The sequence below is a fragment of the Microcoleus sp. PH2017_35_SFW_U_B genome (assembly GCF_020737865.1).
In the GTDB taxonomy this organism is placed as follows: domain Bacteria; phylum Cyanobacteriota; class Cyanobacteriia; order Cyanobacteriales; family Microcoleaceae; genus Microcoleus.
In genome coordinates this window covers 1-57,671 of the sequence record NZ_JAEQDE010000028.1, presented here as the reverse complement: position 1 = coordinate 57,671, position 57,671 = coordinate 1, and the positions used below count along the sequence as shown (strand labels likewise).

At 45.6% G+C, this 57,671-nt stretch carries 42 protein-coding genes (1 of these 42 running past the window's edge); 17 read left to right on the top strand and 25 right to left on the bottom strand.

Translation table 11 applies throughout. The features are described from left to right. Together JGK36_RS06210 and JGK36_RS06205 are read right to left on the bottom strand one after the other, a co-directional pair. Positions 1-32: the beginning of a hypothetical protein gene (locus tag JGK36_RS06210; RefSeq protein WP_293181708.1), read on the bottom strand. Its footprint begins 511 nt before the window's first position; only the first 32 of its 543 coding nucleotides appear in the window; its start codon is at positions 30-32; its stop codon lies off the left edge, out of view. A 73-nt stretch (positions 33-105) separates the two neighbouring features. Next, the gene (locus JGK36_RS06205; protein ID WP_293181707.1) at positions 106-600 is read right to left on the bottom strand and encodes a GAF domain-containing protein; all 495 of its coding nucleotides are present in this window, start codon (positions 598-600) and stop codon (positions 106-108) included. A 105-nt stretch (positions 601-705) separates the two neighbouring features. On the opposite strand from JGK36_RS06205, the gene JGK36_RS06200 reads away from it, so the two are divergent. The 4 genes from JGK36_RS06200 (at position 706) to JGK36_RS06185 (ending at position 10,863) form a co-directional block, all read left to right on the top strand. Next, positions 706-1,578 (top strand): alpha/beta hydrolase, encoded by an 873-nt coding sequence (locus JGK36_RS06200; protein ID WP_293181706.1) that lies wholly within the window; start codon positions 706-708, stop codon positions 1,576-1,578. Between the two features lie 466 nt (positions 1,579-2,044). Further along, entirely contained in the window at positions 2,045-3,337 is a 1,293-nt protein-coding gene (locus JGK36_RS06195; protein ID WP_293196936.1) for a glycosyltransferase family 39 protein, read from the top strand. Positions 3,338-3,370: 33 nt separating this feature from the next. Beyond that, positions 3,371-4,834: a hypothetical protein gene (locus JGK36_RS06190; RefSeq protein ID WP_293196935.1), complete on the top strand. Its 1,464-nt coding sequence runs from the start codon at positions 3,371-3,373 to the stop codon at positions 4,832-4,834. 524 nt (positions 4,835-5,358) lie between these two features. After that, positions 5,359-10,863, top strand: coding sequence for a response regulator (locus JGK36_RS06185; protein WP_293196934.1), 5,505 nt, complete (start codon positions 5,359-5,361; stop codon positions 10,861-10,863). A 620-nt stretch (positions 10,864-11,483) separates the two neighbouring features. Here the strand turns inward: JGK36_RS06185 and JGK36_RS06180 are convergent. After that, entirely contained in the window at positions 11,484-12,191 is a 708-nt protein-coding gene (locus JGK36_RS06180) for an ABC transporter ATP-binding protein (protein WP_293181702.1), read from the bottom strand. Between the two features lie 60 nt (positions 12,192-12,251). Next, a complete protein-coding gene (locus JGK36_RS06175; protein WP_293181701.1) occupies positions 12,252-13,031 on the bottom strand; it encodes an ABC transporter ATP-binding protein in 780 nt (259 codons plus the stop codon). Between the two features lie 426 nt (positions 13,032-13,457). Between JGK36_RS06175 and dpdE the strand changes: the two genes are divergently transcribed. Genes dpdE through JGK36_RS06150 form a run of 5 tightly spaced genes read left to right on the top strand, consistent with a single transcriptional unit; the run spans position 13,458 to position 24,058 of the window. Further along, positions 13,458-16,838: a protein DpdE gene (gene dpdE, locus JGK36_RS06170; protein ID WP_293196933.1), complete on the top strand. Its 3,381-nt coding sequence runs from the start codon at positions 13,458-13,460 to the stop codon at positions 16,836-16,838. Beyond that, positions 16,838-19,384: a protein DpdF gene (gene dpdF / locus JGK36_RS06165; RefSeq protein WP_293196932.1), complete on the top strand. Its 2,547-nt coding sequence runs from the start codon at positions 16,838-16,840 to the stop codon at positions 19,382-19,384. Before dpdE ends, dpdF begins: the two co-directional genes overlap by 1 nt. Further along, positions 19,381-20,265, top strand: coding sequence for a protein DpdG (gene dpdG, locus JGK36_RS06160; protein ID WP_293196931.1), 885 nt, complete (start codon positions 19,381-19,383; stop codon positions 20,263-20,265). Before dpdF ends, dpdG begins: the two co-directional genes overlap by 4 nt. Continuing rightward, positions 20,262-23,345, top strand: coding sequence for a protein DpdH (gene dpdH / locus JGK36_RS06155; RefSeq protein WP_293196930.1), 3,084 nt, complete (start codon positions 20,262-20,264; stop codon positions 23,343-23,345). The genes dpdG and dpdH overlap by 4 nt, the downstream gene beginning before the upstream one ends. Positions 23,346-23,350: 5 nt before the next feature. After that, positions 23,351-24,058, top strand: a complete 708-nt coding sequence (locus JGK36_RS06150) for a hypothetical protein (RefSeq protein ID WP_293181697.1) — start codon at positions 23,351-23,353, stop codon at positions 24,056-24,058. Between the two features lie 19 nt (positions 24,059-24,077). On the opposite strand, the gene JGK36_RS06145 is transcribed toward JGK36_RS06150, so the two are convergent. Together JGK36_RS06145 and JGK36_RS06140 are read right to left on the bottom strand one after the other, a co-directional pair. Next, positions 24,078-24,896, bottom strand: a complete 819-nt coding sequence (locus JGK36_RS06145; RefSeq protein WP_293190843.1) for a class I SAM-dependent methyltransferase — start codon at positions 24,894-24,896, stop codon at positions 24,078-24,080. A 91-nt stretch (positions 24,897-24,987) separates the two neighbouring features. Then, entirely contained in the window at positions 24,988-26,493 is a 1,506-nt protein-coding gene (locus tag JGK36_RS06140; RefSeq protein ID WP_293196929.1) for a branched-chain amino acid ABC transporter permease, read from the bottom strand. A gap of 384 nt (positions 26,494-26,877) precedes the next feature. On the opposite strand from JGK36_RS06140, the gene JGK36_RS06135 reads away from it, so the two are divergent. Beyond that, a complete protein-coding gene (locus JGK36_RS06135; protein WP_293196928.1) occupies positions 26,878-31,500 on the top strand; it encodes a nitric oxide synthase oxygenase in 4,623 nt (1,540 codons plus the stop codon). Positions 31,501-31,682: 182 nt separating this feature from the next. On the opposite strand, the gene JGK36_RS06130 is transcribed toward JGK36_RS06135, so the two are convergent. From JGK36_RS06130 to JGK36_RS06120, 3 genes are read right to left on the bottom strand one after another with little or no spacing between them, the layout of a single operon-like run. Beyond that, complete coding sequence (locus JGK36_RS06130) at positions 31,683-32,018, bottom strand: XisI protein (protein WP_293181693.1); 336 nt, start codon at positions 32,016-32,018, stop codon at positions 31,683-31,685. Further along, the gene (locus JGK36_RS06125) at positions 32,006-32,419 is read right to left on the bottom strand and encodes an element excision factor XisH family protein (protein WP_293181692.1); all 414 of its coding nucleotides are present in this window, start codon (positions 32,417-32,419) and stop codon (positions 32,006-32,008) included. The genes JGK36_RS06130 and JGK36_RS06125 overlap by 13 nt, the downstream gene beginning before the upstream one ends. 18 nt (positions 32,420-32,437) lie before the next feature. Further along, positions 32,438-33,514, bottom strand: a complete 1,077-nt coding sequence (locus JGK36_RS06120) for a branched-chain amino acid ABC transporter permease (RefSeq protein WP_293181691.1) — start codon at positions 33,512-33,514, stop codon at positions 32,438-32,440. 18 nt (positions 33,515-33,532) lie between these two features. On the opposite strand from JGK36_RS06120, the gene JGK36_RS06115 reads away from it, so the two are divergent. Continuing rightward, positions 33,533-33,784: a hypothetical protein gene (locus JGK36_RS06115; RefSeq protein WP_293181689.1), complete on the top strand. Its 252-nt coding sequence runs from the start codon at positions 33,533-33,535 to the stop codon at positions 33,782-33,784. Positions 33,785-33,788: 4 nt separating this feature from the next. Here JGK36_RS06115 and JGK36_RS06110 read toward each other — a convergent pair whose 3' ends face one another. The 7 genes from JGK36_RS06110 to JGK36_RS06080 all read right to left on the bottom strand — a co-directional run bounded on the left by JGK36_RS06110 (position 33,789) and on the right by JGK36_RS06080 (position 40,122). Next, positions 33,789-35,150: a branched-chain amino acid ABC transporter substrate-binding protein gene (locus tag JGK36_RS06110; RefSeq protein WP_293181687.1), complete on the bottom strand. Its 1,362-nt coding sequence runs from the start codon at positions 35,148-35,150 to the stop codon at positions 33,789-33,791. Between the two features lie 119 nt (positions 35,151-35,269). Further along, positions 35,270-35,524, bottom strand: a complete 255-nt coding sequence (locus tag JGK36_RS06105; protein ID WP_293181685.1) for a hypothetical protein — start codon at positions 35,522-35,524, stop codon at positions 35,270-35,272. A 102-nt stretch (positions 35,525-35,626) separates the two neighbouring features. Beyond that, the gene (locus JGK36_RS06100) at positions 35,627-35,917 is read right to left on the bottom strand and encodes a hypothetical protein (RefSeq protein ID WP_293181683.1); all 291 of its coding nucleotides are present in this window, start codon (positions 35,915-35,917) and stop codon (positions 35,627-35,629) included. Continuing rightward, positions 35,898-36,131 carry a hypothetical protein gene (locus JGK36_RS06095; RefSeq protein ID WP_293181681.1) on the bottom strand — a complete coding sequence of 78 codons (234 nt, stop codon included), beginning with the start codon at positions 36,129-36,131 and terminating at the stop codon, positions 35,898-35,900. The genes JGK36_RS06100 and JGK36_RS06095 overlap by 20 nt, the downstream gene beginning before the upstream one ends. Beyond that, positions 36,128-37,261: an AAA family ATPase gene (locus JGK36_RS06090; RefSeq protein ID WP_293181679.1), complete on the bottom strand. Its 1,134-nt coding sequence runs from the start codon at positions 37,259-37,261 to the stop codon at positions 36,128-36,130. Before JGK36_RS06090 ends, JGK36_RS06095 begins: the two co-directional genes overlap by 4 nt. A gap of 250 nt (positions 37,262-37,511) precedes the next feature. Continuing rightward, positions 37,512-38,963 (bottom strand): NAD(P)/FAD-dependent oxidoreductase, encoded by a 1,452-nt coding sequence (locus JGK36_RS06085; RefSeq protein WP_293181677.1) that lies wholly within the window; start codon positions 38,961-38,963, stop codon positions 37,512-37,514. A gap of 127 nt (positions 38,964-39,090) precedes the next feature. Further along, positions 39,091-40,122: a glycosyltransferase family 2 protein gene (locus JGK36_RS06080; RefSeq protein ID WP_293181752.1), complete on the bottom strand. Its 1,032-nt coding sequence runs from the start codon at positions 40,120-40,122 to the stop codon at positions 39,091-39,093. Between the two features lie 606 nt (positions 40,123-40,728). On the opposite strand from JGK36_RS06080, the gene JGK36_RS06075 reads away from it, so the two are divergent. Further along, positions 40,729-41,826 (top strand): glycosyltransferase family A protein, encoded by a 1,098-nt coding sequence (locus JGK36_RS06075; protein ID WP_293196927.1) that lies wholly within the window; start codon positions 40,729-40,731, stop codon positions 41,824-41,826. A 302-nt stretch (positions 41,827-42,128) separates the two neighbouring features. Here the strand turns inward: JGK36_RS06075 and JGK36_RS06070 are convergent, their stop codons facing one another. Next, entirely contained in the window at positions 42,129-42,668 is a 540-nt protein-coding gene (locus JGK36_RS06070) for a Dps family protein (RefSeq protein ID WP_293181673.1), read from the bottom strand. Between the two features lie 148 nt (positions 42,669-42,816). On the opposite strand from JGK36_RS06070, the gene JGK36_RS33810 reads away from it, so the two are divergent. From JGK36_RS33810 to JGK36_RS06045, 4 genes are all read left to right on the top strand, one after another. After that, positions 42,817-44,931 (top strand): sugar phosphate nucleotidyltransferase, encoded by a 2,115-nt coding sequence (locus tag JGK36_RS33810; protein ID WP_366516563.1) that lies wholly within the window; start codon positions 42,817-42,819, stop codon positions 44,929-44,931. Between the two features lie 277 nt (positions 44,932-45,208). Further along, positions 45,209-45,559, top strand: coding sequence for a hypothetical protein (locus JGK36_RS06055; protein WP_293186657.1), 351 nt, complete (start codon positions 45,209-45,211; stop codon positions 45,557-45,559). Positions 45,560-45,669: 110 nt separating this feature from the next. Further along, complete coding sequence (locus JGK36_RS06050; RefSeq protein ID WP_293186656.1) at positions 45,670-47,190, top strand: AAA family ATPase; 1,521 nt, start codon at positions 45,670-45,672, stop codon at positions 47,188-47,190. Positions 47,191-47,320: 130 nt separating this feature from the next. Next, positions 47,321-47,674 carry a DUF1257 domain-containing protein gene (locus JGK36_RS06045; protein ID WP_096832348.1) on the top strand — a complete coding sequence of 118 codons (354 nt, stop codon included), beginning with the start codon at positions 47,321-47,323 and terminating at the stop codon, positions 47,672-47,674. Between the two features lie 463 nt (positions 47,675-48,137). On the opposite strand, the gene JGK36_RS06040 is transcribed toward JGK36_RS06045, so the two are convergent. The 3 genes from JGK36_RS06040 to JGK36_RS06030 all read right to left on the bottom strand — a co-directional run bounded on the left by JGK36_RS06040 (position 48,138) and on the right by JGK36_RS06030 (position 52,055). Continuing rightward, positions 48,138-49,388, bottom strand: a complete 1,251-nt coding sequence (locus tag JGK36_RS06040; RefSeq protein WP_293190834.1) for a glycosyltransferase family 4 protein — start codon at positions 49,386-49,388, stop codon at positions 48,138-48,140. A gap of 142 nt (positions 49,389-49,530) precedes the next feature. Further along, on the bottom strand, positions 49,531-50,823 hold the full coding sequence (locus tag JGK36_RS06035; protein ID WP_293196926.1) for a glycosyltransferase family 4 protein: 1,293 nt from the start codon (positions 50,821-50,823) through the stop codon (positions 49,531-49,533). Positions 50,824-51,023: 200 nt separating this feature from the next. Beyond that, the gene (locus tag JGK36_RS06030) at positions 51,024-52,055 is read right to left on the bottom strand and encodes a glycosyltransferase family 2 protein (RefSeq protein WP_293186653.1); all 1,032 of its coding nucleotides are present in this window, start codon (positions 52,053-52,055) and stop codon (positions 51,024-51,026) included. 184 nt (positions 52,056-52,239) lie between these two features. Between JGK36_RS06030 and JGK36_RS06025 the strand changes: the two genes are divergently transcribed. Then, entirely contained in the window at positions 52,240-53,361 is a 1,122-nt protein-coding gene (locus JGK36_RS06025) for a glycosyltransferase family 4 protein (RefSeq protein WP_293186652.1), read from the top strand. An 82-nt stretch (positions 53,362-53,443) separates the two neighbouring features. Here JGK36_RS06025 and JGK36_RS06020 read toward each other — a convergent pair whose 3' ends face one another. From JGK36_RS06020 to JGK36_RS06000, 5 genes are all read right to left on the bottom strand, one after another. Continuing rightward, complete coding sequence (locus JGK36_RS06020; protein WP_293200845.1) at positions 53,444-53,701, bottom strand: hypothetical protein; 258 nt, start codon at positions 53,699-53,701, stop codon at positions 53,444-53,446. Positions 53,702-54,357: 656 nt separating this feature from the next. After that, positions 54,358-54,939 carry a serine acetyltransferase gene (locus JGK36_RS06015; RefSeq protein ID WP_293186650.1) on the bottom strand — a complete coding sequence of 194 codons (582 nt, stop codon included), beginning with the start codon at positions 54,937-54,939 and terminating at the stop codon, positions 54,358-54,360. 354 nt (positions 54,940-55,293) lie between these two features. After that, positions 55,294-56,304, bottom strand: coding sequence for a glycosyltransferase family 2 protein (locus JGK36_RS06010; protein WP_293196925.1), 1,011 nt, complete (start codon positions 56,302-56,304; stop codon positions 55,294-55,296). A gap of 242 nt (positions 56,305-56,546) precedes the next feature. Further along, complete coding sequence (locus tag JGK36_RS06005; protein ID WP_293190828.1) at positions 56,547-57,158, bottom strand: DapH/DapD/GlmU-related protein; 612 nt, start codon at positions 57,156-57,158, stop codon at positions 56,547-56,549. 178 nt (positions 57,159-57,336) lie between these two features. Further along, entirely contained in the window at positions 57,337-57,606 is a 270-nt protein-coding gene (locus JGK36_RS06000) for a zinc ribbon domain-containing protein (RefSeq protein ID WP_293186658.1), read from the bottom strand. Between the last annotated feature and the right edge of the window lie 65 nt (positions 57,607-57,671).

Genomic DNA, 57,671 nt, shown 5'->3' with positions numbered 1-57,671 from the left:
TTGTTTAAAGCTTGAACGTTCAAAAGTGACATGATAAATAAATATAACCTATGAATTGATGATTCTACGCTAGCATCTACAGCATCTCATGTCAATTTTAATTAGTTAACTATCTTGAATCGTGGGAGACATTGTCATATTTTCTGCTTGTTTTTGCATGAATTCAATGTCCGATCGCAACCAAGTGCGCGGCCCGCTGCACTGATGAGCAATTAACAGCCCCCACAGTCCTTTTTTGGTTAAAATTGGCACGACTAAATTGGCGCGAACCTTCAGGCTACGCAGAAACAGTCGGTGACATTGGTGGATTGGCTCTGTTTCAATATCTGTAATTGCTCTGACTCGGCCCGCTTCGTACAAAGCAGCGTATTCGTCGTTAAAACACTCGTCTGGGCCAGTAGAACCCAAGATTGACAGTTCGATCGCACTTAGCATCTCACAAGTCACTCGACCTTGCCACTGCCTGTAAAAATAATACAGTACCGCGCGATCGCTCTGCACCACTTCTCGAATGTCGTATAGGGATTTTTCAATTAATACGTCGCGCTTGAGACGTTCTGTCAAGCGGTTGACAATTGTTTGCAGGCGATCGCCAGACATGGTAATGACTCCTTAACTTCCTAGTTTTGGCTGAGCTCTGTCTTCAGTTTACCTCTATTGAAGATAGCAACTGCTAGTATAAGTTTACATCTAGAGTGAAAATTTATGTCTGTGCTAGAAGCTGCTTGGAAACACGAATTTATCGCTACAAACGGCATCAAACTGCACTGTGTCACTCAAGGTTCTGGGCCGCTGATGCTGATGCTGCACGGATTTCCTGAGTTTTGGTATTCTTGGCGCCATCAAATCCCGGAATTTGCATCAGATCGTAAAGTTGTTGCTGTGGATCTCAGGGGTTACAATGACAGCGACAAACCTAAGGATAAATCTGCTTATATGATGGCAGAATTTGTACAAGATATCAAGGGAATTATTCAAGGCTTTGGATACAAAAGCTGCGTCTTAGTTGCCCACGACTGGGGAGGCGCGATCGCCTGGAGTTTTGCTTATGCTTATCCTGAGATGGTGGATAAATTAATTGTGATGAATATACCGCATCCGGCAAAGTTTGCTGAAGGGTTGCGAACTCGCCAACAATTGCTGAAAAGTTGGTACATCTTTTTGTTTCAGTTGCCATTTTTGCCGGAATTTTTAATTAAGTTGGGCGACTATCGGGCGATCGATCGCGCTTTGCAAGGCATGGCAGTTGACAAAAGCAGCTTTACCCCCTCCGATATCCAAGCTTACAAAGATGCGGCAGCTAAACCGGGGGCTCTGACTGCTACTATCAATTATTACCGCAATATTGCTCGCGGATTTGTCGATCGCCCGCATAGAGAGATCCTCGAAGTTCCGACGTTGATGATTTGGGGCGAAAATGATCGAGCCCTCGGCAAAGAGTTAACCTACGGAACCGCAGATTACGTGCGGGATTTTCAGATTCATTACGTTCCCAATTGCAGCCACTGGGTGCATCAGGAACAGCCGCAGTTAGTCAATCGGTACATCAGAGATTTTTTGGCGAGTAAGTTCATTTAATTGGTGTTGCGGGCGATCGCATTTGAATATCAATTATAGGGAAATATTATCAATAACTTTGTGTCAACTCTTGACCAAGTCAATCCCAAATCGAAAATCGAAAATCCTCTCTTCCCCCGAATTTATCCGTGGGGTCGCCTCTAAAATCTAAAATCTAAAATCTAAAATCGATTGACTCTCAAGAGCCGCTGTCAACTCTCTACTCAACTCTGTGGCGCCTGATAGGAGTGGGGAACAATCGCCCGGAGCGCGTTAGCTTTTGCGACACGGAAAGCTTGCAGCATGGATTGGCCCAAAGATCTACTTGCACCCAAGATTCTCAAAATGCGATCGTCCGCTGGAATAATCGGACATGGCGTGAAAAATATCAATTCTCGAAAAAAATGTATCTAAAACGATATAATTTTTGACATTCCCAACCTAAAAAATTGAGAGGAAACCAATCAAATTTTCGCAGTCAGCTTTGATGACACGAGATATCTTGGCAACGCAGCAGCAAAGAAATGACCGCATAATTGTCTTGGCGCTGATTTTTCTGACGCTGCTGGGACTAGCATTCCGGCTCTATTTGGCGTGGCGCACCAACCAAACTCTCCCCGATACCCCCGCCCGTCTCACAGGCGATGAACCAGGTTACGAGTATTTGGGACACTCTTTGCTAGAGGGTAAATTTTTTGATTGGCCGGGCAGGACACCAGTGTATCCCTTTTTTGTAGCTGGATGTTATGTAATTTTCGGTCGTTCTCCCGCATCTGTAGTCTACATACAAGCTTTTTTGGGGGCGACAATCATACCCCTAACTTTTATCCTGGCACGGCGTTTTACTGGCCCTCAAAGTTCCTTAGTCGCCGCTGGATTAATTGCGCTACATCCCTCCCTGATTCTTCATGTCAGGCTGCTGCAAACAGAGATTTTATACGCGCCTTTAATGATTTTAACAATACTGGGCTTGCTGCGAGCATTGGAACAGCCGCAGTGGCAAAATTTTTCATTAGCAGGTGGGTTGTTGGCAATTACGAATCTTTGTCGGCCGACAGCGATGTTGTTTCCGGTAATTGTCCCACTATTGATGCCGCGCCAATGGTCTTTTAAGCGCAAGATTGCTTTGTTTGTTGCTTATTTGGGCGCAATTATCATCATTACCACACCTTGGACTTACCACAATTATCGAACTCACAAGACTTTTTTGATTTACAGTGTTTCTACGGGGCTGCTGTGGCAAGGAAGTCCAGAGTTTTATCATTTTGCCTACGAACAACTGCCAAAACGCCATATCACTAAAATTTGGCAGGAAGAACTCAATCCGGCTCGGAATGGCGGACACGATGTTTTTACCATTGAGGGCGATCGCTATTTTACCAAACGGGCGATCGCTTCAATACTCTGCGAGCCGGCTGTCTATCTCTGGTATTGTTTGCAAAAGGCAGTTTATTTGTGGTTGGGAAACCCTATAAGTGACTGGCCTCATCACGCTATGTTTAATGTGCAGGCAATGCGGAAATTCTTTTCGCCGCAACGGATTGTCGGCATTTTAGCGTCGCGAATTTTGCCTGTATTTGCGGCTTTGGGCATGATAGTTTTGCGGCATCGCTGGCGGGAGTTTTTGCCACTGCTGGCAGTCTGCGGCTATTTTACTTTGATCCATGCGCTCACTTATGCAGAAGTTCGCCACAGCGAGCCACTGCACCCGATTTTGGCGATCGTAATCGCCGCGGCGGCAGGACAGATTCAGCGTCGGTTGAAGTTAATTAATCAGTAGGTCTTAAGCAGTTAGTCCTTAGTTATTAACCCAGTGTTATCAAAAACTCTAATTCGGAATTTCACCCTCGCCTTTTTAATTGCCATCGGCCTAGAGTTGTTTGGCCCAACGACAACTTTTGCTCAAAACATCGCAACAATTAAATTCTCCGGTACTGCTGCGGGTGTCAGCACTCGCTACATCGGTGCAGTCGAGGGCAACATTAACTTTGATCTCAAAGATTTGCAAGATTTGGGAATTAATACATACCGCATTTACGGCGGGATGTCTCGATGGGAACCGGAAGACGATGACGGTAAATACGGCTGGCCGGAAATCTCCCAAATTAAGGCAAATCCAAATATTATTAATTGGGCGCATTGGGATAAAATTATGACCGATCCGCCCCGGGGTAGCGATTATTCGTGGTCGGGAGAACGTGGTAAAGTTTGGGAAGGCAATGCTAGGACTATTTTTAATGCTCTCAAACAGGCTAAGATTCGCCCGGTTGTGAGCATTCGCAATGTGGACGGTAGTTGGAATCCGTCCTGGGCGCTGCAATTAAATCCGCCCCGAACTAAAGAAGATTGGAACGAGTGGTGGGAACACGTGTTTGCTACGGTTTATTGGTTGAATGTACGCAACGATTACCGCGTTGATGATTGGGAAATTCACAACGAACCGGACTACCGCATACAGGGTTGGGGTGGAACTATGGCTGACTATTTTGAGTTGGTGAAAGTGACCAAAGATGCGATCGACTTTGTGTACAAAAGTTATTTGCCTGGGCGCGCTTACCGCATCCACAGCCCGACAAGCGTAGGTGGCAGCATTTGGCCTGCTGAGGCTTTGCGAGAAATTCCTAATTATTTCGATACTGTCAACTTCCACAATTACGATGCAGATATTTCTAACTACACCCGCAAAGTGCGCGGCTGGATGAAGGGGACAGTCCGTGCTAACTCGGAGGTTTGGGTGGGAGAATGGGGAAGTTATCAAATTAGCTATAACGATTTCCCTTTAGCTTTAAGTTTGATTAAAAATTTGATCCGAGGTTCCCAACCGGGGGATAATTATATTTACGGGAGTCACATATTCTGTTTGTACGACTGGGGAAAGCCGGCACTGGCGGAAGGTTTGCTGGGGGACGGGGGAAAACGGCGCGCGAGCTACTATGCTTTGCGGATGGGAATTCGGGCTTTGCAAGGGGGTAGGGCTAGCTTTTTTCCGATCGCTAATAGTTCCGATTTAATGGCAGTTGCAACTCTCGATTCTAGTAAGAATGTTTACTTGCTGGCTGTCAACGATCGAGCAAAATCTTATACTGTTCGTGCCGATATTTCAGCTTTAATCGAAGCTGGTAATGGGACGGTGCGGGAGTTTAGTTTGAAGTCAATGGATGAGGTTGTTAGCAGCTTGACCCTGAAGGGTGGTAAGGCGACTTTTTTGGTGCCGGGGAAGAGTGCTATTCTCATCAAGTTCGTTAGCGCAGCCCTCGAAGAGGATCGCCCGAATTGAATGTCAAATCCTCGGAGTTCAGAATTGGGATAAGATAGAATTAGTTACGATCGCAATTATTTATTTTGTGCCCTCGAACCCTCGAACCCTTAATTAGACAGTTGAAATATCTAAATCGTGTTGTGATTCCCCTCCTGTCGCTGGTAAATTGGTAGCGTGTAAGTATCTTGCCTCCAACAGAATCCGATCGAGAATTCCCTTGAGCGCGAGAAGGTAGCCGAAGTCTAGACATCGCAGAAATTCTTGCTCGTAAACCCGCAGTAGTTAGGTTAGGCGAGGAATTGCCGGCCAGTCTTCATGTCCGCCCTCTGCTAGATAGCATTGGTTCTGACTTTCAGCGCCCGTCAATTGTCAGGATTTGGCACGGAATTAATTTTTAATGCCAAGATGCTGATAGTAGGGGTGATTTTAATCTTACAGAAACTTTGATCGCGCACAGGTAACCTCGCGCGCAAAGCCTCTCAATCAACCTGCTGCTTGCGACGATCGGGTTTTTCCAACAAATATCACTCTTATGCCCGCTGATGTTTATTCCCTCTCTCAGTCAGGTCATTAACCGCCATCCCCTCACCGTCACCCCTGGGACGCCCGTAGAAGAGGCGATCGAGCTGATGAGCAGCACAGGAGCCAGTTACGTCCTTGTGGTAGAACCGCGCGGAAATTTTCAACTGGGAAATCCCACCAACGGGACTTCCCCGCAGTCGCGGGAACAGTTAGGTTTCTACAAAGGCCTACCGCGTGCGCTACACGCAGGTGCTAACAGGCTCAGTCTCAACGGCCTCAACGGCTCAAAAGCCGACGATACCGGTGGCCAGATGGTGCTGGGGATTTTTACAGCGCGAGATGTCGTACAGCTAAATTCGATCGGCGCTGCTTTGAGGGGATTTGCGATCGAGCAAATCATGATCAGAACCGTAACTGTAGCCCGAGAATCGGAAATTCCCGACTTTTTTGCCTTAGCCAATCTGCTGGACAAACATCTGATCGGGCATTTACCAGTCGTCAACGACGCTGAAGAACTTGTCGGTTTAATTAGCTCTCAAAGCTTGGTACAACTGTTGCAGGAAATTGGGGAATCGCCACAACCCATTAGCAGCCCTTCGCCACCTGCTTCGCCCTTGCCATTTCCTCCGCCACTGCCAATTTTACATCCGAAATTAGAGATCCCCGCAAATTTAATTAAACTCGATCAAATCCCTCAAATCGCAGCGTCGCGAATTATTCACGCTCCGGCTACTGCTTCAGTTCGCTATTTGGCGCAACTGATGTTCCGACACAATGTTAGCTATGTATTAATCACTGAAACCCCGGAACCAAACTCGAATGGTGCAGCTCAAAATGCCAAATTTACAAATCCCAACCTCCACAAACTGGTTGGGGTGGTAAGTTCGCGGGACATCGTGCAGTTGCAAGCCACGGGGAGAGACTCTAGCAGAATTAAAGCAGGAGCGATTTGCAGCAGTTCGCCAGCCCTGGTACGATCGCACTCTACCCTCGAAGCAGCCATCGCCCTGCTGCGAAAACACTACTGCCAGTTACCTCTATTAGTCATCAACGACAGCAATCACCCGATCGGGATTGTCAATCCTCAAACTATCCTGTTACAAGCACTGGACTCAAAATCTCTGCATTCAGGCTTGCTCGCTTTGCAGCGCCAGCTAGAATCTAGCAACGCGCAGTACAAAAAACTCTTGGCCCAAATACAAATTCCGGCAGCCAATCCCTACCCAGATGCAGAAATTGCTCAAAACAGTAGCGTCGTGCAGCCCCCAAATCTCCCCGCTACCGTCAACAATCAGGGGATTTGGGATTGGAATCTCGAAACAGATGAGTTTTTTTATTCGGCGCGATGGCAAGAAATGCTCGGCTACAAAGAAGGGGAAATCTCGAATCGGCGATCGGAATGGTGGAGTCGCATCCACCGAGACGACATTGACGGAGTAAAGGCAGCTTTAGAAGATCACTTCGCACAAAAAACAGCGGATTTTGCAGCCGAATATCGAATGTACTGCAAAGACGGCAGCACTGTCTGGGTGCTGAACCGAGGTCAAGTTTTGCGTAGCGCTACGGGCAAACCGCTGCGGGTAGTCGGAACTCATACAGATATTACTCCAAACCAGCAGTTAGAACTCAAAAACTCCGATGGCGTCGAGGAATTCCAAGTATTTGATGCTTTGAAAGCAACAGTAATTTTCCAGATGGATGCGGCGGGGATTTGGACATTTCTCAACCGTGCTTGGACTGAAATAACGGGTTTTTCGGTGGCTGAAAGTTTGACAACTAATTTTTTAGATTGGGTGCATCCAGATGAGCGCTCGCATTGTGAAAATTTATTGGAGTCTTTGCTGTCTGGTAATTCACCATTTTATCGGCGAGAACTGCGATTTAAATACAAGTTGGAATCTGGCAAAAACGAATTGGGAATTCAGATTGATTCAGGCTTTGTTTCAGTTGAAATATTTGCCCAAGTCCGGCTGAATTCCCAAGGTGAAATACTGGGAATTTTAGGGACTTTGCACGATGTCTGCAACCGCGTTGAAGGAGTTGAGGAACTGCGGGAAAGCGAGCGGGCAATTCGATCGCTCTACGAGGTAATGGTAGGCTCGTCCGGCTCTTTTGACGAGCGAACGGCCCGGTTGCTGGCAATGGGTTGCAGTCAGTTTGGGATGGATATCGGGCTGTTGGGCAGGGTTTTGGGCGATCGCTACGAAGTGCTCGCGGCTTATGTACCGCAAGATTTTCCCTTCGGATTTGCTAAAGGAGACGGTTTTTCTTTAAGCAGAACCTTCGAGCGAGAGGTTTTGCGATCGATCGAACCTATTTCGATCGAATCAGCCGGCACTACTCAGTGGAAGCAGCATCCCGCTTACGCCGTGCGGAGGTTGGAGGCTTTTGTCGGCACCAGGGTAATCGTCCAAGGGCGAGTTTTTGGCACCTTAAGCTTTACTTCCCGCACCGCTAAACCTCCTTTAAAACCGCTGAATCTTGAAATTTTAAAGCTGATGGGCAATTACATCGGGGCGGAAATTGCCAGGGAAGAGCGAGAGCGAACTTTGCAGCGACAGTACCAGCGCGTCTTGCTGCTCAAACAAATTACTCAAAAAGTGCGATCGACCTTAGACACTCAAGAAATTTTTCAGACTACCGCCACCCAAATCGGCCGCGTATTCGGCGTCAATCGCTGCACAATTCACACCTATCTTTCCCAACCTTATCCGCACCTTCCTTGCGTCGCAGAATACCTAGAACCAGGTCACGAATCGGCTTTAGATTTAGAACTTTCTGTCACTTACAACCCCTACACCGAAAAACTACTCGCAGAAGATATCGCCCTGGCATCTCCCGACGTGTTTGCCGATCCTTTGCTCGAATCTTCCGTACCAATGTGCCGCCGCATCGGATTAAAATCTATGTTGGCGGTTCGCACTTCCTATCAAGGAGAACCGAATGGCATTATTACTTTGCACCAGTGCGATGCAACTCGCCAGTGGACTCCCGACGAAATTGAACTCTTAGAAGATGTTGCCGCTCAAGTCGGAATTACCTTAGCTCAAGCACTACTCTTAGAAACGGAAGTTCAGCGCCAGCGACAGTTGGCAGAGCAAAATGAAGCTTTGGAGCAAGCGCGAGAAGCGGCCGAAGTAGCTAACAGAGCTAAGAGCGAATTTTTAGCAACTATGAGTCACGAAATCCGCACTCCGATGAATGCGGTAATCGGGATGACGGGTTTGCTGCTGGATATGCAACTAACTCCAGAACAGCGGGATTTTGTTGAGACAATTCGCACCAGTGGCGATGCTTTGCTAACTATTATTAACGATATCCTCGACTTTTCCAAGATTGAATCGGGTAAAATGGATTTGGAACGCAGCCCCTTCGATCTGCAAAACTGTATAGAAGAATCTCTGGAATTGCTAGCTCCTAGAGCGTCGGAAAAAGGTTTAGAGTTGGCTTATTTTATTGATGATTCTGTTCCGAAAAACATTTTAGGAGATGTCACAAGGCTGCGCCAAATCTTAGTAAATCTGCTGGGCAATGCAGTTAAATTTACAGAGTCTGGAGAAATTGTTGTCTGCTGTACGGCTCGGAAAGTTGAACAATTACCTGCTAAGAGTTCGCCGGAAATTAGCAATATTCTAGAGCCGCAACCGCTAGCAATTAACCAGGGAAAGTTGGCAGGTAGGAGACTGTACGAGATTCAATTTGGTGTCCAAGATACGGGCATTGGCATTCCGCCAGACCGGATCGATCGCCTGTTTAAAGCTTTTTCGCAGGTAGACGCCTCGACAACGCGACATTACGGCGGGACTGGGCTGGGATTGGCTATCAGCCAACGTTTGAGCGATATGATGGGCGGTAAAATGTGGGTTGTCAGTCAGGTAGCTCCGGGCAGTTCCAAGTCTCAACCTGCTGTTTCTGCGATCGGACAAAGTACGGCAGGAATCCCACCTGCGGGATTTTCTGCACCGTCGATATCGGGTTCCGGTTCGATTTTTTATTTCACGGTGATTGCTGAAGCTAATCAAAACGCGGCTGAAGAAAAAAAACCGGAATTTACTGTTGGGAAGCGTTTGTTAATTGCCGAGAATCATGCCATTAACCGCCAAGTTTTGATCCGGCAAGCTGAGGCTTGGGGCATGATACCCGTGGCTGTAACTTCAGGCGCTGAGGCTTTGGAAATCATCAAAGGAAACTCGGCGATCGATTTGGCTATTTTGGCGATGAATCTACCAGATATGGACGGTGTGGCTTTGGCTGTGGAGATTCGGAAATTTGAGCTGAGCAATTTATCTAATGGCGACGCGCTAAATCCGAATGTCATCAAAGTTAAAAGCCCTCGCAAAGTTACGCTACCTTTGGTGCTGTTTACTTATTTGAGCAAGGCGGAAGTTTGGAAAAAACTTGAAACTACAGAAGTACATTTTTCGGCGTTTTTAACTAAGCCTCTAAAACAGTCCCAGTTTTATAATGTATTGCTGCAAGTTTTTGGGTATGTTGCTGGTAGAAGCAGCAAGGGAGAACTTTCAAATGTGGCGACTTTGACTTCGGGATTGAAGTATTTTGAAAATTCTCAAGAACAGCACCGCGCGCAGCGGACGCCTGCGGTTTTGAGGCAGGTTCCGAGCAATTCAGCCCCACACGATCCAAGTAATGCTAATCAGATTCGGATTTTGCTGGCAGAGGACAATGTGGTGAATCAAAAAGTCGCTACGCATTTGCTCGACAGGATAGGATATCGGGCGGATATTGCGGCTAATGGCTTGGAGGTTTTGGAGGCGTGCAAGCGGCAATCTTACGATGTTGTGCTGATGGACGTGCAGATGCCGGAGATGGACGGTTTGGAAACGACGCGCCGCATATGTGCGGAATGGCCAGCTAACAAGAAGCCGAGAATTATTGCGATGACGGCTAATGCCATGCAGGGCGATCGCGAAAAGTGTCTGGAAGCGGGTATGGACGATTATATTACTAAGCCCGTGCGCCGGGAAGAGTTGGCCCTCGCCCTCAGCAAGTGCCAACCTCTGCGTCGGGATGAATTGAATGCCGTTACTGAACCAAAAAATCCAGATATTTCCGATCAAAATGGCAGTCATGTTACTAGACATTCGAGCGTTCAACCGCCAGCAAATTCGCCGATTAATTTTGAGGTTTTGCACAATCTCCGCGAGCTAGACGATGAGGACGATCCGGATTTTTTGGGGGAGTTGATTAAGATATATTTGTTAGACGCACAGCAGCATTTAGAAACAATTAAGGAAGCTATTTTTCTAGGTGACGCTGACAGTTTGAAGCTAGCTTCTCACACGCTGAAGTCGAGCAGCGCCAATTTAGGAGCGGTGTCTTTTTCGGAAGTATGCAAGGAGTTGGAGTTGATGGGCCGCGTGGCGGTTGAGTCTGGAGGGGAACAGGTTTTTGATGCGAGGGCGGCGCGCGATCGCCTATTGGAAGCCGAAGCTGAGTGGGAAAAGGTGCGATCGGCTTTTGAGACGGAATTGAAAACGGGGAATTTGCGATCGCAAATGGGGTAATTTGTTATTTGTTGGTTGTTATTTGTTAGTTGTTATTTGTTGGTTGTTATTTGTTGGTTGTTATTTGTTAGTTGTTATTTGTTAGTTGTTAGTTGTTATTTGTTAGTTGTTAGTTTCAATGGGAGCATCTCCGTTTTGCATTTACAGTGCGAGCTTAAGAGCTCGCACTACCATAAACAATGCTTCTTGCAAAACTGAGATGCTCCCAGTTTCAATAACCAATAGGGTGCATCTCTTTTTTTGCAAATATATTCCAATACGGTTCACTTAACGTTTTTTGTCATTGCGATCCCAGAGAGAGCAATCGCAGGGTCTGTTTGTCACATCGTTTTTCCCGGTGTACTGTCTTAAGTGAACTGTATTGAAATATATTCGTAGGGGCGAAGCATTCCGGCAGTAATACCATTTTTCTTTCATATGTGCTATGGATGAAGTCTTAGCCCCCCCGAAATCGCGGGGGGGGTAATATCTAGCGCTACTTTATGAAATTGGTATAAATCTCTGGCGATCGCTAATAAATTGTCTGCCGGAATGCTTCGCCCTTACAAAATTGAGATGCACCTAACCAATAACCAATCACCAATGCCCAATTCCCAATTCCCAATGCCCAATTCCCATATTTAACTTTCACCTAAATAGGCTTTGCGAACAGTTTCATTTGACTGCAAATCGCTAGCACTACCAGCCACTACAACCTCACCAGTTTGGATCACATAGCCGCGGTGGGCTACACTTAAAGCCATGCGAGCGTTTTGTTCTACGAGTAAAATAGTTGTACCTTCAGCATTAATATCGCGGACGATCGCAAAAATTTGACTGACTAACATCGGCGCCAAACCCATACTCGGTTCGTCCAACAATAGCAAACGGGGGCGGGACATCAAAGCGCGGGCGATCGCCAGCATTTGCTGTTCCCCGCCGCTGAGAGTGCCCCCTTTTTGACTAATTCTTTCTCGCAAACGGGGAAATAAATTTAAAGCTTTTTCCATATCCGACTTGATACCCAGAGTATCGTTGCGTAGATAAGCACCCATTTCCAGGTTTTCTTGCACCGTCATCCGCGGAAAAATCAACCTTCCTTCCGGGCTTTGAGAAATGCCCAAACGGACGATCGCCTCTGTAGACAGCGATTCCAAAGGCTTACCCTCAAATAATACAGTGCCGCTGCGCGGGCGCAGCAATCCTTGAATCGTGCGGAGAGTGGTAGTTTTCCCCGCCCCGTTGCTACCAATTAAAGTCACAACTTCTCCCTCCTTAACCGTTAATGAGACTCCTTTGAGGGCGTGAATATTTCCGTAATAGGTATGAATATCTTGAATTTCTAGCATAATTACTCTTTGTCGGCTATCTTTATATAGATTTTAATCAAAACACGGACATATTTACCATTACCCGTTGGCATCTTCTTCTTTTCCCAAATAAGCCTCAATCACGCGAGGATCTGCGCGAACTTCATCGGGAGTTCCCTCAGCAATTTTAGTACCGTACTCCATTACACTCACGCGATCGCTAATTCCCATCACCACTTTCATATCGTGTTCGATCAGCAAAATACTCAAATCCAACTCATCCCGAATCCGGTAAATAAACCGAGTTAGATCGGCCGTTTCATTCGGGTTCATCCCCGCAGTCGGTTCGTCCAACAGCAAAACTTTTGGGTCAGATGCCAAAGCCCTCGCAATTTCCAATCTGCGCTGGTCGCCGTAGGAAAGGTTTTTTGCCAACTCCGGCGCTTTCTTCACGCCTAAACCGACAAAATCTAGCATAGTCAGCGCTTTTATTTTAGCTTCCCGTTCCTCCGAATTCACAGTCGGAGGGCGGAGGATTGCACCCAACAAACCAGCTTTTAAACGGCAATGTCTGCCTACTAAAATATTATCCAACACAGTCATGTTGTTGAACAATCGGATATTTTGAAAAGTTCTAGCAATCCCGAAAGTTGTCAGGCGATCGGGCGGTAAACCTGTGATATTTTTATTTTCCAGTACCAACTGGCCCGCACTCGGTTTGTAGATGCCGGTCAGCATATTAAAGAATGTGGTTTTACCCGCACCGTTGGGGCCAATCAAACTGGCGATCGATCCTTTTTCTAAGGTTAAGCTGACTTGATTTACCGCAGTCAAGCCGCCGAATCGCATTGTCAGTTGCTGTGCTTCTAATAGTGACATTTTGGTTGTGTTTCCTAATATTAGTTAAGCTGTGATACCAATTTTTTATGAGGGTGCATAGAATCTGATCCCCCCTAACCCCCCGAATAGTCGGGGGGGCCAAGAGTTACTCAAAGTCCCCCGACTATTCGGGGGATGCGAGGGGGATCGGGATATGTGCAACTTCACATTAAATTGGTAAGAGAGTTCGGATTCTATATAATACCAAATCTGATCTGTTAAAGTGCGTCAGCTTGGCTGTGGTGGGATGCTCGTTACGACAAGGAAAAATTAGGGCCTCGGAATGCGTTACATAAAGTCTTAGGCTAAGCTTTATAACTGGGTTTCAGCTTAACGACGACAAAAAGGGTGGAAAATTAAATTACACTGATATTTGGTCGCGGGCGATCGGCTACTATAGTAGGGGGTATTGTTGAGGTCGGAATTATGATGAAGCTTGGTTTGCTGGTGCGATCGCAAAACCTCTCCGCAGAAAAATCTCCAAACAACGACTTAGGAATCGGAAAAGTTACCGAGCTATCCTACTCTACAGCAACGGTTGAATACTTCTGCTCGATCGGGCAACGCCTAGAAAAAATCTTACCCTTAACTTCGCTTTCTAGAGTTCGACTCCCGCCTCAGACACGATGTTACATCCAGCCAGAAAACCAGGATACATGGATAATTGGTCGAATTTTTGACTGGGACGAAGATAAAAGTCTGTATCGCATCGATCTACCCGATAAAAAGATAGCATTAGTTGCCGAACAGGAAATTTACGTTCGCTGCAACCTACCCATCGATGATCCCATCGAAATTCTAGCGATGAAAGGTCAGGAAACGCCTTACTTTCACGATCGGCGTTTAGCTTTTGTCCGGTGTCTGATCCAACAGGGCGCCGTCAGTCGCGGGATGACAGGGCTGATTTCTGCCAATATTGACCTTTATCCCCATCAAGTTGAAGTTGTCCGCCGCGTGCTCGAAGACCCGATTCAACGCTATCTTTTAGCTGATGAAGTTGGACTGGGAAAGACGATCGAAGCAGGTGCTATTCTGCGCCAGTATCTCCTCGATGAACCCCAGGGACGTGCAGTGGTAATTGTGCCGCAATACCTGCGGGAACAGTGGCTTCAAGAATTAGAAAATAAATTCTATCTCTCTGACTTTCTCTCTGAATTTGCCGATCGCGTCCAGGTACTTGCTGTAGAGGATGTCGATCGAGTCAGCCCGAATGCCGCTTTGGGCTTCCTGATTTTAGATGAAGCACATCATATTGCAGCAATGGCGACTTCTTCAGATTCGAGAGAGCGCAGGCGTTTCCAAACTTGCAAACACCTCGCTCACAAAAGCGATCGCCTACTCTTATTATCCGCAACTCCAGCGATCGATCGCGAGCAAGATTTCCTGGTAATGCTGCACCTCCTAGATCCGATCACCTACCAAATTGATGATGTGGAAGGTTTTCGGGCGAGGGTGAAAAACCGCCAACAAATTGGTCGAGTTTTACTTTCATTTAAAGAGGGTGCAAATCCGTTTGTGCTTAAAACTAACCTCAACCAACTGCGAAATTTGTTTGCTGAAGATAAATATTTGCTAGATATGGTAGAGGAGTTGCAAAATTGCTTGCTTTCTCCAGAAATACGAACGGGCGATCGCGATCCAATAGTGCGATCGATCCGCACCCACATCAGCGAAACCTATCGGCTGCACCGCCGAATGCTCCGCAACCGCCGCGCTGCGGTAGAAGATGTAATTTTTGACCGCAATGTGACACCAAAATTAGAATATGACTTAGATGAGCGATCGGCCCAAATTCACGAACTAATTGATGAATGGCGCACAGTCGCTCCTAACCAACCACAATATCAGCAAATATTTCTACTTTTATTGAGTGCCAGCGGCACTTGGTTGGGGATTTTAGTGCAAGTGCTGGAAACCCGTTTAAGCAGCATTTATCATTCTGATTTGATGCCCGAATTCGGTGGCGATAATCTCCGCATTCTCAGAGAAACCCCTCACTTTTCTGGGGAAGAACAGATTTTGCAATCTTTACTAAGGATTATTCAGCAACCTTCAGAAGAGGGCGATCGCATCGAATTACTAAAAATAGTAATACTGTCTCATCTTTCAGACACTCTTAAGCTTCAATCTTATCGCAGCAACCAGCATAAATTGCTCGAACAGGTGCAACAGCGAATTCGCCGACCGATATCGGGAGACACCCTACCTAAAATTGTTATTTTTACCAGTTTTGCCCAAACAGGCGCTGAAATTTTCCGGTGCTTATCAGATACTTTTGGTCGGGAATCTGTAGCTAGCCATCAATTATGCCTGTCTCGTTCTGATGTTGAAAAAAACCTCGATCGCTTCAAAAACGACCGAAATTGTTTCATGCTTGTTTGCGATTCCTCCGGCGAAGAAGGCCGCAACTTTCAATTTGTCAATTGGATGATTAATTTCGATATTCCCCGATCGCCAAATCGTTTAGAACAAAGGATTGGCAGGATCGATCGCATCGGCCGCCCTTTAAATGTTCAATTTACAGTATTCGCAGGCTCAGACTTAGAAGATAGCCCTCACGATGCTTGGTATCAATTATTAAAAGACGGTTTCGGCATCTTCCGTCAATCCATCGCCAGTCTTCAGTTTTATGTAGATGAAAAACTGCCTGAACTAGAAGCTGCTTTGTTTCAATCTGGTGCTAGCGGACTATTGGACAAAATCACTGCCATTCAACAAGAAATAGAGCGCGAACAACTGAAAATCAGCGAACAAAACGCTTTAGATGAAATAGATGCCCAGGATGAAAACGCTACCGAATATTTTCAAAATTTAGATGATTTTGACGCTCGCCATCAGCAAATTCAACGAGTAACAGAAGGCTGGATCTGTGAAGCACTTCACTTTAAACAAATTGACGACCCAAACTTAGAAAAAGTAGCGCGCTATCAACCTAGTAAACGTACTTTAATTCCCATCCACGACCTGCAAACTCGCTTTGCTACTCGTATAGAACGACCTGGTACTTATAACCGGAGAATATCAACTCAGCATCGCGGTGTCAACCTGTACCGAATTGGCGAAGGATTTGTGGAAGCACTAGCATCTTATATCAATTGGGATGACCGGGGTCAAGCCTTTGCGATGTGGCGGTGCGATGAATCTTCGGATGCTGGAGAAGGGATGGAATGGTTTGGTTTTCGCTTTAATTATCTAGTCGAGATTGATTTGGAAATATCCCAAAAAGTTTTAACAGATTTGGGGATAGACGATCGCAAATACAAGGCTCTCAAACGACGCGCTGATGCACTGTTTCCCCCAACGATCGAGACAATTTTTATTGATGCTAGGTGCGAACCGATGAGCATTGTTGAAGATGAAGCACTTTTGAAGATCCTGCAACGTCCGTATAAGAGTAAAACCAGTCATTCATGTCGAGATTACAACTTGGCAAAAAGCCGATCGCCAATTCTGAATGAGTTTGTCGATCCTAGTAATTGGTCAGAATTTTGCCACCGGGCGCGTCGGACTTCTGAAACACTGTTGGGCGATCGCACTTCTTTCATCGAACTCTGCGAACAACAGGCCAAAATTGCCGATCGCAAACTAGGAAAAAGACTTGCTCAACTGCGCCTGCGCCTCAATCGCTTAGCCCAAAGCCAACCAACTTCGCACTCGTTATTAGCGCAGGAACTCAGCATAGAAACTGCTTTAAGTCAAGTTATTTTACAAGGAATTCGCCATCCCAAAATCAAGCTCGATTCTGTAGGATTCACTATCGTTTCTGGGCGAGTTCCAGTTCAAATTCAGAAAGAGGAGGATGAGTGATGGCTGATTCATTTCAAGAGTTAAGAGACATTCTCCAAACAGGTAAGATTCCTGCTAATACAAGTCAGTTTTCCGAAGCTTGTTACAGGCGCTTGCTGGATGCTTTGGCTGCTGCGGGAACTCCTGACGCACCGGAAAAAGGGGATATTGCTGCTTTAGTGCGTCACGTATTGCGGCGGGAAGATGAGCGACAGGGTGGAATGCCGCAAACTCTCAAAGTACCTCCGACTTATCCTTTCCCCCATCGAGAAATTTGGCAGCAAAGCGGCATCGATGTTTTGGTTGAAGGCTCGGATTACTATTTAATTAGCGCTCGTCCTTGGCAACCAAATTGGCTGGATTTTTCCAAACAATATGCTCCAGATAAACCCGTATTTAAAGAGAAAAATCGCCGTAATTACGAGGAAGTAGTGGGAGATCCGTTCCTGGAATTGGTGGATAGGAAGAAGTATCGGAGTGTCGGGCAACGCGAAGCAATTCGTGCTGTTTTGACTGCTCCTGAGAGAGCTACACTTGCGATTAATCTGCCTACGGGCTCGGGCAAAAGTCTCTGCGCTCAGTTGCCAGCGCTTTTGCGATCGCACATTGATGGTGTCAGTGCGATCGTTGTGCCGACTACAGCACTCGCGATCGACCAAGAACGAGCTTTAAAACCCTTTGTCAACCATCCAACTGCCTATTATGGCGATGAGTCTGAGGAAGGACAACAGAAACGGCAGGAAATTCGCGATCGCCTTCGCAACGGCACTCAGCGCATCGTTTTCACCTCACCCGAAAGCTTGATGAATTCCCTCGCACCGGCTCTTTACGAAGCAGCAAGCTTAAATAAATTGAGGTATTTCGTAATAGATGAAGCTCATATCGTCGAGCAGTGGGGCGATGATTTTCGCCCGGCATTCCAAGAACTTCCAGGCTTGCGAAGAGACTTATTGCGTTTAACATCTTTTACAACTTTATTGCTGACTGCAACCCTAACCGAATCCTGTTTAGATACCCTGGAAACTTTATTCGGAAAACCCGGCCCGTTTCAAGTGATATCTGCCGTGCAATTGCGCCCAGAACCTTCTTACTGGTTTGCTTGGTGTCAGAGTGAAGAAATCAGAAAACAGCGACTAATTGAAGCTGTTTGCAATCTCCCTCGCCCTCTGATTGTTTACGCCACCAAACGCGAAGATGTCAGGCGGTGGCAACAGGATTTGTTGCGTGCTGGATTCAAGCGGTGTGCGATGATGACCGGAGAATCTAGCACAACAGAACGCTCTCAACTGATTCAAGACTTGCGCGAGAGACGAGTTGATATAGTAGTTGCTACTTCGGCTTTCGGATTGGGCGTCGATCAGTCAGATGTTCGAGCCGTAATTCATGCCTGCATCCCCGAAACTATCGATCGATTCTATCAAGAAGTCGGTCGCGGAGGTCGAGACGGCAAGGCTGCAATTTCCCTCGCACTGCATACCGATGAAGACCTAAAAATTGCCAAGTATCTTAACGAAAAATCTGCAATTACGATCGAACGGGGTTTGCAGCGGTGGGAAAGTATGTTTCTCAAAAAAGAACCCTCGATCGATGGTCGGTTTCGCGTTCTTGTCAATATTCCTCCATCTTTACAACTAGCAGATATTGACATGAACAGCGAACAGAATCAGGCTTGGAACATCCGCACTTTAACGCTGATGAGTCGGGCAAGTTTAATCGAAATGGATGCCGATCGACCGCCGCTTATCAAAAATTTTGAATCGAAAAACGCTTATCAAAAAGCTTGGGAACTGCACCGAGAATCCCGCTTTATTCGGATTCTAGATGAATCGCATCTGAAAAAACAAACCTGGGAACAGAAAGTAGAACCAATTCGCCAGCAAAGCCAAAACAGGAGCTATAAAAACTTGGAATTGATGCGCGAGGCTTTGCGACCCGAACGCTGTATTTCGGAAATCTTAGCTGAAGCTTACACAATAGGCGATCGTACAATACCAGAACCGAGAAAGCAGGTGATAGTTTCTCGTGCTTGCGGCGGATGTCCTGTTTGCCGAAAAAACCGGGAATCAATATTTTCGGGAATTATGCCCGCGCCGATATCTGTATGGCAAAACCCTAAACTTTTTGTAGGTAAAGAACTAGAACGATTGCTAGCAGGAGATAACTTAATGCTGATTTTCTATGAATCTATGGAGGAGAAAAGTTGGAAACGCAAAAGCCCTCAAGTTTTTCAATGGTTGACGGAGCAAGGAATTAAGAATTTAGTTGTTACTCGCGAATTTTATAGTACATTAATTAAAGAACCAAATCTAATTTCAGATGCTTTTATATTTTTGTTTGAAAAATACCAACCCATTCTGATGCCGCGCATTCCTACCCTGATCTTTCATCCACCAGGAAAGGCTATTCCTGAGAAATATCTGTCACCAAACAGAACTTCTGACGCGCCGCTGATTATCGTGCTTCCGGTAGATACAGCAGATCCCAGTCGCAATGACCGCAAGCTAATTGATATTTTTCCAGGTAAATATTTTATGTTTAACCACTTTTGTACGGAGGTGAATTTATGAGCGTATTAAAAACTGCTTTGGCTGCTCCTAGCCGAATGCGAGGCATATTTAGATATTTACTTCAAGCACCCAAACAGCGAGAAAACAGGGAAAAACTCACTGGGTTGCTTTCTCCCGATAAATTATCAGAAGGGAGAAACAAAGGTGCGGAACATCCGATGTTTGATGCTGCACTGCGAGAAAGTATCAAGTGCGGTTTATTAATCGAAGAAAACGAGGATATTGCTATAAATTTTAATCTTACTGAAGAAGCTCGACATCCTCAAACTGGCGATAAGTTGTTGCCGGATACGCTGGTACAGCTATTTTTCGCTTCTGATAATGAAGATGAAGCAGATTTAGGCAGGTTAATAGCATGGTATTTAGCCCAAGATATTTATGATGCTCCCGATACATGGGAAAAAGTAGAACAGCTTGTCGCAGAGCAGGGAGTTGCTGAGTCTTTAGATTTGAAAATATCCAGCAATACTTTGTTCGGTCAACTCGCGGACTGGATGTGTTATTTTGGGTTTGCTTGGAGTCATGCTTTAGGAGGAAATAAAAGAATAGTTGCCGAACCAACTGCTTATCTCAAACGAAATTTAAAAGAGTTATTTCAAGGAGAAGTAAAAGCTAAACTTTCGCTTGGAGAGTTTGTAGATCGTTTAGCCGAAAAATGTCCTCTGTTTGAAACTGGCAAATTTCGAGAACAAGTTGAGGATAAAATCGGTTCTTGCTTGCCAAATCATTTATCAACTAGCACGGCTTTTGCTTTATTCCGCCTTCAGGATGATGGCTGCATCCAGCTTATAAAAGAGTCGGATGCCGATTTATTCATCCTTCCAATTGGTGACAAAGAAGCAGGATTTTCTCATATTATTTGGACGGGAGTAGAACTATGACTTTTACAAAATTTGTTTGCTGGGATGTCGATCGCGTTCGCCGCGTGATGGGTGTGGAAGCTACCCAAACGGCAGATAGTATATTTCTGGCAACTCACCATCCGATCGCCATGTACCGCCAGGAACTTATCGAAATACCGTCGCAAGTTCGCTACAGTGAGGAACAATTTCTGAAGGATTTTCTGGCAGAACAAGATTTCGCTTTCGTACCAGTTTTAGGAAGTTCTGGCACAGGAAAATCTCACCTGATTCGCTGGCTGGCCGCCAATATTGAATCGACACAAAAGCGTCGAGTTTTGCTGATTCCCAAAATAGGAACGAATCTCAAAGATATTATCAGTTTAATATTAGAAGGGATGGCAGGAGCCACCTTCGATGAATACCGGCAGCGTTTAAATCGAGCCACTAGCACCTTGACTGAAGCACAAGCGCGGGAACAAACTCTGAATCAGCTTGCTGCTGCGGTTGGCCCAAATGGTCGGGGCGATCGCACTAATCTTTCTGATGCACAAGATTACCTAGTTGATGTAATTGACTCTTTTTTATACGATCCATTTTTCCGAGAACACTGGCTAAAGGATGAAGGTATTATTCATCAATTAGTTATCCACATTCTCGGACATCGAGATACGGTAGAAATTGTGGAAGAACGGCGGCAATTTTCGCTTGAGGACTTGCCTCTAAATGTTTTAGACTTGCAAAAAGCTGGGGAGCGATCGCGGGAATTTTATAGCTTGTTAATCGGCGATGATGATATCCAAAAGGAAACTGTAGATTGGTTGAACCGACATTTAGATGAAGCGATCGCTCAGGTTTTGAGCCTCGGGCGGGAAGACTTGCAAAGATTAATGCGAGAAGTTCGCGAAACTTTAGCCGAAGAAGGAGTAGAATTAGTTTTGCTAATTGAAGATTTTGCGAAATTTCAAGGAATCGATCGCGAAGTTTTAGAAGCAGTTTTAGCGAGGCCGCAACAAGCCGGAGGCAAATCTTTGTGCGCGATCCGAACGGCGCTAGCTTGTACTACGGGATATTTTGACGGTCTGAGGTTAGATACTGTAAAACAACGGATTACTTTTAGCGTTAATCTCGATGTCGGTACAGTTGGAAAACAACAATCTTTAGTGAATTATTCAGATATCAAACAATTTGTGGCGCGATATCTCAACGCGGTGCGTTTGGAGGATAAAATAATTCAAGATTGGGCTAAGTCTCGCAATGATGAAGATTCAGATAAAGCAGCTTTAAGTAGTGCTTGCAGTGAATGCGAACACAAACTAGCTTGTCATGCAGGTTTTGGAGAAGCGGACGGTTTTGGTTTGTATCCCTTCACGCCTGAAGCATTAGAGCAGATGCTTGCCAGGGTAAACCCCGAAACTTTTAAACCTCGATTTTTGATTAGAGATGTTCTCAAGTGGACTCTAGAAAATTCTATTTCCGATCTTCAGCATGGAGATTTTCCTACTATTTCTCTGCGAGAACACTTTGGCAAAATGCGCCTGAGTGCAATGGTTCAGGCAGATATTAAAGCCAAAGACCAACAAAATTACGATCGCCGCCAAATTCTCCTCGATTTGTGGACTGATAGTAACGAGCTTTGCGATTTGCACCCGGAAATTCACTCTGCATTCGATCTTCCTGCACTGGGCCTGAAGGTACATTCGACTAAAGTTTCACCATCTGTTTCGCGGGCTAAAGAGTCTAGAACTTCGGTTAATAATTATCAAGTTGAGCCGCAATCTCAAACTGAAAAAGTTTCGGAAAAGCTGACGAATCAACTGCAAATTCTCGATCGCTGGAACAACCAAGATATTCTCCCGCAAGATATCGGTGGAGAACTGCGACCGTTGATTTACTCAGCGATCGGCGATCGGATAGAATGGGACACAGAAATGCTGCTTAAGGGGAGTTTTGCTAGTAGTGGGACAACATACTTTAAAAGCAGAAATATTACTTTTTTCAGTCCAAAAGTGACAAGGGAGACGATTTCTGGAGTTAAATTATCTCTTCCCCTTAATCCTGATGATGCAGATGAGTTTCGAGAAAGCGCGATCGCCTTTCAAGCCATTTTGCAGTACAATCATTACAAGCATTGGAAGTTCCCCGAGGGCGATCGCTACTTCCGCACCTACGCCAAACAACTGGAAAGATGGAGTCAGTATGTTGTTGGCCAGATTCGCCTGTATCCCCGCGAGTCTGGGGAACCCTGGAGTCCTGTACCTGCGGCAGTTGAGCTACTGGCGATCGCAGCAACAATGGCCGGAAATCCTGCAAATTCGATGGAAGATTTGATTAATAGTTTGTTTCTCGACTTAGAAGCAAAAGATTTAGAAAATCGTTCAGCTAACTGGAAAAAGCTATTTAATAGCTTGAAAAACCAGCGCGAGGCTTTACTAGAAATTGTTACCAGCCGCACGGCTTGCACAAAAGGAAGTTCTAAACAATTTCAGATTATTGATGTTGTACAAATCCTCGATCCATTGCAACAGGTTAGCAAATCTTGGCAACTTCAATGTGAAATTCCGGTCGATGTTCGAGAAAAGTTTCCCGAAATCAATAAAGCGCGTCAAGCTGCGGATGAAATGCTAGAAACAGCGATTCAAGAAGAGTGCGATCGGCAACTTGCTGTTTACAATTCTCTCATATCTGAATTAGGAGAAGACATCAAGAAAAAAAATGTTATCGATTTAGTCAAAAAGGCGATCGATAGTTCAAAAGAAGCTGGTGTATTTCGAGGGAGAAAGAGTGGCGATGACCTAAAATTAGTATTGGAACAGTTTAAACGAGTTGGGCTTTCTAGCTATTTAGAAACAATGAAGCGCGTGCAAGCTGAGAAAGATAATTCAGATAGCAAACCGAGCAAGCTGCTTAAATATCTCAGCGAAAATCATCAAAAAGCAATGACAGAAGCTTCGGAATTTCTCGGAAACACTAACAATTTTCTTGATGCTTCTATAAGCGATGTCAATAACCAGATTGAACTACTAGAAAGGTCAGGTGGCGCGACAGTAGAATCTTGCCATAGAGCTATTCAAGATGGATTGGCTAGACTGCGAAATCTAATTACTGAAATTAAAGGATAGATAATATGCTTGTCGAAAAATCCACTCAACTGATTGAGTTATCTCAAAAAAGAATTAATCTTCAGAGGTATGCAACTAATCTTCAAGGCTTTCAATCTCGACAACAACAAATCGAGCAAGCTGTCGCTGGAACTCTACCTCTCGTTCAATGTTTGAGAGCTTTTCATCAAAGAGGACTTGCTAATTTTGCTTTAGCTCAAAAAGCAGATACCCTACTGATATTTATTACGGATGTTGAGGCAGAATTTAAAGCAGATCCTGAGTGGATCATAGACAATAAAAATTTTAACAAAAAGAATTTCACTACTAGGATAGAGCAATTGCAAAAAGCTCTAGAAGACCAATTGAGTCAAGCTTGGCAGTGCTATCGAAATCAAAATAAGCCCAGCACTAATCATGAAATCCTGAATTTATTGGATAAAGTTTCGGCATTTAAGCCAACTGTTCAACGGATTAGAAGTTTAGATTTGCAAATTCGGGAGTCTAACTCAATTCCCCAAAGCATTGAGGATTTTGAGAAAGTCGATCGGCTAATTGAGCAATTAAAGCAGTGCTGGGATGGCTTAAATGCTGATGAGGTTCCTGAAGCAGTGCTTCGTTTTCTGAGAGTTGCTGCTAATGAGGGTGCTACCCTGAGTCTTTTAACGCCAGAGGTAAAAGATTGGTTGGCTAAAAACCGTCTGATTGATTCTTTACGAATTCGCTTGACTTAATTATGTTATGTTCGATATTTTAGACTGCATTTTCTAACGTACAAACAAAGTAGAATTTTAATAGATTAGATTCTAGGGAACGGTGAGGGCGGTATTGTTGGTGCAACTCCGCAGTTGAGAAGTTGTCAATAATTTTGAGTTGGAGTTCTTCAGTCAAAGTTTCAATATTTTCAAATCCAGTAATCCACGGCGCATACATACTTTCGTATTTATCGATGTAATCATTGATATCTTGGTAGCCCGTGGTTCTTGCAATCACCTTTTCCGACATATAATCAAAGGACAACTTGAAAGATTTAACATTGTCGCGAATTTTTTCTAATACAAATATGACATCTTTCTTGGCAAGTAAGGTAGTGTTACCTTCCCATAAAAAGTATGTAGCTTGCTCAAAATCAAAATCGTTCTGTTTCAGCAAAGCGATTAAATCATCTTGCACGTAATCGCCGGGAATGTAGCGGACATTGGCTGTAACTTTGTTAGCTTTGAGAGTTGAGGCTTTTAATTCAAGTGTCGCGCGATCGTCTATTTCCCAATAAGCCACTGATTCTCCATTCATTCTCGCAGCGCGAGTATCCAAACCCGATCCTAAAATCACGACTTGCTTGCAGCCTGCTAAAATTTGATTTGACAACACATCGTCAAAATATTTAGTACGCAACTTAATCATTTCTTTAGCCGCCGGAGAGTTTTGAGCTATTTCGCCCGCAATTCTTTTTGTTTCCTCATTCAGCCAAATTTTGACTACATTGTCGGTGTAAAGAGGAGCAGTTTCTGCATTTTCTTCTGCTCTAAATTCTGCGACAACAAAAGCAGTTGCTGTTACATTCTTACTCATTGCTCATTTTCCCCCTTAACTATTAGATATTTCCAGAAAGTCCTTTCTTGAACAGGCAAGATGCCTGTTCCACAAGAATTATTGGATGGATCTATTGATTTCTCGCATCTGCTAAAGTCTGATTGTTCGCCTCAGCATCATCATGCAATTCTGCTTGATGAATTTTATCGGGAATCAGCCCTTCCGGCCGCACGATCATCATCACAACTAAAGTTAAACCGAAGAGAAATAAACGCATTTGAATCGGGTCTAAACTGGTGGCGAGAAAGTCTGCTAACTGCGGAATTGCTATTCTCGGCAACACAAAAGTATTCATAAAACCTTTGAGGACTTGGGCGAGTTGGGGTAGATAAAGCCGATCGGCAGACATGATAATGATACCGCCCAAAATCACGCCTGTCATGTTGCCCAAACCGCCTAAAATCACCATGCACAGGATGATGACGGAGACTGAGAAATCGAAGACGCTGGGAAAAATGGCGCTGATATAAGCTGCGTAAAATGCGCCTGCAAACCCCGAAAATGTCGCTCCCATTGCAAAAGCCGAAAGTTTGGTTTTGACGAGGTTAATGCCCATGGCACTCGCTGCTAATTCATCTTCGCGCATGGCATTCCATGCCCTTCCCAAACGGGAATCTTGCAGCCGCGAAATCATGAAATATGCGAAGACAACTAGCAGCAAAATTAGGTAGTACCAGGGAAAGTAGTTACCGGTGCTGAATGTGCCGACGATCGGGAGAGATGGACGCCCGATCGGGTTTATGCCCGCTTCGCCGCCGGTGAGGTTAAAAGGTCGATCGCACCCAACGAGACAAAGCACCAATTCCGGCTTACCCAAAACAGCAGCGACTATCTTCGAGATTGGTTCGTCGATGCGAATCGCGGTTAAATTTCTAAATACCACCGGAATAATTTCACCAAAGCCGAGGGTGACGATCGCCAAATAATCGCCCTTGAGTCGCAGTGTCGGAATACCGAGGATAACGCCCGATAGGCCAGCTACACCAGCGGCGATCGGCAAAACCACCCAAAAGTTCCAAGCAATATTTACCTGTCCCGAAGATAGCAAAGCCGTCGTGTAAGCGCCGATCGCAAAAAACGCCGCATATCCCAAATCCAACAAGCCCGCAAAACCCACAGTAATATTCAAACCCAGCGCCAACATAATAAAGATTTGAATCTGTACTACCGTAGCAATCCAGCCGGTCTTAGCCTCAAGATCGATAAACGGAAACAGAATTAAGATAAAAGCTAATGTTACCAGAGTAGCCTGTCGCTGGCGTTCTCCCTGCAAACCCTGCAAAGCGCCCATTAACGTAGCTGTCAAAATTGCGATCGTCAAACTGCAAATTCCGTGCAGTAAAGTAGTCGGCAAATCCACCGCAGATTGACCAGAAAAAGGTCGAATCACAACTCCTTCGAGGACGCTAGCAACTAACAGCCAAACTCCCAATCCCAATCCGGCTAAACTGCCAATTGTCGCACCCATTTTCGGGTTGTTAACCTTCTGTTCCTGACCAGCCATAAAGCCTGCGGCTGTGCCCATCAGCCAGCCGATGACGGTGCCGCTCCAACCGCCGAATAGGATGACTGTCAAAGAGGCGATCGCTCCTAGAATACCACTAGATTTAATTGCTTGGATTATTTTGTTTGACATAGAAGAAGGAAGAAGGAAGAGGGAAGAAGGAAGAGGGAAGAGGGAGTGATATCAAATTGGGAGCGGCTATCCCTCGGTTTGAAACCAGGGAATATTTAATGGGGCTACTGTATTGCACTCAATTGAGAAGTGCTACTGTACAAATAAACATAAATTTTAATTGTATCTATCGACACAACATTAAGTATTTTTTCAGTAATATAACTTAGCACGATCGCGGACTATTTTTTATCTTGAATATAAGATAATATACTTTAAGCTTTTGCTACACAGGTGCACGACACCTAGCCTGCTTGCTCTTCTTACATAATTTTCCTGCCTAGTATGCACAATAATCCACGAATTATCCACTTAACCGAGGTTTCGGCGACCGATTTCCCCACTTCCGACAACTACAGGTACAAGTGCCGCGTGCAGATGCTCTCCGATGAGGGACAACCTTTGTTGCAAAAGGATTCCTTTAGCCGCAAGCAACCAAGCTGGTTATTGGATCTGAAAAACAACGGAGACTGCACGATCGCCATTACCCTATGCTACCGGGAAGGAGATATTACTCTGCCCTGGCAGGATGCCGCAACGGTCACATTGGCGACGCAGGATTACCTCAATGGTGAAACCAGCGCCGAGTTAGAATTTCCGATCGCCAACTGGAATCTAGCACCTCAGTTGAAGTTGAAAACTCGCCTTACCCAAAGTACCAGTGACGTAAGTAGCAGCACGCTGACGCTGTTGGGACATTCGGGAAATCGTCGCCTCCACGCGCCAGCAAGTCAGAGCAACGGCCAAAATGAATTCGAGATGCCCGAAGCGGTTCCCCTCACACCGCAAGAGGAAGTAATTGTCAAAGACGTTTGGAACAAGCTGCGGGCGTGGAAAGAATTGCAAATGGAAAAGTTCTTGAAGCGCCTCTTGCTGGAGGCTCCAGAACTAGAGTACATCTTTGGGGATGCCCTCGACACCGTAAGCGACTACTTTTTTGAGTTGCTTGACTGTTGCGTACATCAGCTTCAGCCTTATACCCAGAACGTGATTTCGGAACCTCTGATGGGGGTGCCGGCAGAAAAAGGTGATAGCTTCGATAATGTTCAGGATTACGGAGCGCTGTTTGCCGATATGGGGATGCGTCCTCATCACTGGTTGAAAGCCCGGCAGGTGTGGATGTGGATGTTGCCGTCGATTCCGTACCTAGAAGAGTACGATCGCGAAAATCTAGCAAAAGGAACCCACTCCGCTGTTTACCGATTTTTCAACACCGATGTGATTGTCCCAATGGTAGAGGCGATGCGTCGCTACGAAGAGGCAATGCTTCCAGATGTCAAGCAACGCATGGCGGATTCTTTAACCATCCTCAGACAGAATACGCAGCAGATTGGAGAGGCATTTTTTCAAACTCTATTTGAAAAATACCCGTTCATGCTGCCTATTTTTGGACGGACAAACATGGATTATCTGTCCTTGAACCTGTTTGAGGTATTGGAATTTTTGGTTAACTGCTTCCACGGCGGCAGTAGAGACGAACTAATTCAAGATCTCCGCGTGTATATCTTTAATGAGATTGACACAGACGGGACTGGAACAATCTCTATTGAGGAACTCATCGATTACTCGCGCAAGTCCGGGCTATCCATCCCCATCAGCGAGTTGAACGATCTGTTTGCTCGCGTAGATGTCGATGGTAGTGGCGAGATTGACTTTGATGAATTTGAAGAGTTGATAGTCCAGCAGTTAGGAACCCAGGTGAGTATTGATGATATACCCTCCTGCGCCTATGCTGGTATGGTACAGGTATTGGTGCTCATACTTGAGAAGTATGTGCCAGACTTCACCCCTGAGTTAGGGCACGCATGGCAGACGTTGTTCGATCGCGTTATTAACGTGATGAAGTTGCCCAAGCTGAATGAGGAGCGATTTCTCAAAAAAGCCAAGCAGTATTTGAAGCAGATTGCTACCGAGCAAGAATGGGAACCGGAGGATCAAGCGCGGCGTTGGGTAGAAATCCAAGAGGAAGTGAAAGCCACAGGCACTTACACCCACACCTACGAAGAATTAGCCTATGGGGCACAGTTGTCGTGGCGCAATGCTTCCAAGTGTATTGCTCGAATTCAGTGGAATAATATGGTGGTGCGCGATCGCCGCTATGTCACCAACCCCGACGAGATGTTTCGCGAGTTAGAAGAACACCTGCGATACGCCACGAATGGGGGCAATATTCAAATTACGATGACCGTCTTCCGTCCCAAACAGCCGAAGGAACGCTGGGGCCCACGCGTCTGGAATTCCCAATTGATTCGCTATGCCGCTTACGAGCAACCGAACGGGAGTATTATGGGCGATGGCGCCAACTTTGAGCTCACCGCAGCAATCTTAAAACTCGGCTGGCAACCACCGGAACCACGCACACCCTACGACATCCTCCCCCTAGTGATTGAAGTCCCAGGAATGGAACCGAAATTCTATGAGTTTCATCAAGACGATGTACTGGAAGTGGAAATTGAGCATCCCACAATTCCAGAGTTCAAGTCCCTCGGCTTTCGGTGGTATGCCATCCCAGCCATCAGCAACTTCCGCATGGACATCGGCGGCATTACCTACGCCTGCCTTCCTTTCAATGGCTGGTACATGGGTACCGAGATTATGCGGGATTTCTTGGAAGATTGGCGCTACGACAAAACGGAGGACATCGCCAAAGTTCTCAAGCTGGATACCAGTTCTGAGCAAACGTTGTGGCGCGATCGCGTAGCATTAGAACTCAACATCGCTATCCTATACTCATTCCAAAAAGCTAAAGTTTCGATGGTGGATCACCAGACTGCCTCCAAACAATTCATCGCTCACGACTTGCGCGAAAAGAAAGCAGGGCGCGAGTGTCCGGCAGATTGGGGTTGGGTCGTACCACCCTCTGGAGGGAGTACCTGCCCAGTCTGGCATCACCAGATGCGCGACTTTTACCTAGACCCTGCCTATCACTATGGAGCCGATCGATGGACAGTGGAAGACGGCATTGACCTGGAAAAATTCATCACTACTACCGACGAGGACGACAACAAGCAAGACCGCATCCTGATTCTCTACGCCTCTGAAACAGGTACAGCCGAAGGCTTTGCGCGGAAAGCCTCCCGTCAACTCCAGCGCTACAAAGCGAAAGTGATGGCCCTCGATGAATACAATACCGATACCCTTGCCTCTGAAAAGCTCCTCCTAATCGTCACCTCCACCTTCGGTAATGGCGAAATCCCCGGAAACGGCCAAAAATTCCTTCAGTGGTTGAAGAAACAGCCTGCGGGTTCCCTCAGTGGGTTGAGCTATTCCATCCTGGGAATTGGCAGTACCGTTTACGAACACTTCTGTGCTGCGGCAATTTCGGTAGATAAAACACTCGCAAAGGCAGGGGCTAACTGCATTGTGCCGTTGCATAAAGGGGATGAAATTAAGGGACAGGCAGACACCTTCAAACAGTGGCTGGGACTCATCTCCCGCGTTTTAGGTGAGGATGTCACCTCCGCAGATGCCACAACCGCATCCGCCCCAAAACTCAACGTTACCTTCTTAAATGAGGCAGAAGCGGCAACCGTTGCCCCTCTAGCCGTGAGTGGAGATAAAGCCATCGAAGTTCCTGTCGTCGCAAATCAAGAACTGCTCCAAGAGGTGATTCCTGGTAGTCGTTCTACTCGTTATATCATGTTCGATATTTCCGATAGCGATTTACAATACGAAACCGGCGATCACGTTGCTATTTATCCTTGCAATCCACCAGAATTAGTACAGCGGTTGTGCGATCGCCTTTCAGTCACCCCTAATACCTATTTCACAGCTAGTTACGTAACACCAGATGGCACTCAAATAGAAGACCAACCCCCCATTGCCGTCCCAACAACCGTAGGTCAGGTTTTCTCCGAAGAACTCGATCTAGCTTTGCGGGAACCCTTCAACGAACTGCTTACCTACCTGTACTCCGTAGCCCAAAATCCCCAGGAGAAACATCGCCTAGAAACCTGGCTGGAGATTCTCCGGCAGGTAGACGACAATGCCGACAGCGTTTTGCTCAAGAAAACGATCGCAGACAACTTCATGAGTGTTCTCGATCTCTTTGATGAGTTTCCCTCAGCAGAGATTACCCTCGCCACCCTACTAGAGTTGCTGCCGAAGCAAAAGCCACGCCTATACTCGATTTCCTCCTCTCCCTTGCTCCATCCCCAGCACATACAAATCACCGTTGGCGTGCTGCAAATCAAAACCGACGCAGGCAAAGTCCGTCAAGGACTCTGTTCCAACTACCTAGCTGGACTGGAACCCGGAGCGAAGGTTCGCATTGGTGTCCGTACTTCTAGCTTCCGTCCGCCTAGCGAACTCGATGCACCGATGCTGATGGTGGGACCTGGTACGGGAGTCTCTCCGCTGATTGCTTTCCTTCAGTACCGAGATGCCTTGTTGCAGCAAGGACAACCCTTGGGCGATGCTACCTTATACTTTGGCTGTCGCAATCACAGTGACTTCCTCTATCAGGAGCAGATGCAGACGTGGCAGAATCAAGGTGTACTTTCGGGCCTGGAAGTAGCATTCTCCCGTCTTGGCGACCAAAAGCTGTACGTGCAGAACCTCATGCAGCAAAACTCCCAGGATGTCTGGAAGCTGCTGAGTCATCCTAAGTGTCACTACTACGTTTGTGGGGATGCGAAGATGGCGGATGATGTGTTTGAAGTGATGCTCTCTATTGCCAAAACCGAAGGCGGTTTATCTCACATCGAAGCCGCCGTGTTCTTCGACAATATGAAGCAAGAAAAGCGTTTCACGAGCGATGTTTGGGGCGTGCAGTTGAACTTCAAACAAGCTATCAAACAGGTGCAAAAAGATAACTACTCTAAAGCCGAAGGGTGGCTAATTCGGGTGCAGCAGTCAAGTGACAGTGAAGCACCAGTCAAGGAATTGGCGCAACCGCTAACTGTCTAACATTTGGGACTGTTAGCATTAACAAAAGGAGCTGGAAGCGAGAAGACTTCCAGCTCCTTTTGTTAATTTTGTTTGAATTGATTGATATCAATTCCGGTTGCACCGGAATGATTGTTGACTGTTGACTGTTGACTGTTGACTGTTGACTGCTGCGATCGCTTCTGGATTTGCAAGCGTATATTTCAGGCGATCGCAAATCCGGTATGCTTGCGTACTTCAGGCGAATGAAACGCCAAAACAATGCAGTTTTCAGGAACACCACCCTCCAGTAATTCATCAGTAATGCCGTCTTCCATACCATCATAATGAATCCAGAGTTTACCGTTGCGAATTTCAACGTGAATGAGGCAATAGTGGAGTCGCTTGTGCCCCTCCCAGCCTTCAGTCATCAATAAAAAATCATTTCGGTCTTCGCTGACAATGACTTTGTTATTAATCTCGGCGTAATTGTAGGGTAGGCTGGCATAGTACGACAGGATTTTATAAATCAACTCACGGTATTCATCTAGTTTATCCATCTGGTAACAACCTCCTGAATAGGATCGATAACGATAATTTTCATTGCTCTATCCTCAAGTACGACTTGCACGATATCCTCCTGAAAGAAGCTGGTATAAATCTCTTCAGTAATGGCTAGGTATAGGGCGCGATATGGCTCTCTTTTAGAGAGTATTTTTAAGTACAAACTGTATTGTCCGATCGCATTTTCCCAATCTTTGACTAGAGACTTGCCGACAAAACTTTTGATTTCAACTGCAATTTTTTGTCCCTCGCGTTCGGCTGCTAGTAACTTTTTAGCTCCCAAATCCACAAACACACTGCGCGAACCAAATTGCAGAGTCAGAGGATCGTCTGTAATTATCCACCCATCCTTTTCTAAAGCAGTCCTTATTTGATAATGATAAATGTCTTTTGCCATTTTTTCAACCCTGCACCTTTAAACCTTCTCCTGAACATTCTCACCCAACAAACCGCCCGGCCGGAAAGCCAAAATCACCACCAAAACTCCAAACACCCAAGCATTAGTCCAGCGACTCGACAAATACTGATCGCTCAAAGACGACAACACCCCAATCAAAACCCCTCCTAACATCGCCCCGACAATATTGCCAATCCCCCCCAAAACAGCCGCCGTAAAAGCCCTCAACCCCGCCGTAAAACCCATCGTAAACACGATCGTATTATTGTACAAACCGACCAAAATCCCAGCCGAACCAGCCAAAGCCCCACCAATCAAAAAAGTCAGAGCAATAATCTGATCGACATTAATTCCCATAATTTTAGCAGCATCGCGGCTTTGAGCAGTTGCCCGCATCGCCTTTCCCAGACGAGTGTACTGCACAAACACATGAAGCAAAACCATTAATACCAGAGCCACCACCAACACAATTAAATCTTTTGTAGTAAATACAATACTTGTTTGAATTCCCATAGCTTTGAGAATATCAACTCGCGGCAACAAATCGGGGAAGCTTTTCGGAGCCGCCGAATTAGAACCCATCACCGGAATAAAAGCTTTCAATCCTCCCCAAAATAATCCCAGATTTTGGAAAATAAAAGAAACCCCGATCGCCGAAATTAACGGAGCCAAACGAGGAGCATTTCGCAAAGGACGATAAGCATACTTTTCGACCACAATATTTAGTCCAGCACAAAACACCGAACATACAACCAAAGCGACTAACATCACCGGTATCGCAACACTTAAAGGTGCGCCGTCTTGAATCCCAAAAGCCCCGAAAACAGTCAGCGAAGCAAAAGCACCCAACATATACAAATCGCCGTGAGCAAAATTGATCAGCTCAATAATGCCGTAAACCATCGTGTAACCCAAAGCAATAATTGCAATCAGCGCCCCGTTGACCAAACCCACTAACAACTGTTGAATCAACACTTCTGGGCTGCGGACTATTTCGCCAATAATTTTCGGTAAGTCAAATCCTGCGATCGGGCCTAACAACAAAACTATATACGCTACACCTATATATAAGAGAATACTTTTCCAGTTTTTCATAATTATTGGAATTGGGAATTGGGAATTGGGAATTGGGAATTGGGAATTGGGAATTGGGCATGGGGAAGTTCTACTCGTTCCCAGGCTCTGCCTGGTAACGCAGATCCGGAGGCTCTGCCTCCAATTTTTATACTAGAAAAGCGAGACAATCTTCCTACTAGAAAAGCGAGGCAATTTTCCTGGTATAAGAGCGAGGCAGAGCCTCTAGACATCGGTTCCCAGGCAGAGCCGGGGAACCAGTTAACCAGTCAACTGACAACAGTCAACTGACTAATTATTCAGTCTTAAGTGCACTCACAAATTCCCACTTACCAGCTTTAACAACATTTCCTGACATTGTAGTCAAGCTAGTATCACCATTAGCATCAAAACTCCAATTGCCAAGTACGCCGTTAAAATCTTTAGTTGCCAAAACAGCATCGCGGATAGCCGCGCGGTCATTTTTGCAAACCTTATTAATTGCGCCGATAATCACCTTAGCAGATTCATAAGCATAAGCTGCATAAGCTTCTGGTTCAGCATTATATTTTGCCTTGTAGCTTTCATACCACTTCGCACCAACGCCAGTCAATTCTTTAGGAGGCAAACCACCAAAAGTAGCATAAACTCCTTCAGCATCTTTGCCTCCGGCATCAATTAAAGCTTGTTCTTTAATGCCATCCGGGCCCATGAATTTAACTGCATCAGCAGTCATCCCGACATTTCTCATGTCTTTAATGATTTGTCCAGCATTACTTTGAGTAGTGCCACCAAAGTAAATCATGTCGGGATTTAAAGCTTTGATCTTATTCATTAAAGCTTTGTAATCACTGGCTTTGATATCAATTCCCTCCCGGCCGAGGACTTGAATTTCCAACTTTTTAGCAGTTGCTTCAAAAACGTCAGCAATACCTTTGCCATACAGTTCTTGGTCGTCGAGGATGTAGACTTTTTTAACTCCTAAAGATTTCGCCCAGTTGCCAGCTACAGAGCCTTGGAGGTCGTCTGCGGGGACAACGCGACCGAAATTGCGAGTGCCTGTAGGGTAATAAACGTTGGGTTCTTTCGGCTCACCTTTTCCTGGTTTTGTCAAGCCCGGATAGGTGGTAGCGGGACTCACCATCGCTATATTGGCTTGGTTGAGCACGGGAATTGAAAGTTTGGCGGCACCGGAGTTGTAATGACCGATCGCACCAACTACCGAACCATCCGCTGCTACTTTGTTAGCATTCGATGTGACTTGGCTGGGATCCCATTTGCCAGCCGCAGCAGTCGCGTCATCGAGAATCTCGTATTCGATTTTGATTTTGCCATCGCAGGCTTTAGAGTCGGTTTCGGCAAGGGCTTGTTTGACACCGTTGACCATTGTTTGAGCTTGACCCAAGGCGCTGCCTGTCATGGGGAGCATGGAGACTATTTTGACGGTATTTGGGTCTCCGGGGGTGCTAACGACGATGGGAGAGGCTGCGGGAGAGCTTCCAGGACTGCTGCCGGGGGTTGTGGCGCTTGGTGTTTGGGGACTCTGACAACTGGCGCAGAGAGAGGCTATGCCGGCGGCGAGGAGTAATGTCCGCAGCCCGCCGGTGTTGAGATTTTGTGTTGGGTTGGTTTTTGTGGATGTGGGACTTTTGCCCCCTGATTTTTCTGAAAAGTTCATAGGTTGGTTTGTTTGTTGCTTGCGTCTTAGCATATTTTCACTCTCTAAGTCTGTAAGTCAAGACTTAGCACAAGTTAAAAAAATTTGTCTCAACTGTGAATTTTAGTTGGACTGGCGTATCAGACATTGATGCCATCCCAGAGTTCCTCAATGGGGAATGTTTGTCCCGTTTTGGCTTGGTGGAGGGAGGTTTTCAGATCAGCGAGGATTTGGTCGTTGGAGTCGGTGTCTGAATCAAAATCTGAGTCGAAGTCTGGGGCGATCGCGGTTTGTGTCCGACTGGTCAAAAATTCTAGGAATGTCAGGGTTTGCTCTAAAAGCGATTCAGGAGTTCGTTCGATCGCTTCTAGAAGGCGTTGTTTAATCAGCGACATAAGATGATATCTCAATCTAGCTCTTCTTATTTTATCAGTATGTGGTCAAGAGTTAGCACAAGATGTTCAGATATCGACAAAACGCATTCATTCCTCGTTGACTTAATTAAACAGAAATGGTTTAACAGATAGAATCATACGATCTAACTCTGTTTTGTTGTGTTTGAGAAGATCGTGCCCCCATAATCCATTCGTGTTATTATTGGAACAGTCATTTGCAAGGGCTTCTCCGATATTTTCAAAATTCTTTCTAATATCGCTCCTTAACTTCTCTGGTTCAGATAATACTCCAAGAACAAATACTCTATTTTCTAAATCCTCGGGAATCCGCTCCTTTACATAACTAAACCTATCTTCATAATTTTCATCAAAATCAATCAGCAAGACCATCATTCTTTCTTTCTGGAAATTTTTTCTTCATTTCAGAGGCATGATTTTTTAGGAATTTCTCCACAACTTTTTCCCAACCACCAGCAGGCCGCTCAATCTGAATAGCTCTGGAGTAAAGGTCTAGAAAATTATTAAATCCATTTACGATCTCTTCATTAGCACGGTCTTCTGGCAACACAACAACATGAGACTTGTATGGATTTTGCTTCTCTTTCATAATTCTATGTCGCCGCGAATCAAGGTATCTACAAGATCGCCACTGACAGGTATATCACTGAGCAACCTAACTAAGGTTGGCTCTAAGTGACTTTTTCGATCGAGTACAAAGGTATTTTCATTTGAAAACTTTCTGATTGCTTCTTCATTATGTGAGGTCGCTATAATCTGACCGCTATCCTTAAATGAGCGTCGTAGTGATGTAAGAAAATGTCCAACCTCTGACAGAGAAAGATAGTTATCAGGTTCGTCCCAAAAGCAAAAAAGTGGGCCGTAATACTTGTTAGCAGCTAAGACAACAGCACAAAGAAAAAAGCATTTCTCCCCATCAGATAAGTCTTTAAAGTCAACACTCAGATTGGCATTCTTTTCTTCAAACCGAACAATCATACTTTTAGAGTCTTTCCCGATTTGTTCATTCAGAAAATCCTGAAAGTCAGGCATAACTTCTTGGAGGTATCTGTAAGCCTGTGTGTAGGCAGCAGGGTAGCGACTGAGTAACCCAGAGAACCACTCCCCAAAATTTGAACCGTCTCGTTTTGGCTCCAACGTTTCCCCGTTAGAGTCTCCAGTCATCAGGCTTGGGATCGGGGCTAAAATAATCGTGCGCGCCAGCCAAGTCTTGAAAATACGAAGCGGATCGGTTTCTGATTGTTCTTGAATCACTGGAAGAGCAACGAGATGCCAATCCACCAGAAACTTAGCTTCAGGATTTCGCGGGCTGGTGTAATGAATAGTGACTTGGGCTTCCTTGCGAGAGTAAATTGGATTTCCTGAAATTAACAGTTGCTCTTCAAAAACTCGAAGCTCTCTAAAGTTTTCTGGTAATTCCAATGCCAGAATATATTTGTATAATTTATTGTCAAGTAATACTTCTATCTCAAATCGAATTGGAACATCAGACCTGCCTCGATTGAAATCTTTCGGGTCGATAAGACCAAGATGATTTTTATCAAAATCACGCATTCTGTTAATGCCTCGACCGATGTGTTGAAGGATTTCCAATACAACGCGGATGGTTGATTTACCTGCACCATTTTTCCCAATTAAAAGGGAGGATGGCATCTCTTTGAGAATCAGTTCAAAGTTCTCCAGGCATCTGAAGTTATGTACGTATAGTCTTTGGAGCATAGAAAAACGACTCCGAGGAGTGAAAAGTTAAAAAAATGGTCAGCTTACTTAACCAATATACAATATTTCCACTTCACAACACCTAAATAGGTTGTGGTAAATGTAGGCGAGTCACCCCGTACCTACGCCGGATGAAGCGACGCAACTGATCGGGGGATTGCCCCTACAAGATTATGCGGAAAATATGAACGGGCGATCGCCATTTCAGGTGTGATTTAACTCACATTGTCACAACTACAATCCCCAAATATCAACTAGACTGCGCCATCAAATCCGAATCCTTTTTTTCCTTAGACCGATCGACACTAAAGTCTTCATAGTACGATCGCTCAGTATTCACATCCCACAAATCGTGCTTTTCCCCAAGCAGATTTCTCACCGCCAGCATCCCCGTCAGCATAGAATGGTCTTGGTTGTTGTATCGGTGCATACCATTTCGCCCGATCGTCTGCAAATTCTCAATCCCAGTCAAAAAACCTTCCAAAACCCGCAAATGTCCGCGATATTCGGCATCGTAAACAGGATAAGCCTTCGGCTGCCTCAGCACCACCCCATCCTCAACATCCGCAGCTTTTGCCAAACCCAACTCAACCAACTCGCGAGTTGCTAACTCCACAAGTTCAGCATCCGACATTACCCAAAGTTCCTCGCCTTCATTGCAAAAATACTCCATTCCCAAACAAGTTTTGCTCGCATCGGGAACCAATGCAGCACTCCAATTCTTAAAATTCTGAATCCGTCCGACTTTCACTTCGGGAGAATGAATGTAAATCCAGTTGTCAGGAAACAAACTTGGGCGATCGACAATCAGCGATACAATCAAAAAATCTCGATATTTTAGCGATCGCGCCGCGTGCAACACTGGCTCAGGCGGCTGCGGTTTCATCCGTGCTACCAGCGCCGATATCGGCATACTTGTAATGAAATTATCCGCCGAATATTCAACTAATTCTCCGTTATGTTCAGCAGTAATAGTTTTAATTTTATTACCTTCACGCTCAAAGCTAATCACCTTAGTATCGAGATAAACTTTGCCGTCTTTAGCTTCCACAGCTTCAGCGAACTTTTCCCACATCATCCCCGGCCCCAAAGCCGGATAGTCAAACTCTTTGATTAAAGTTTTAGTATCATTACTACCAAACAAAGCATTAATTATTGCGGTTGTCAGTGACAATCCTTTAATCCGCTGTGCCGCCCAATCCGCTTGAATTTCCGAACAGGGAATTCCCCAAACTTTTTCTGTATAAGTCTTAAAAAATGTTTTGTACAAGCGATCGCCAAAACGATTGATTACCCACTGTTCAAAAGTTTCTTCTTTGGGAAGCGGCCAGAGTCTAACTCTCAGATAGCTCAAAATAATTAGCGCACTCTCAATTATCCCCAAATTAAACAGAGTATTGAAGGCCCCGATCGGATAGTTAAAAAATTTACCTCTATAAAAAATTCGCGACAAGCGCGGCACTTTAATAAACTCATTTCCCAGTACCTCTTGCCACAACTGCTGCACCGCTGCAACTTTAGTATAAAATCGGTGGCCGCCAATGTCGAAACGATAGCCTTTGTAGCTTTCGGTGCGGGCCAACCCGCCAACTTTATCCCCTTTTTCGAGTACAACAGGGACGATCCCTTGCTTGACTAGCTCGTAAGCAGCCGTCAAACCCGCAGGCCCAGCACCGACGATCGCCACAGGATAATGTTTCACTCAGCCTACCTCCAGCCTTTTTATTGCACTATACAATTATTTATAACTTCTAAAATTAATATATGCACCAGTGAATACCCTGATAAAATATCGATCGGCTGGAAGTTGAAGGACAATTTGCCTTGATTTATTGAGCGGATACTGGCAACCTAACTTTGCCAGTCAACAGCTTTTTTTGGGATAAGTGACGACCCGTGCCGATCGCAAATGCCAGTCCGCTGTAAAAATAGAAAAGCCAGTGCCAAGGAATGGTTTTCAGCGCAAATAAGATACCGTGTTTTTGCTGAAAAAATCGATAAAGCTCTGAATTAATTGCTACTAAGGGTATTGCCAGCAACCCAGCCAATAGCAGAAAGTTCAGCGACCAGCACGTCCCCACCACTGCCAGCAGCATGGCATAAGTTAAAACTACACTAATTCGGTTCGATACTTGCAAGTTGAGGTCATTATTCAATTTGCGATCGCGCCAAATCAGTTCAGTCCAAGGCAGCGCTCGGTAAAAAAAGTCAGCCTTCACCATCCCCACCGCTTCCCAGCGCTTTAAATGCTTGACTTGCAATGTTTTGCACAATCGAATTTTATAACCGGCTTGTTTCAAACGGTAGCCCAGCTCAATATCCTCGATCGAAGCTTGGCGATAACTCTCATTAAAGCCACCCATCTGCAAAAAAATTTCCCGGCGAATCACTCCGCAAGCGCCCCAAAAAGTCGAAGCTTCTTCATTACCTGTTTGGTGCACGTAGTGGTGGAGCAAGTTCCTGTACTGCGATAAAAAATCGGGATCTCCAGGAGCATCGTCATAGGAACCGATCAAAGCAGCTAAGTAGGGATTATTTTTGAACACCGATTTCGCATAACCCACAGCCTCAGGACAAACAGCGACATCAGCATCCACAAAAAACAGAATATCTCCCTTCGCAGCTTGCGCTCCAAAATTTCTGGCTCGGGCGGGGCCGCCGCATTCGGGAATTCTGATGACTTTGGCGCCGAATTCCTTGGCCAGACGCCAAGAACCGTCGCTTTCCCCATCTGCTACTACAATAATCTCGATCGGCTTCGGTCTAGCTTGAGCCAGCTTTGACAAACAGGTGCGGAAGTAAGCTCCCCCATTGTGGACTGGGATAATTACGGATACAGTCGGTTCGTTAGTATAAATCATTACCGAGTTTGTTTTGAATTGCATGGAAAACCAATGATTGAATTTCAATGCTCCTACTTTACGAAAAGTAAAATCAGCTCTACATTTTTGTTTATAACCCGATTTCTGTTTATCTTCAACTAATTTTTTTGCTGGCAATGTAGGCTGCATTGATCCCCATTCATGCCTGTATTCTAAGCCACATCTGGCTGAGACTCACCTGATGAAGACAACAGCTTTACGAAATCTTTATATATATCATTGTTTTTGTAAACCTTCTAAAAAGCCCCACCAGCCATTGTGTTTCAGAGTATTCCACCGCACAAGAATTTGATTTTTTTTGACCGTAACAAGTATAAAAAGCAACATATGATATACTGAGACTCTCCGGCGATCGCGAGTTGCCCAGTACAGTTGATTTTATATATGCGATCGGCGAGTCACTCCTGCACCAAGTCTGTATCCAGACTGCTATGTCAATGCACATTTGATGAGTTTTGGCAATATATTTCAAATATACGCCTGCAAATTTTCGACGGTGTGCGATCGACCTTACCACTTTGTTAAGATACCATTAAATCGGTGCCTGAGAGTCAAAAATTTTACATAAAAAAGTTTTTATATCGCATGAACAACACCAAACACAATTTAAATCAGCCATTAATTTCAGTAATTATACCGGCTTACAATGCTGAGGAATTTATTGCCCAAACAATCGAGTCTGTGCTATCTCAAACTTATCAGAATATAGAGATTTTAGTTGTGGACGACGGCTCTACAGACACAACCGCTGAAATCATCAAATCTTTTGCTCAAAAAGATAGCCGAATCATCTTATTGCAGCAATCAAATGCAGGTGTAGCCGTCGCTCGCAACCTAGCCTATTTACACTCAAAAGGCGAACATATTGCTCCGATCGACGCTGACGATATTTGGTACCCGCAAAACCTGGAAAAACAAGTTGAATGCCTGACAAAATCGGAATCTTTTGTTGGAGTTATTTATTCCTGGTCATTGGATATTAACGAAGAAGGTTTGCTGACAGGTGGATTTTACAACTCAACGATCGAAGGATCGGTTCACGATGCCTTAGTTTATAAATATTTTATCGGCAATGCCAGTTCATCTCTAATCCGTCGCGCTTGCTTTGAAAAAGTCGGCGGTTACAACTGCAAATTCAAACTAGAAAATGCTCAAGGTTGCGAAGACTGGGAATTGCACCTCCGCATCGCCCAATACTATCAATTTAAAGTAGTACCGGAGTATTTAGTCGGCTACCGACAGATTTCCAGCAGTATGTCTTGCAACTATGCCGCAATGGCAAAAGGCCATACTTTGATTTTGGCAGATGTCCGGCGGTATCACTCGAAAGTTCCCGAGAAAGTTTACTGCTGGTCTAGCAGTAATTTTTACATTTATCTAGCTGTCAAAAGCAACCGCAACGGCAATTACCGGAGTACATTGTTTTGGCTATATCGAGCTTTAAAAGAAGATTTTGTGATGGCTTTGCTGCGTCATAATTTGTATTTGTTGTCAATAGAAAGTTTGGTAAAAATGATATTAGGATCGAGAAGTGAATCGGGATTGGAGTTGAAGCAAACATCGGATTCAAGTGCCGGGACGACAATTGCTGCGATCGAAAAGCGAATGAATATTCACAGAATGTTGCCGTCGCAGGTGTATGAAAAAATGCGGTTGAAGAGTTTGGGAAATCGAGCAGTATAATAATATCACTCTGTGAACAGATACGTAGAGACTGTACATCAAATTTGTCCGTAATCATGTCTTACTCAAAATCTGTCAAAAAGCACGCTCTCCTCGGAGTCCGGCAGGGGTTTAAACCCCTGCCTCAAGGCGAAAGTCGGTTAAAAAACGACTCAAAAACCAGATCGAAATCAGGTTAACTCCAGTCCTCTAAAAGAGGACTTTCGCTATGAGACAGGGGTTGAAAACCCCTGTCGTACTGCGAGAATCGCGGTGAAATTCTCTGACTCACAACAGTTAAATCTGTTCGATCGAGCTATAATCTAAGCGTGAGAAGCTGTAGGAGTTTTAGCTTTCGGCTGCTTACCATCCGGTGAAATAGATTCCCCTTCAATAAACGATCGCAACATCCAAGCCATTTGCTCGTGCTGTTCCATCAAACCAGTCAAAAAGTCGGCGGTTCCATCATCCTTAAACTCTTCACCGCACTGTTCGACGTGTTGGCGGAGATTGCGAATAATCAGTTCGTGGTCATCAACTAAACGCGACACCATCTCAGTCGCCAAAGGCAAATCGCCGATATGTTCTTTAATCGAACCATACTTCAGAAAACCCTCAGCAGTACCAATTGGGTAGCCACCTAAAGTTCTCACCCGTTCCGCCATAGCATCGATATTTACTGTTAACGCCTGGTAGTGTTCTTCCCACAACTGATGGAGCGATCGAAACTGCGGGCCTACTACATCCCAGTGATACTTTTTGGTTTTGATTAACAGCAGATAAGCATCTGACAGGTCGTGATTCAATAGTTCGATAACGCCTGCACGTTGTTCGTCAGATAGACCTATGTTTAACTTACGCATTGAAACTGTTCCTTAAACTCTTAGTTTCCATCTATTACAACAAATTTCCTCCGTCAAGTACATCAACCCAAAGGACGATCGCACTTTAGTAAAATATCTCCATCTCAGGTTAGAGTAATCACAATATAGATACCCTTAGATAGATGCAATGAAACTTTTTGTTCCGGGTCGCCTTTGTTTGTTTGGCGAACACAGCGATTGGGCCGCCAGTTATCGCCCGCACAATCCCGCTATAGAAAAAGGCTGCACTCTGATAGCCAGTACAAATCAAGGAATTTATGCCGAAGTCAAAAAACATCCGACACACTTGATTTTGCGGGCAGCTTTAAATGACGGCACAAAAATTGAAACTGCACTCCCGATGGAAAAAAATGCTCTGCTTGCTGAGGCCCAAACAGGAACTTTTTTCAGTTATGCAGCCGGTGTTGCCGCTCAATTTCTCTCGCACGGCTACGCGGGAGGAGTAGAAATTGACAATTATTTAACTGATTTGCCAATTCAGAAAGGCTTGTCTTCAAGTGCCGCAATTTGCGTGTTAGTAGCCCGCGCTTTCAATCGCTTATACGATTTAAAAATGAACGTCCGCGACGAAATGGAAATGGCTTATTTAGGCGAAATTGCCACACCTTCGCGCTGCGGCCGCATGGATCAGGGTTGTGCCTATGGAAATCGACCAATTTTGATGTTTTTTGACGGCGATCAAATGGATGTTGTTGAGCTAAAAGTTGCCAAAGATTTGTTTTTTGTCATCGTAGATTTGGGTGCTAGCAAAAACACTCAACAAATTCTGGCAAGTCTGAATCAGGCTTATCCCTTTGCTGTGACTGAAGTTCAAGCAAACGTGCAGAAACATCTCGGCGCGATTAGTTCTAAAATTACGCAAGATGCGGCCGCAGCTTTACAGCAGGGAGATGCGGTCAAACTCGGCGAGTTGATGAAAGTTGCCCAGAGGGAATTTGACAAGCATTTAATCCCCGCTTGTCCTGGTCAATTAACGGCTCCAGTCTTGCACGAACTCCTGAATTGTCAACCGATTCAGCCTTATATTTTGGGCGGTAAGGGAGTTGGTTCTCAGGGAGACGGCACGGCGCAATTTATCGTGAAAGATGCAAAAAGTCAACAGCAAGTTATCGATATTGTCACCAGGGATTTCCCCCAGATGGAATGTGTGAAACTTACTATTAGTTCTCAGACCCATTTGCAGCCTGAAACAGAATTTAATGCAGCAACAACCCCAGAAATATACAGGCGGGACGCCTGTTCCACGCAGATAGAAGAAAGAAAAGATGCAGAAACCCCAGAAATATACAGGCGGGACGCCTGTTCCACGCAGATAGAAGAAAGAAAAGATGCAGGAAAAGCTTCCCGACTGCAAGTCAGAAAAGCCGTGATTCCGGCCGCTGGTTTCGGCACTCGGATGTTTCCGGCTACTAAGGCGGTGAAGAAGGAATTCTTGCCAATTATCGATCGCACTGGCCGCGCTAAACCGATAATTTTGGCAATTGTGGAAGAAGCTTTGAGTGCGGGAATCGAGGAAGTTGGTATAGTTGTCCAAAAGGGCGATCGCACTTTTTTTGAAGATTTCTTTAAAACTGGGCCGTCTCCCGAACTTTTCCAAAAACTGTCTCAGCAAAATCAGGATTATAGCCAATATTTACAAGAGTTGGGACAGCGCGTTACAATTCTCACTCAGGATGTCCAGGAAGGGTTCGGACACGCTGTATTTTGTGCTAGAGAATGGGTGAACAACGAGCCATTTCTCCTGCTTTTGGGCGATCACATTTACTCGTCGCAAACAGAAAGCTCTTGTGCGCGCCAACTATTGGATATTTACTCGCAAGTGCAGCACAGCGTCATTGGTTTGAGGGTAACACCATCTGATGTAATTCATCACTACGGCTGTGCTGCGGGAGTTTGGCAGGAACAAGATGCTATTTTGTCGGTGACGCAAGTTTACGAAAAGCCGGATATCGAGTATGCGTGGCAGCATTTAAGCGTAGAAGGCTTGGCAGAGGATTTATTCTTATCAATGTTTGGGATGTATGTCCTCGATCCTAAAATCTTTGATTGTTTGGCAGAACATATTAATAGCAATTTTCGAGAAAGAGGCGAATTTCAGTTAACGTCGTGTTTGGATAAGTTGCGGGAGTTCGAGGGAATGGCTGGTTATGTGGTGCGAGGGCGGTGTTTTGACACGGGATTGCCGGATGTTTACCGGCAGACTCTGATTGATTTTCCCATATCTCGGGGGGCGATCGGCTAATCAGCTTTCAAATTAGAGTTTTTCCCAGCATTCGCCTTTAGGTACGTAGTTGCGCTTCAGCGCTCTTTCATATATATAAAGAGCGCCCAAGCGCAACTACGTACCTTGATAGCTGCCTCATCAACTCTATTCCTTGTTTTTCCGTTGTTAGCCGCCCCAAGATCGCAGCAATTGTAACGACATATTACAAAATGACGCTAAAGCAGCATAGAGGCTTGACAGCAAAGAATTAAGTAGCTAATCTAATATACATACCCGGGTAAGTCAATTCACTGATATGCAAGAAAAGCAAAAAGTTACACTGTATCTTCCACCTGAACTGCATCGCCAGCTCAAAATCAAAGCCGCAGTAGAAACCGAACCGATGTCATCAATTGCAGAAAGGGCAATTGTCTTCTACCTAGGAAACCCCGAACTGGTTGACGAAGTAGAAGCCTCCTACGGACAAACCCACCGGGTGTACACTTGTCCAGAATGCACGGGTTCAGTAGTAATGCGAGATGGAGAACTGGCATCCGTAACAAGTCAGCCGAGTGTATTGGCTGAGCAGGATCTTCCAGTCAAGCAAGTGTCAGGCGTCAGTGCCAGCACAGCCCAACCGGGAGAGGAAGAATTGGTTCCCTGCTAAGAATGCCTTGCTTGCTCAAAAAGCCATAACTGGAAATCTCATTCAGCAATGGGCTAATGGCAGCATTGAGATTCAGCAAAGATAGCACCGTCTCTAGTGGGTCGAGGAATATGCAAGAAGAGATCAGTATCCTAATCCAAGCTCAATATCCTCTGATCTACCTCGTGACATCCGAGGAAGAGCGGTGTGAGCAAGCAATTTCCGCAATAGCTCAAGCTAAGCCGCAGCGCCGAGTCTTTGTCTGGACTGTAACCCAGGGCATGATAGAGTACGGTCAACCTCGTGCAAACACTCAGCAAAGCACCCTCTCGCCGCAGGCAGCTATTGAATGGGCGATTAGGCAGCGCGAACCGAACAACAACGCTACTATCTATGTATTCAAAGACCTGCATCCTTTTAAAGATGATGCAACCGTAACAAGGTTGTTGCGTGATGCGATCGCCAACTTCAAAGGAACACAAAAGACAATTATACTGATGTCTCCTTTGCAGCAAATCCCGATCGAGCTAGAAAAGGAAGTGGTAGTCTTAGACTTCGCGCTCCCAGACATGGCGGAACTAAACCAAGTATTGTCTAGCCAGTTGGAGCAAACGAAATCGCGACGCATTACCACAGAATCGCGAGAAAAACTTTTAAAAGCAGCCTTGGGATTGACTAAGGATGAAGCTGAAAAAGTTTATCGCAAAGCCCAAGTTTCCACGGGGCGCTTAACCGAAGAAGAAGTAGACATAGTTCTGTCGGAGAAAAAGCAATTAATTCGGCGCAACGGCATTCTAGAGTTTGTAGAAGAAGACGAAACCCTGGATGCAGTCGGGGGTTTAGAAGAACTCAAACGGTGGCTCAAGCAGCGTTCCAACGCCTTTACAGAAAGGGCGAGAGAATACGGCTTGCCCCAACCCAAAGGAATGCTAATTCTCGGCGTACCCGGATGCGGAAAATCGCTGATTGCCAAGACTACCTCGCGCCTGTGGGGACTGCCCCTGCTAAGGCTAGATATGGGTAGAGTCTACGACGGATCGATGGTAGGTCGATCGGAAGCAAACCTCCGCAACGCGCTCAAAACCGCAGAATCCATCTCCCCAGCTATCCTCTTCATCGACGAACTAGACAAAGCCTTTGCAGGAGGCACTGGTTCGGCCGACTCAGACGGAGGAACCTCCAGCCGGATTTTCGGCTCATTCCTCACTTGGATGCAAGAAAAGACTTCCCCAGTCTTCGTAATGGCAACAGCCAACCGCATCGAGCGTTTACCCGGGGAATTCTTGAGAAAAGGTCGATTCGACGAACTCTTCTTTGTTGACCTACCGACGAAAGAAGAACGCCAAGATATATTCAAAATTCACCTGTCAAAACGGCGTCGGGAAATTTCTCGCTTCGATTTAGAGCAACTTTCCAATGTTTCCGACGGCTTTTCAGGAGCAGAAATTGAGCAAGGGCTAGTAGCAGCCATGTACGAGGCCTTCGCTCAAGATAGAGAGTTTACGCAGTTAGATATCATCGCGGCCATTAAATCTACATTGCCACTGTCTAAAACCATGACCGAACAGGTCAGCGCCCTCCGAGATTGGGCGAGACAGCGCGCACGGCCCGCTGCGTCTTCCGTCGCTGAATACCAGCGAATGGAATTCTAAAAGCTTTCTCCTGGTCCAAACAGGAGCAAAGGCTAGCAACAGCTAGCAGTTCGATTGAAGAGCCGCCCAGCGGCACCGTTAAATCCAGACCGTTGTTGTTTCTCTCTCAGTTTTATTAGGAGGAAATCCAATGTCTCACTTTAGCACTCTGCGTACCAAAATCACTGATGCCGAAATCCTGAAAGCTTCCCTACGTGACTTGGGCATTTCAGTCAAGTCAGAAGCTGATGTTCGTGGCTATAATGGTCAGCGCGTTCGCTCCGACATCGTGGCGACTCTGGAAGGCGAATACGACCTGGGTTGGTCTCGCAATAGCGACGGTTCCTTTGATCTGATTGCAGACCTCTGGGGCGTTGCCAAAAAGCACAATCAAACTGAGTTAATTAACTCCATTAACCAGAAGTACGCAGTTAACAAGACCTTGGCAGCAGTCAAGCAGCGCGGTTTGCAAAACGCCAACGTCAAGTTGGTAGTGCAAAATTAATAACTCTGCGTGTTTCTAAGCTTGCGGGTTAACCAAATACTGGTTAACCCGTTTTTAGCTAGTTCGGCGGGAATCCCCACACTATATCGTTTACAGATTGGTGTGGGATGAAAGCCCGGTTGATTGAGGTGGGATGGTTGACCAATCCTGGAGGGCAGGGAAACCATCACCGCCGAAATCAACCAACTTTTGATATGCTGTAAATACAGTGGGGCTGGACGTGTTCCTCACTATAAAATGCCGAGCGAGAGAAACATTTTGGAGTATCTCGTTCGCGAAGCGTTCCCGAAGGGTAGGAAGATCTTGATATCCGTAAGAGGACTCAGATGCCTACGCTGTAATCGTTGATTCAGAGTAGGAGCGTCACCGAGGATGTAGAGTGTTTTTTTATCCGCTACGTACTTTTTTGCAAGCTTAAGCAGCAGCTTTTTATCTGAAAGTTGCTGCTTTTGTGCTTGACTAGCTAATGCTTCTGGCAAGTGTCGATCGTTTGTTGATAAATTTCAATCATGCGATCGACTTTGCGTTCCCAGTCAAAATGCTCCCGAACCCGCTCCCATCCCGCCCTACCCATACTCTGTCGCATCTCCTGCGACTGAGCGAGCTTCAGCATAGCGTCAGTCAGTCCCTTGACAAAGCCTTCTTTAGAAGCTGGTTCTACTAAAATACCGCAACTGGAATCTATATAATCCATCGGGCCGCCCCAATTGGTGGCAATGACGGGCAAGCCGACGGCCATTGCTTCCATTACCACGGCTCCCCCAGGCTCCCGCAAACTCGGCAGCACCAGTACATCGGCTTGTTGCAGTTTGAGAGCGCATCGATCCTGAGACAACCAGCCACTAAATACAACCCTGGCCTCCTGGCCTAAACGAGCTGTTTGAGCTTCGAGTTCCCCTCGCATCTCCCCATCGCCGATGATTTCCAAAACAGCATCCGTTTGAGCGGCGACGGCTCTGAAGGCTTCTAGCAGCAAGTCTACCCCCTTCCAGTCTGCCAGTCGCCCCAAGAAAACAAAATGGATTTGTTGATTAGGCTCCTTTGATGCCATAGATTCCGATCGCCACACCGATAAATCCACGCCGTTTTCCACAAGTTCGATGATTTTACCCTGCACCCCCGCCGGAAGTGCCTGCTTCGTGCGATCGTTTGCCACTAACACCGTCTCTGCTTTGATTTTACCGGGCAAAAGACGGTTGAACAAGTTGACGAACTGATAACCGATCTCGATTAAAATATCTACTGAACGGTTTTGGCGCGATCGAAATGCCAAAGGAAATTTAACCGCCGTATTCAGTGGCCCCATAACTACCGGCACCCCTAAGGCGAACATCAGGGACGGAAATTTTGCCGAAACTGGTGTCGGCTCGTGAACAATATCAATCTGTTTTTCGCTCACCAGCCGATCGACAATACCGCGCTGTAGCACTTGGGTGTATAGGTGACTGAGCAGCCCTAAAGTAGGCGCACCTAACCTTGGAGGCAAGAATCGCCCGCAATTGTTAAGCAGCCGATGCACCCATGTGTCGGGTACAAAGCGCATTCGATCGCATTCTTCTGGAAACAGCGCTTCGAGTTCAGCTTGAGTGCGCCCGTGTACCACTAACCATGTCTCTATTTGGCGGGATCGAAGTATTCGGAAGTAGTGCACCGGCAGCAATGACTCTCCACCGAATTTGTTAGAGGCATTTTCAGCAACAATTACAATTCGCATAACTTGTTTTCCACCCCATAAAGAGATTTATCTACTAAGCTGTTGTGCATTTAAATTGTATATTTCGGTTTGCGAACAAAAATCTTCAATCCGCTGCCCTTCTAACCCTCAATTACCATACACAATCTAGATGCACAACAGCTTATTTAGAGCGAGCGGTACTTTTAGCGTCAATCATTTTATGATAAATTTCAAGAATTTTTTCTGCCTTTGGCTCCCATGTAAATTCTTTCGCTTTTTCGATACACTTAGCTGACATAACTTGCCGCAAGCGATCGTCTTCGACCAAAATCTGAATTTTATTTGTTAACTCCTGAGTAAGATACTCTCTAGAAGTTGGCTCTATTTTAAATCCAGTTTCTTCAGTCACGTATTCCGCGATACCGCCATTGTTTGGTACAATACAAGGCAACCCACAAGCCATAGCTTCCATTACCACTGCGCCGCCAAATTCCCTAATCGAAGGGAAGCAAAAAATATCCGCTTGCTGGTAATAGTCAAGTGTTTCTGCTTGACCTACCCAACCAGCAAACTTAACTTTTTCTCCTAAGTTAAGCTTCTCTACTTGAGATTCTAATGCTTTTCTTTCTTGCCCGTCACCTACTATTGTTAATTGAACTTTTTCTTTAATTTTTGGTTCTAGTCTATTCACAGCTTCGATGAGAATGTCAGCACATTTGTAAGGAACCAATCGACCTACAAAAAGTAAATTTATCTGGCCACCCTTTTTTGTTTTTGGTTCTTGTTTTAAGAAACTACTGGCAATACCATTTTCGTAAAATAGTTGAATTCTCTGGTCTGGTATCGCAAACAAATCTTTGAGCATATTTAAGGTATATGTTGAACCTGCAAAAATTTGGTCTGCTTTTTTGTAAGTTTCTACATAACCTGGAATTAAGGCTCGACCAACTGCCCTCAAAAAGTTGAATTGAGCAAATTCTTGTTTGGCAGTTTCTTGAAAGCCTGGTGGAAAAGGAATGCCTCCATTGACTGGGCCTAGCAGAAAAGGAGTGTTTTGGCAGGCGCTGACTACCTTAAACGGATACCGCGGCATCATCGGGGTAATTGCATGAACTATGTCATAATCTCCCTTGAGAATTTTGGAGTGAAATTTTTGATATACTTGCTGATTAAATTCTTCATAAATTGGGTAGCTCAAAGCATTATACAGTGGCCAATTTATTTTACCATTCGCGGTAATTTTTTCTACTACTTTGTAATACTGCGTAGCAATCTTTCCTTCTTCAATATAAAAAACTTTTTCGTATTCAGGGTGTTTTTGAATAGCGGATTTATTTCTAGCATGGGTGACAAGTGTTGCATCAACTAGCTTGCTAATTTGTTCAACAAAATTGTACCCCACCAAAGGTACAGAAGCCCATTCAGGATTGCACTGCTCTACAATTAGTAAAACTTTTAATTTTTGGTCGTTCATTGGTTAGATTCCTTTGTTGACGATCGATGAATATTTGGAAGTTGAGTTTTGAAGAGATTAATCGATATTAAGCGTTTTTTTTTTCGATGCGAGAGTCGGCTGTAGAGGTTGATGGAAAAATCCGCCTCTACATCAACACCCGATTTGCAATTACAGGGGAGAAGTTGCAGAAAAAACAAGTTAAGTTGATGGTAACTGATCTACTTAGTAGACTTAGCACTCATTGTAACTTTCTCAATTGATGGGCTTGATGTCTTGTATTCGATCAAGTTGCTGCGCTGTCTGAGCAACCGGCGTTTGTAAAACAGCATCTGACCCTGCAATTGAGGAAATCTCCCCAACACGCAAGATAATGCGTAGAGAGCAGCATCCTTTGATTTTAAGTTTTGCTGCATCCGCCGATAGATGCGGTAGCCAAGTATCGGGTAGCCCCAAAGCAACAACAGGCTCCAGCCGTGCGTAACCCACGCTGTCCCGATTGCTAGCACGGGCAAAACGAATCCCCAGAACCAGATGCTGGTGCTGTCTTTGACCCAGTGGCGTTCGGGGGTGTTTCCGTGCAACCAGGAACCTTCGGCGTAGGCATGGCCTGCTCTTTGACAGCGCTTCCACCACTGGTCAAAACGAGTCATTTGGGCGTCGTGCAAAGTCATTTCTGCATCTAATCGCTCGATTTTCCAACCATTTTGGCGCAGCCGCACGCAGAGTTCCGGTTCTTCACCGGCGATCAGTATGGGGTTGAAACCGCTGACTTGCTCGAAGGCTGATGCCCGCATCATGGAGTCGCCCCCGCAGGCTTTGGCTTCCCCGATCGGGCTGTCCCACTCAATGTCGCAGAGTCGGTTGTATGGTGTGGCATTGGGATACCGCTCGCGGCGGCGCCCGCACACTACAGCTAATTCGGGTTGCGCTGCGAGTTTTTGCTGGGCAAATTCGAGCCACCCATCAACTATGGAGCAGTCGCCGTCTACGAATTGGACAAATTCGATGTCTGGAACTGCTTGTCGCAGGCTGGCAAATCCTGCATTTCTGGCGCGTGCTGCTGTAAAGGGTGTAGATAAGTCGAGTTCTACTGTCTCAGCTCCGAGCGATCGGGCTAATTCCAAGCTGCCGTCTGTTGAGCCGGAATCGACATAAACTACGCAAGCTACTTTGCCGATCGCTGACAGCAAGCACGCTCCGAGGCGAGATCCTTCATTCCGCCCGATAGCAACCAATCCAACTTGTTTCAAAGCTTACCTCTGGAATTCCACTTGCGATCTATTATTTTAATATTTTAGTAAAAGTCAAGCTAATTTCACAATATCTTGATTCCCAAACTTTTAGCGAGTGGCTGTAGTGCGCGTCAAAGCGTGTTTAGCTTATTATATATTAAGTCAAATCCGATCCAGCATTTTTATTTGAGAAGAGTCAACCATGCTAAATATCAGTTCTTTGTTCACCTTTTACTGTGGCGGTCAAGGAATTAGCCATACATTTTTGTCACTTTGTCAGTGGGATTACCCAGACTTTAAAACCCGCATGGTTGTTCCCAGTTGTGCACCGTCATATCGCGGGTATAATATGGTCGAAAGCGTACCCCCATATTTCAGAAGGGTGTACTACAGGCTCGGAAATTTTGCGCAATCTTCTGCTGAAAAGCGTTTTCTGAGAGATATCAATGATTTTGATGCAGTTTACTTGTGGCCTCGCACTTCAATCGAAACTGTTAGAAAGGTAAAGCAGCAGGGGCAAACACTTTTTTTTGAGCGTATTAACTGCTCTACTAAGAAGGCAAAATATATTCTTGACGATGCTTACGGTCGCTTGGGCATTGCTCCCCAACATGGAATTACAGATGCGATGATTCAGCAAGAAGATGAAGAAATGAGCTTGGCTGATTTCATTTTTTCTCCTAGTCCAGAGGTAAAAAAATCTTTTCTCGAAATAGGAGTTCCCGAATACAAACTGATGTCAAGCAGTTACGGGTGGTGTCCCAAGCGTTTCCCAAATATTTCGCCCAAAAAACAGCCATCAGACACCGTTACTGCGCTCTTTGTGGGCACCATCTGCGTCAGAAAAGGAGCTCACTTGCTCTTGCAAGCCTGGGAAAAAGCTGGCATTAAAGGCAGACTGGTGCTTTGCGGAGAGATGGAGCCTGCAATTGCCGAAAGTTGCAGCGATATTTTAGGACGCTCGGATGTAATTCATATAGATTACACGCTCAATATTGCGGGCGTATATGGCGAAGCTGACATTTTTGCCTTTCCGAGTCTCGAAGATGGTGGCCCGATGGTTACTTATGAAGCTATGGCTTACGGGTTGCCAGTTCTCACCTCACCTATGGGAGCGGGGGCCATTGCCCGGGACGGCAAAGATGGGATAGTCATAGACCCTTACGACTGTGAAGCTTTTGTTGAAGGCTTGCGAAAGCTTGCTTTGTCCCCGGAGTTGAGAGCACAGATGGGTTATAATGCTCGCCAGCAAGCCGAGGAATTTACCTGGGAAAAAGTAGCACGCCGCCGGAAAGATTTGATGCAGGAAAAATTGAAAGTTTAGGAATTAGGAGAATTATCTGAAAGAATCCTTGCTCTGCAACTTCCTTTTTCCTGCGAATATTTCTAGGAGTGCATTTTCAGGCTTAGGGTTTTTTGGGGATAATTTTTGCTGGTATTCCGACTGCGGTTGCGCCCGGTGGTACGTCGCAAATCACCACTGCATTGGCGCCTATCAAAGCATGATCGCCGATCGTTACGGAGCGAATAATTTTTGCTCCTGCACCGATATCGACGTGACCGCCAACTTGGACATTAGAAACAATTGTCACCTGTTGAAAAATCATACAGTTCGGGCCAATAGATGCCTCTGGGTGAATGACTATGCCATTAGGATGAAGCATAATGAGTCCCCCTCCTATCTGGCAGTTCAAAGGGATGTCAGTTCCAGCTACAATGCTCCAGAATATATGCTGGATTATGTTGAACCGGGATAAAAAATACCCTAAATTTCCACCTTGCTGCCGCCATTTTTGATAGTCGCGGATAGATTTTAGAAGTTGGCGACTGGGATCCCACCACTGGCAAAGTTTTTCGCGACTCCAATCTGGCTCGGTGGCAGAAACGACAGGTGTAGTTATTGATTGAAGCATTATTTGTGCAAGATAACAGATAAGATATACTGATAATCATGTGACATTCAATTATCAGTATACGATCGCTGGTTGGTGATTGACAATATTTATTTGTTGAAATTCTGTGACAATCCTATTTGAGTTGTAAGGTTTTTGTATGTTGCCAGGTTTTACTGGTAGGCACGGCGGGGTACTAACCTACAAAATGTTACAATTCATACAGAATTACTATATTGTCAACTTGTAATTATTTGGTTGACCGAGTTAATGTCTACTAACAAGCAGTAGCGATCGCACTCTGCCTTCAACAATCACAATTGCCAGAAAACTCGACGATTTCGTACAAGCATCTATCACTATAGAGGCGATAGATCTCTAGTTTATTTAAGTAACAGAAGAGACAGGTCACTTTTTTTGGTACTAATTTAAGGATTGTTTTCGACAGGGCGGGATTTGATAATTTTGGCAGGGATGCCAACGGCAGTTTGACCAGCAGGAATGTCTGATAAAACGACAGCATTTGCACCGATATTTACGTCGTCTCCCAGGTTGACCTTGCCGAGAATTTTTGCTCCGGCGCCGACGTTCACCCGATCGCCCAATTGAGGTGATTCTAGGGGTTTTTCCAAGTAGCGGTTCCCCAGGGTAACGCCTTGGCGGATAATGCAGTCGTCACCAAGAGTGCAGTGTCCATGAACGATGATAGAGCCTTCGTGTTCAATGACCACTCGGCGGCCGAGCTTGACTGTGTACGGCAAATCTATGCCGTAGGTGTTGCGGACTTTTCGGTAGAGCGATCGATATAGAATGCTCAAGGGAGCCCGCAGCAGTTTTGGTTCTACCTGCATTCTCCAGACACCGAATCTTTGAACTGCTACGGCGCGAAATCCCGGTTTTGTCCAATCGCGACCGTGAGCAATCCAGTCTTCTTTAATCTGCTCCCACAATCCGAGTGCAGGGGTTTCTACTTGATTTTCAGTTGCTATTAAATTTGACTCCGTTACCATAAGCTGTACTCAACACTCTGTTTTGTTTAAGTTGTTATTAGATGCCCCAGATATTAAGCTATTTCTCTGGTTTTTAGGGAGTAGTGCACCCGGTTTATTCACTCAAAAACACCAAGTGCTGCGGTGAATTATCTCAAAGAATTGCTTGAAATCCGGAACCCTTGTAGGGAGAAATTAAAATCAGACGATTCATTAATCTAATCCTCTTCTTTCCTTTGTTAAGTGTCCTCAAGTTGTCAACCCTTCGGCTTCGCTGACTGACAAGCTGTCCCAGATCAACTGTCAACTGAAGCAATGTTTGGTTGGCCAGGATTAACGGGGTTTCTCTGGCTTTGATTTATTTACAAACACCTTTTAAAAAAATTTTGAATCTTCAATCTTACCCCCCTTAAAAAATACACTATTCATGATAAAATCGGTGAGCATTTTTGGCGGATCGCCGTCCGGCTTACCTTGAAGTACGCGGCGCACCCTCCAGGCTCCAAAGCCCGAAGCCCAGGTGACATCAGTTAATGCTGTGTAAACCAAGCCGTAGTTTTTGAGAAAGTACCTGCGCCGGGAATCAAACCAATACTGTGGCAGTCGCTTAGGGGGTTTTTTGGTGTCAGTCACACCTGAGCTTTGACCTACTAGGTGTACCACGCGACTTTCAGGTACATACCAGCAACTCCAGCCAGCTTTGTTCGCTTGCAGGCAAAAGTCCATTTCTTCGCAGTACATGAAATAAGCTTCATCCATCAAGCCAATCTTTTCAAATACTTCACGACGGACGATCATGCTGGCTCCAGCTACCCAATCAGTTTGACAGATTTCTTGGGAAATAGGAGGCGCTACATTCCACTTTGCCAATAATTTGGATAAAAAGCGCGTCCGCCAACCAAAATCGAGTTCGGTTAAGAAATCGTGAAACCGAAAAGCTGAATGTTGCGGCGTTCCGTCGGGGTCTTCCAAGCGGCTGCCGGCGATGCCGGCCTCGGGGTTGGAGTCCATGAAATCGACGAGGGCTTTTAAGGCACCTAGGCGAACTACGGTGTCTGGGTTGAGCAGCAGGAAGTAAGGGGGGGGATTGGTGGATTGCAGGACAGGACGTATGAGGGCGTTGTTGCCGAAGGCAAATCCGCCGTTGCGGTCTAGGGGAACGAAGGATGCCCATTCGCTCCAGCCTTCTGCTGCGATCGCGGCTGCTATTTGTTCGCTAGAATTGTCGCCTGATGCGTTGTCGGCAACTGCAACTCGCATACCGGGGAGCGATCGCACTTCGGTAACTAGAGAGCGCAAGCAGTCAATGGTTAAACCAGGGGTTCGGTAGTTAACAATGACAACCAGCAGTGGATACGGGTGATTGGACTCGCTGGCTTTGGACATAAGTGCAGTTGTTGGTTTAACAACTTTTTAGCTCAAGTTGTACCCCTATGGCAAGCTGGCGCGATCGCCATTTGAGGCATCGCCTACTTTTTTGATAGTTCGGGCATATTTTACAAAAGCGGTCACTCTTATTAAGCTCTTCTGTTGAAAAGCCTGCTTTACTGCCAAGAAAAACCCCAAAAATGCCCAAAAAATCTTCAAAAAAAGATTGTATATAAGGGTTTGAGTATTATTGGATATGTCTATTTATTTCCATAGAAGTGTGACAATCGCAATTGTATAAGCTGGGATTCCATTTCGGGGTCGTAGGCTCCCTCGCGACTGTTAATTAAATCGGCCCAAGGTAGGCTTTGAGTTTCAGCCTGCAATTTTTCCACCAAGTCTGCGACGCGTCCGATGGGTTTAGCGGGAACACCGGCAACTATATCGCCTTCTGCGACATCTTTGGTGACGACCGCACCGGCGGCGACGATCGCATTTGGGCCGATGGTGACGTTGCGGAGGACGATCGAGTGATAGCCGATAAATACGTTGTCACGGATGTCTATTTTGCCCACAGCATCTAGTTTGACGTTGTAGGCTTGATTGAGCATGGCGATCGCTCCGTCGTGGCCGATCAGGATAGAGCTGGAAAAGTGGACGTTGTTGCCGATGCGGACGTAGGAGGGGTCTGTAAACACCGTGCTTGGCAGGATCGTGCAATTTTCGCCGATCGAGTACAGGTTGCCGTGAAGGCGGAGAAATTGGGTGTACTCCTCGGAACTTGGCTCGCAGAATTTGACGTAGAGGCCTCGGAACTTGCCATAGCGCATGGCAAAGTGGCGAAGGATTTTCTGAAAGATTGATTTAATCATTTTCCTGAGCCTGGGTAGATTTAAGCCTATTCGTAGACATACTAACCGCTGTTGTGTCAGGAGGTAGATCTGACAATATGACAACGTTGGCACCAATGTTCGTGTCCTGCTATACAAATACTAGACAAGTCTAGACATTTGGTTCTTACTTCATCGGGAGCATGGGAGCGGTTATCCCTCAGTAAGCTTTCACGATGAAAGCCAAGCGCGATAAATTAATTGCTGCGTTCAAATCCCTGTCCATCGAATGACCGCAACTTCCACAGTTGTAAGTTCTTTCTTTTAGTGGCATATCTTGGGTATGTCCACAGCTTGAGCAGGTTTTGCTTGACGGAAACCAGCAGTCAGCAACAATTATTTCACAGCCAAACTTTTTAGCTTTGTATTCCAGTTGACGTTTGAATTCATGGAATCTAGGACTTACGCATTGACAAAAAGCATTATCTATGTACTCTCGGCCATAGCATCACTCTGAAGGTTCGCAAAAATATGCTCACGTATAACTAAAGTGAA

Bases quoted from the DNA above. Each gene is read 5' to 3' on its own strand.
- JGK36_RS06205 (WP_293181707.1), bottom strand. From the start codon at position 600: ATGTCTGGCGATCGCCTGCAAACAATTGTCAACCGCTTGACAGAACGT.
- JGK36_RS06200 (WP_293181706.1), top strand. From the start codon at position 706: ATGTCTGTGCTAGAAGCTGCTTGGAAACACGAATTTATCGCTACAAAC.
- JGK36_RS06195 (WP_293196936.1), top strand. From the start codon at position 2,045: ATGACACGAGATATCTTGGCAACGCAGCAGCAAAGAAATGACCGCATA.
- JGK36_RS06185 (WP_293196934.1), top strand. From the start codon at position 5,359: ATGTTTATTCCCTCTCTCAGTCAGGTCATTAACCGCCATCCCCTCACC.
- JGK36_RS06180 (WP_293181702.1), bottom strand. From the start codon at position 12,191: ATGCTAGAAATTCAAGATATTCATACCTATTACGGAAATATTCACGCC.
- JGK36_RS06175 (WP_293181701.1), bottom strand. From the start codon at position 13,031: ATGTCACTATTAGAAGCACAGCAACTGACAATGCGATTCGGCGGCTTG.
- dpdE (WP_293196933.1), top strand. From the start codon at position 13,458: ATGATGAAGCTTGGTTTGCTGGTGCGATCGCAAAACCTCTCCGCAGAA.
- dpdF (WP_293196932.1), top strand. From the start codon at position 16,838: ATGGCTGATTCATTTCAAGAGTTAAGAGACATTCTCCAAACAGGTAAG.
- dpdG (WP_293196931.1), top strand. From the start codon at position 19,381: ATGAGCGTATTAAAAACTGCTTTGGCTGCTCCTAGCCGAATGCGAGGC.
- dpdH (WP_293196930.1), top strand. From the start codon at position 20,262: ATGACTTTTACAAAATTTGTTTGCTGGGATGTCGATCGCGTTCGCCGC.
- JGK36_RS06150 (WP_293181697.1), top strand. From the start codon at position 23,351: ATGCTTGTCGAAAAATCCACTCAACTGATTGAGTTATCTCAAAAAAGA.
- JGK36_RS06145 (WP_293190843.1), bottom strand. From the start codon at position 24,896: ATGAGTAAGAATGTAACAGCAACTGCTTTTGTTGTCGCAGAATTTAGA.
- JGK36_RS06135 (WP_293196928.1), top strand. From the start codon at position 26,878: ATGCACAATAATCCACGAATTATCCACTTAACCGAGGTTTCGGCGACC.
- JGK36_RS06130 (WP_293181693.1), bottom strand. From the start codon at position 32,018: ATGGATAAACTAGATGAATACCGTGAGTTGATTTATAAAATCCTGTCG.
- JGK36_RS06125 (WP_293181692.1), bottom strand. From the start codon at position 32,419: ATGGCAAAAGACATTTATCATTATCAAATAAGGACTGCTTTAGAAAAG.
- JGK36_RS06120 (WP_293181691.1), bottom strand. From the start codon at position 33,514: ATGAAAAACTGGAAAAGTATTCTCTTATATATAGGTGTAGCGTATATA.
- JGK36_RS06110 (WP_293181687.1), bottom strand. From the start codon at position 35,150: ATGAACTTTTCAGAAAAATCAGGGGGCAAAAGTCCCACATCCACAAAA.
- JGK36_RS06105 (WP_293181685.1), bottom strand. From the start codon at position 35,524: ATGTCGCTGATTAAACAACGCCTTCTAGAAGCGATCGAACGAACTCCT.
- JGK36_RS06100 (WP_293181683.1), bottom strand. From the start codon at position 35,917: ATGATGGTCTTGCTGATTGATTTTGATGAAAATTATGAAGATAGGTTT.
- JGK36_RS06095 (WP_293181681.1), bottom strand. From the start codon at position 36,131: ATGAAAGAGAAGCAAAATCCATACAAGTCTCATGTTGTTGTGTTGCCA.
- JGK36_RS06090 (WP_293181679.1), bottom strand. From the start codon at position 37,261: ATGCTCCAAAGACTATACGTACATAACTTCAGATGCCTGGAGAACTTT.
- JGK36_RS06080 (WP_293181752.1), bottom strand. From the start codon at position 40,122: ATGATTTATACTAACGAACCGACTGTATCCGTAATTATCCCAGTCCAC.
- JGK36_RS06075 (WP_293196927.1), top strand. From the start codon at position 40,729: ATGAACAACACCAAACACAATTTAAATCAGCCATTAATTTCAGTAATT.
- JGK36_RS06070 (WP_293181673.1), bottom strand. From the start codon at position 42,668: ATGCGTAAGTTAAACATAGGTCTATCTGACGAACAACGTGCAGGCGTT.
- JGK36_RS33810 (WP_366516563.1), top strand. From the start codon at position 42,817: ATGAAACTTTTTGTTCCGGGTCGCCTTTGTTTGTTTGGCGAACACAGC.
- JGK36_RS06055 (WP_293186657.1), top strand. From the start codon at position 45,209: ATGCAAGAAAAGCAAAAAGTTACACTGTATCTTCCACCTGAACTGCAT.
- JGK36_RS06050 (WP_293186656.1), top strand. From the start codon at position 45,670: ATGCAAGAAGAGATCAGTATCCTAATCCAAGCTCAATATCCTCTGATC.
- JGK36_RS06045 (WP_096832348.1), top strand. From the start codon at position 47,321: ATGTCTCACTTTAGCACTCTGCGTACCAAAATCACTGATGCCGAAATC.
- JGK36_RS06040 (WP_293190834.1), bottom strand. From the start codon at position 49,388: ATGCGAATTGTAATTGTTGCTGAAAATGCCTCTAACAAATTCGGTGGA.
- JGK36_RS06035 (WP_293196926.1), bottom strand. From the start codon at position 50,823: ATGAACGACCAAAAATTAAAAGTTTTACTAATTGTAGAGCAGTGCAAT.
- JGK36_RS06025 (WP_293186652.1), top strand. From the start codon at position 52,240: ATGCTAAATATCAGTTCTTTGTTCACCTTTTACTGTGGCGGTCAAGGA.
- JGK36_RS06020 (WP_293200845.1), bottom strand. From the start codon at position 53,701: ATGCTTCATCCTAATGGCATAGTCATTCACCCAGAGGCATCTATTGGC.
- JGK36_RS06015 (WP_293186650.1), bottom strand. From the start codon at position 54,939: ATGGTAACGGAGTCAAATTTAATAGCAACTGAAAATCAAGTAGAAACC.
- JGK36_RS06010 (WP_293196925.1), bottom strand. From the start codon at position 56,304: ATGTCCAAAGCCAGCGAGTCCAATCACCCGTATCCACTGCTGGTTGTC.
- JGK36_RS06005 (WP_293190828.1), bottom strand. From the start codon at position 57,158: ATGATTAAATCAATCTTTCAGAAAATCCTTCGCCACTTTGCCATGCGC.